This is a genomic window from Nonomuraea sp. NPDC050733, assembly GCF_040654215.1.
Lineage (GTDB): Bacteria > Actinomycetota > Actinomycetes > Streptosporangiales > Streptosporangiaceae > Nonomuraea.
This window is the reverse complement of record NZ_JBFAHO010000009.1, coordinates 1-54,364: the sequence shown is the minus strand read 5'-3', so window position 1 is coordinate 54,364 and position 54,364 is coordinate 1. Positions and strand designations below refer to the sequence as shown.

Here is a 54,364-nt window from a genome sequence, read left to right as displayed (position 1 = left end):
GGAGGGCTGACGTGGGACACCGGTTCGAGCTGCCGCAGGAGGCCACGGTCGGCGTGACCCCCGAGGAGGTGTGGGCCGCCATCGCCACCGGCCCCGGCATCGATTCGTGGTACATGGGCCGCACCGAGGTGGCCGGGGGCGCGGTGCGCACCGAGTTCGGGGGGTTCCTTCCCGACTCCGCCGTCACGGTCTCCGACCCGCCCCACCGGTTCGCGCACGCCAGCGCCACGGAGGACGACGGACGCTTCGTCGCGTACGAGTTCCTCATCGAAGGCCGCGAGCAGGGCAGCACGGTCGTCCGCATGGTCACGAGCGGCTTCCTGCCCGGCGACGACTGGGAGAGCGAGTACGAGGCGATGCGCAGCGGCCTGGCGATGTTCTTCGCCACGCTCGTCGAATACCTCGGCCACTTCCCCGGCCGCACCGCCACGCCCGTCAGCGCGTTCGGGCCGCCCGTGCGCGACTGGCCGGACGCCTGGAACGCCCTGTACGCCGAGCTGGGCCTGCGCCCCGGCGGCGACGTGGTGGGCGAGCGGGTGGCGTTCACACCGGACGGGCTGCCGCCCGTCGAGGGCGTCGTCTACTTCGCCAACGCCCAGACCCTCGGCGTCCGCGCGCCCGGCGCGCTCTACCGCTTCATCCAGGGGATGCCCGGCTTCATGATCGCCTCCCACCACCTCTTCACCGACGCCACCTCCCAGGAGCCCGCCTGGCAGGCGTGGCTCGACCGGATCTTCTCGGAGTGAACCTCGCCATGACCACCACCATGACCACCGTCACCACGGGCAGGGCCGCCTGGCCCCGGTCCTGGCGGACTTCTTCTCCTGACGGTTTCTCACCTGGCGAGTTCTCTCCCGGCCGGGCGCGCCGGGGTCACGGCTTGCGGGCGCGCACCCCCAGGACCGTCGGGGTGGGGCCGGTGCCCTCGGCGAACCCGTCCAGCACCAGCCCCGCCTCCAGGAACGCGCCCAGCAGCTCCGCCAGCGGCCAGTGACTCGCCCCCACCTTGTCGCGGATGCCCTGGTCCGTCCACGACTGCTTGGTCCAGTGGCCGTCGAGGTAGCCGGGCCTGACCACGACCGCGGCGGGGTCGGCCCGGTCGGCGAACCCGCCGCAGAAGCACGGATGCACGCCCACGTGGACGAGTGTCCCGCCGGGCCGCAGCACCCTGGCGGCCTCCCGCAGCACGTCGGGGTAGCCCGGCATGTCGGTGTGGACCATCAGCGCGACGACGGCGGGCAGGCACCCGTCGCGGATCGGCAGCCGCCCGGCGTCGCCCCGCGCGACCGGCAGGCGGACGCGGGCGTGGCGCAGCATCCCGGCCGACAGGTCGACGCCCACCGGGGTCCACCCGAGGCCGCGCAGGGCGGCGGCGTGGACACCGGTGCCGCACCCGATCTCCAGGCACGTGCCGTCACCCCGGCCGAGCAGCTCGGTCAGCACCCGGTGCAGGCCCAGCGGGTCGCCCTCGGTGCGGGGCAGGAACTCGTGCTCGTACCAGTCGGCGATCTCGTCGTACGCGGCTCTCACGCCTCCATTGACCACCGGCGCGGCCTGTCCTGGCCAGCCTTTTCGCCCGAGGCGGATCTCCCGCGCGCCCGTCAGGGGGTCAGGTGGGTCAGGGGGCGAAGCCGTCGATGGCCGAGGTGATCGCGTCGCGCATCGTGTCGCTGCCCGTGTGGCCGGAGTCGTCCACCACGACGAGCTTCGCGTCCGGCCACGCCTGGACGAGCTGCCAGGCGTTCTCCAGCGGCGCCCCCAGGTCGAACCGGCCATGGACGATCACGCCCGGGATGCCGGCCAGCCGGTGCGCGTCCCGCAGCAGGACGCCCTCCTCCAGCCACGCGCCGTTGGAGAAGTAGTGGGAGCAGATCCGGGCGAAGGCCACCCGGGCCTCCGACACCCGGGCGCTGTAGGCGTCGCGCTTGCCGTTCGGCTCCAGGGAGATGACCGCGTCCTCCCAGGTCACCCAGTCGGCGGCGGCCTTGGTGCGCACCGCCGGGTCGGGGTCGGCCAGCAGCCGCCCGTACGCGGCCAGGAGGTCGCCGTCGCGCTCGTCCTCCGGGACGCCCTCGCGGAAGCGCTGCCACTCCTCCGGGAAGAACCGGCCGACGCCCCGGTAGAGCCAGTCGATCTCGTACCGGCGGGTCATGGTGGCGGAGACCATGACGATCTCCGACACCCGCTCCGGGTGCGCCTCGGCGTAGGCCAGCATGAGCGTGGACCCCCACGAGCCGCCGTACAGCAGCCACCGCTCGACGCCCAGGTGCTCGCGCAGCCGCTCCATGTCGGCCACCAGGTGGTGCGTGGTGTTGGCGCTCAGGTCGGTCGCCGGGTCGCTCGCGTGCGGCAGGCTGCGCCCGCAGTTGCGCTGGTCGAACAGGATGATGCGGAAACGCTCGGGGTCGAACGAGCGGCGCTGGCCCGGCGAGCAGCCCGACCCGGGGCCGCCGTGGACGACGAGGGCGGGCTTGCCCGCGGGGTTGCCGCAGACCTCCCAGTAGACGAGGTGGCCGTCGCCGGTGTCGAGGTGGCCGTGGTCGTACGGCTCGATGGGGGGACGCATCGGACCAAGGTACAACAGTGCTGTCATATCGTTCGCCGGGAGTGAATGGCAGAGACGCCGCCGACGGCCGCCTGCTCGCCCGCGAGGGCGCCCCTCGTCAGGAGCGGGTGGCTTCGGCGAGGACGAGGCGGGCCAGGGCGGCCGGCGTGTCCGGGTCGGTGGGGCGGCCGAGGACGAGCGCCTGGTGGTAGAGCGGCCCGAGGGCCACGTCCAGCAGACCGGCGGTGAGGCGATCCTCCACCGGGTGGCCCGCGTGCCGGGCGAGCAGGGCGCCGAGTCCCGCCAGATCGCGTTCGCGCTGCTCGCGCAGGAAGCCGTCGCGGAGCTTGGCGGCCGTCTCCGGGTCGAGCTGGGCGTGGCCGACGAGTGCCAGCAGCACCTGACCGGCCGGCTCCCGGAAGAACGCCACCACGCGGCCGAGCTGCTCCCGCAACTCCTCCTCCGCCGACGAAGCGGTGCCGGGGCGCCAGGCGAGCGCCTCCACGGCGTCGGCGGCGAGCGTGTCGAGCAGGATGTCGACCTTCGACTTCCACCAGCGGTAGATCGTCTGCTTCGCCACCCCGGCGCGGGCGGCGATGCCCTCCATGGTGACCGCGGTGAAGCCGCGCTCGACGAGGAGATCGTCGGCCGCGTTCAGCACGGCCAGCCGGATGCTCTCGCTGCGCTTGGGCCCCGTACGGCTGACGACGGCGCCCCGCCGCGGGGCGGTCTCGGTGTCCTGGTCGGCGGCGATGTCCGCTCCTCCTTCACGATCACGAACAGCCTGCGACGAACGAGCACGTCCAGCCTACGGACGACCGAACGCTGCGGGGCAGCGGCAGCCCGATTGTGGCACGCCCGCCCGCCAAGTCCGCCCGGCCGCGCATGGCCCGCCACGCACGGACTATCCCCTGCCGCAGCCCAGTCCCCGGCCGCGTCACGGCTCCAGCCGCACTCACGACCGGCGGGCCGTCCCCCGCGTGCCCAGCAGGCTCAGCAGGACACCCAGCGCCAGCGCGGCGACCGCCGCGCTGAAGATCTCACCGGCCGGACGCAGGCCCGTCAACCGGATCATCACGCCGACCCCCACGGCCGGCACGGCCAGCATGGAGTAGAGAATCACGAAGAACGTCGACACCGAGGCCCCCCGGTGGTCCGGCGCGGCGCGCGTGGTGATGACGGTGACGCCGTACCCGAGGGCCATGCCGGTGGCGAGGCCGTTCACCGCGGCGCCGGCCAGCAGCGCCGCCAGCGATTCGGCGGCCATGGCCAGGGCGATCAGCCCGGCGCCGGCGACCAGCCCGGCGCAGGCCAGGACGAGCGCGCCGCCCGCCCGTACGGCGCGGTTGAGGAGCTGGCCCGCGGCGGTGCACAGGAACGCGGTGAAGACCACCATGCCCGTCAGCGTGTGGCTCGGCAGCCGCAGCACCCCGGACAGGAACAGACCGGTCACAGCGGTCAGCACGCCCAGCACCGCGAACCCCGCCCCGGCGGCCATCGCCGACCGCAGGAAGTCGCCGCGGATCTCGCCCGGCACGTGCGGGCGCTGGAGGCGCAGCGACAGCCGCGAGCGGTGGGGCGCGGTCTCCGGCACGAACGCGACGCCGGCGAGCGCGGCGAGCGCCAGCGCGCCGAGGACCGCCCACGGCGTGCGCAGCGGCGCGGGCGCCACGTCGGCCAGGATCCCGGCGAGCAGGGTGCCTCCGGCCAGGCCGCCCATGTTGGCGAACAGCACGACGGTGGCCGCGCGCACCCGGCCGCCGGGCGGCATGGCCTCGGCCAGGGCGGCCGTGGCGGCCCCGGTGACCAGGGCCGCGGACAGCCCCGAGATCATCCGGGCGGCAAGCATGGTCATGACGTCACCGGCCACCAGGAAGGCGGCGGCGGCGACGGTCGCCAGGACGCATGCGGCCATGAGGACCGGCCGCCGCCCGATCTGGTCCGAGACCCGCCCGAACAGCAGCAGGCCGGCCACGACGCCGCACGCGTACACGGCGAACACGACGGTCACGGTGAACGGCGAGAAGCCGAACGCCTGCCCGTACAAGGGATAGAGCGGGGTGGGCGCGGTCGTGCCGGCCATGACGGCCCAGAAGGTGAATGCCAGGAACGCCGGCGCGAGCACGCCGCCGCGCGGCGCGCGCGACGGCGCGACCTGGCGGGCCTCGGGACCGTGACGCAGGGAATGGTGCATGGGTGTCCCCTCGGAGATGGGTGATGACACCCGTAGACTAGACGCAACGTCGCGTCTAATCAATCGGTCAGGGATCCAGCCGGTACAGGCGGAAGAAGTCGTTCTCCACCGGCAGTACCGAACAGCTGCCGAACCCGGCCTCCGCCGCGTACCGGCGGACCGTGTCCGCGCGCATGACAGTGCCCGTGGCGGCCGAGGGGTACTCGACGAGCTGCGTCGGCAGGCAGTGCGTGACGCTCCAGCCGTACATCATCCGCTCGACCTTGTCGCCGGGCGCGGTGAAGCGGTCAGCGACCCGCTCGTCCACCACCAGCACGGTCCCGCCCGGCGTCAGCGCGGCCCGCGCCGAGCGCAGCGCCTCCACGGGGCGGGGCAGGTCGTGCAGCACCTCCAGGATCATCACCAGGTCGTACGGGCCCGCGGCGGCGAGCCGGCACGCGTCCGCCTGCTCCAACCTGATCCGGTCGCCCAGCCCCGCGCGCTCGGCCTCGGCGCGGGCGTCGGCGATGGAGGAGGCGTCGGCGTCCAGCCCGTCCACGCAGGCGCCGGGGAACGCGCGGGCGATCGCGAGCGTGGACCAGCCCTGCCCGCACCCCACGTCGGCGACGCGGGGGCGCGGCGTCTCGCGCAGGCGGGCGGCGACGTCCGGCATGGCGGCCAGCCAGGCGTTCGGCAGCTCGTGGGTGAACACCGGCCGGTTGATGTGGCCCTGCCCGTGCCGGAACGCCCGCCCGTACGACTCGTACGGCACGCCCGCCCCCGTGCGGTACGCCTGGGCCACGTCCGAGATGACGCCGCCGATCCCGGCCAGCAAGTGCGCGAACGGCGCCACGTGCGCGGGGTCGTCGGCGTCCACCAGCACGCGGGCGTGCCCGGGCGGCAGCCGGTAGCGGCGCTCCTCGGCTGGCGCGCCCGCGTCGGTCTCGACCAGCCCGGCGACGGCCTGCTGCTCCAGCCACTCGGCGGTGTAGCGGAGCGCGGTCCCGGCGCGCCCGCTCAGCTCGGCGGCCGTCAGCGGGCCGTGCTCGTGCAGCGCGTGGTAGAGCCCCAGCTCGGCGCCCAGGTAAACGGCGAACAGCTCCAGGGCTCCGAGCGTGTCCTCGAACAGCCGCTCCGCGAGCCGCTCCGCGTCCCCTGCGCGGATGTCGCCGGTGGCTTCGGTGTTGGAGGCGTCCATGGTGTTCCCCCCGGTACGGCACGGAACGGCGCCGTCCCCATGACGCCGCGAGCCCCCCTGTCCACGCTAGACCGTCCACGCTGGACAGCGGGCCGGGACATGGCGCGGAGGGAAGGACCGTTCCCCGGAACAGCGTCTCCCCCGGAACAGCGTCATGGCCGTGCATCCCTTCGGGCAAGTCTCGACGCCGGGCCCGTCCCCGGGGCGGGGCCGGCGCTAGGAAGGGCCCATGGGAGCAAGAGCGTCGACGCTGTCGTGGCTGCGGGCCGACCCCGGTCGGGCGCTGCTGGTGCTGGTGGCCGCCGGTTACGGGATCGTCCAGCTCGTCGCGGTCGGCCCCGGCATGGGGCTGGGCTGGGACGAGGTGGTCTATGTCAGCCAGGTCGATCCCCGCGTGCCGGCGACCGAGTTCATCGCGCCGCGCGCCCGCGGCATCACCCTGCTCGTCGCGCCGGTGGTGCTGGCGACCTCCTCGACGGAGGCTCTGCGGGTGTACCTGTCCGTGCTGTCGGCCGTGGCGCTGTACGCGTCGTTCGCGACCTGGCTGCGGCTGCGCCCGGGGGCGGCGGTGCCCATGGCGGCGCTGCTGTTCGCGTCGCTGTGGATGGCGCTGTTCTACGGCGGCCAGGCGATGCCGAACATGTGGGTGGCGTTCGGCGCGGTGGGCGCCACCGGGTACTTCCTGCGCTGCGTCCGGCCGGGCGGCGGGCGCCGTTGCGTGGCCGGCCTGGCGCTGTGCGTGGCGGCGGTGGCCCTGCTGCGTCCTCCCGACAGCATCTGGCTCGTCCTCCCGCTCGGCCTGGCGCTCGCCGTCCCGGGGTGGCGGCGGGTCAGGGTCGCGCTCGCCCTCGCCGCCGGATTCGCCGCCGGATGGGCGGAGTGGATCGCCGAGGCGTACGTGCGGTTCGGCGGGCCGGCCGCGCGCTGGGCGGCCGCCGGAGCGGCGAACGAGACAGGACTGCACTTCTCGCTGTACGAGCACGCCCGGGCGCTGAACGGCCCCCTCCTCTGCCGCCCGCCCGCCCACTGCGGCGCGGCCGTGCCGTCCTGGGTGCTGTGGTGGTGCGCGATCCCGGCCCTCGTCGCGCTGGGCCTGTACGCGGCCCGGCGCCGCGGCCTCCTGGCCGAGGCCGTGGTGCCGGCCGTGACGGGGGTGTCGCTGGCCGTGCCGTACCTGTTCCTGGTCGGGTACGCCGCGCCCCGCTTCCTGCTGCCCACGTACGCGCTGCTGGCCCTCCCGATCGCCCACGGCCTCCTCGCGCCGCTGGACGGCAGACGGGGCGGGGTGCCGCGCCGGGCGGGCGCCTGCCTGCTGGCCGCGGGGCTCCTCACGCACTGCGTGCTGCAGGGCGTCACCTTGGAGAAGGTGGTGGCGCCGCGGCTGTCCCGGCGGGAGGCCGACGTACGGGCCGCCCGGGCGCTGGGGGCGCTGGGCCTGCACGGGCCGTGCCTGGTGTACGGCGAGAACGCGGTGATGATCGCCTATCGGGCGGGCTGCGCGGGGCACACCGTCCTGGACTGGCCGCAGCAGGACGACGACCCCGCGGCGGTGCGCGACGCGGAGGCGGCGGGGCAGCGGGTGATCGCCGTGGCCAGGGGGAGCCGGGTCCCGGCGCCGTTCCTCCTGGCATGGGACAGGCGACCGCTGGAGGACGTCAGGCCGGGCCGATGGTTCGCCTACGTCCCCTACTGACGCCCGCGCTGCCGCCCGGACTGACGCCCGCCCCCTGCGGAGGTCCGCCGCCACGCCCCGTCGATGCGGCCGGGCGGGGTCAGGCGGCTTCGAGGCCGGCGAGGATGAGGGCCAGGCCGCTGTCGAACATCGCGCGGGCCTCGCCCTCCAGGTACGAGCCCGGCTCGGCGGCCGACCGCTCGCCGGGCGCCCGCTCATCCGGCGGGCGCTCGTCCGGGAGCCGTTGGTCCGGGAGCCGTTCGTCCGGGGGGCGCGCCGGGGGCTCGCTTTCCAGCCACGCCACCGCAGGGAACCGCTCGGCGAAGTCCGGCGCCACCTCCGCCAGCAGGCCCGCCCGGTCGCGCCACCACCGCTCGTCCGTCACCCCGGTCGCGGCCTCGGCCTGTCGCGCCTCGGCGATCGTTCCGGCCGCCCCGCGGACGAAGGCGAACAACGTCCCCACCACCCGGCGCGCCCGGCCGCGGCCGAGCCCGCTCTCGCGCAGGATCCGCAGCAGCGTCTCCAGCATCGTGTACTCGTTCGGACCCAGCACCGGCCGGGCCTGCGACACCTGGAGCATCCACGGGTGGCGCAGGTACAGCGCGAGGACGTCACCCGCCCACGCGGTCACGGCCGCCCGCCGGCCCGCGCCGGAGTCGTAACCGGTCGGCAGCTCGGCGAGGGCCTGGTCGTACATGAGGTCGAGCAGTTCGCCCTTGCTCGGCACGTACGTGTAGAGGGCCATGGCGGTGCGGCCCAGGCGCTCACCGACGGCGCGCATGGACAGCGCCGCCATCCCCTCGGCGTCCGCCACCTCGATCGCAGCGGCCACGATCATGCCGACGCTCAGCCCCGGCTTGGGCCCCGGCCTGCCCCGCTCCTCCCGGGGCCCGCGGCTCCTCACCACCCTTTCGACGCCGCCCCCGCCACCCGCGCTGTCTGCGCCGCTTGGGGTGCCCGCGCTCCCTTCGCTGCGGGCTGTGCCGGTGTCGCGCCAGAGCAGTGCCATGGACCGCCGCGCGTCGCCCTGCCCGGCGAACACCACCACGCCGCCCCACCTGGCCCTTCGTCGCCCCGAGATCTCCGTACGGCCTAAGGATATGGGGCAGGCGGGGTACGGGGCGGCCTACCGCGGTGCCGTCGGCGCTCAGGTGTCGCGCTGGGCGGTGGCCGCGTGGAGGAGGGTGAGGGCCGCCCGCCTGGCCTGCTCGCCCGTGCCGGCCACGCCGTGGTGGTCGGCCACCACGGCGGCGCCCTCCATCAGCAGGAGGAACTGCCGCGCCAGTGTGTCCGGATCGGCGGCTCCGGCCCGGCCGGCGATGCCGGACAGCAGCTCAAGGTGACGGTCCAGGTGGCGGGCCGCTACGGCCGGTGCGGCGCCCTCGTGGTGCTGCGCGGCGGCGTTCATGATCGCGCACCCGCGGAACCCCGGCTCCTCGTACCACCGGGCGAGCGCGTCGAACACGGCGGCGAGCTGCGCCGCGGGCTCCTGCCCCGCGTCCTCGGCGGCCCCGCGCAGCCAGCGCGCGATCCGGTCGCTGCGCGCTTCCAGCACGGCCCGGACCAGCCCGTCCTTGGAGCCGAAGTGGCGGTACAGCGTCTCCTTCGACACACCCGCGCGGGCGCACAGCCCCGCGACGCCGATCCCGTCGAGTCCCTGCTCGTACAGCACCTCGCCCGCCACCCGCAGGATCTGCTCGCGCGTGCGCGCCGGGTCCAGAGTGACGCCTTTGTCGACTGGCATGCCCCTGATGGTACCGATCGGTTCGATGTCCTGTTAACGTGCAACCTCGTACCGATCGGTTCGATCTCTTGGAGACGTACGCACATGACGGCGAACCCCCTTGTCACCGATCCGCCCGCCGACGTCACGCCGCCCGCCACGACACCCGGCGTCACCTTCACCAGCGGCGGCGAGACGCTCCTCGGCGTGCTGCACGTGCCCGCCGGCCCGGGCCCGCACCCGGTCGTGCTGCTGCTGCACGGGTTCCCGGGCATGGAGCGCAACTTCGACGTGGCCCAGGCGCTGCGCCGCGCCGGATACGCGACGCTGGTGTTCCACTACCGCGGTTCGTGGGGCATGGGCGGCACGTGGTCGTGGGAGCACGTGCTGGAGGACGCCTCCGCCGCCGTCACCGCCCTGCGCGACCCCGGGCTCGTGGCGGCTCACCGGCTGGACCCGTCGCGGGTGGTGGTCGCCGGGCACAGCGCGGGCGGGTTCACCGCGCTGATGACCGCCGCGGCCGATCCGTCGGTCCTCGCGGTCGCCTCGTGGGCGGCGTTCGACTTCGGCGCGGCCGGCGCGCTGTCGCGCCGGGACCCGGGGGCGCGGGCGGGGTACGTGGAGGCGTTCGACGGCGAGCTGCTCCCGCTGCGCGGCACCAGTGGCGAGGCGCTGGTGGCGGAGATGGAGGAAGCGGGGGAGGAATGGCGGCTCGCCGGGCTGGCGCCGCGGCTCGCCGGTCGTCCCGTGCTGCTGATCGGCGCCGGCCGCGACCCCGTTGCTCCGCACCCCGTCCACCACGACCCGGTCGCCGCCGCCTACCGCGCCGAGCCGTCCGTGGCTCTGGAGGATCACGTCTTCCCGACCGACCACGCCCTGTCGGACCACCGGGTGGCCCTCACCCGCACGCTCCTCACCTTCCTGGACCAGCACGTGGGCACACCCGGCTGACCACGGTCCGGCTGGGCACCGTCCGGCTGGGCACCGTCTGGCTGGGCACGGTTCGGCGGGGCACGGTTCGGCGGGGCACCGGTCGGCGACGGGCAGGGCCGTTCGTCACCGGGGGCGGGGGGTCACCAGGCCGGTCTCGTAGGCCAGGACGACGAGCTGGGCGCGGTCGCGGGCGTGGAGCTTGGTCATGGCGCGGCTGACGTGTGTCTTGGCCGTGGTCGGGCTGATCACCATGTGGGCCGCGATCTCGTCGTTGGACAGGCCGCGAGCCACCAGGGCCGTCACCTCGCGTTCCCGGTTCGTCAGCACCTCCAGGCCGGTGGGCGCGGGCTCGGGGCGGTGGGCGACGTACTCCGAGATCAGGCGTCTGGTGATCGAGGGCGACAGGAGCGCGTCCCCCCGCGCGGCGATCCGTACGCCCTGGAGCAGGTCGGCGGGCTCCGTGTCCTTCACCAGGAAGCCGCCCGCGCCGGCGCGCAGGGCGTCGAAGACGTACTGGTCCAGGCCGTAGTTGGTGAGGATCACCACGTGCACGTCGCCCAGCCGGTCGTCGGCGGCGATCCGCCGGGTCGCCTCGATGCCGTCCATCACCGGCATCTGCACGTCCACGAGCGCCACGTCGGGCCGGTGCTCCAGCGCCAGGGCCACCGCCTGCTCACCGTTCGCCGCCTCGGCCACCACCTCGATGTCGTCCTCGGCGTTGAGCAGGGCGCTGAAGCCGGCCCGGATGAGCGCCTGGTCGTCGGCGAGCAGCACCCGGATCATGACGCGTCTCCGATGGGAGTGCCGGCCGCGACTTCCTCGCCGGAGGGCTGTTCGTCCGGGGTGGGAGCTTCTGAGGGCGAAGCGCGTGGCGGCTCGTCGGACCGCGTGGGGCGGGCGACGGCGGCGTCTGGTGTGCGCGGTGCGCGGGGGCCGGAGAGGGGGCCTGGAGGGAGGGGGAGGTGGGCCTGGACGGTGAAACCGCCGCCCGGGCGGGGCTCGGCGCGGAGGTGGCCGCCGAGGGCGGTGACCCGCTCGCGCATGCCGCGTAGCCCCACTCCCGGCACCGGGGCCTCGTCGGGAGAGCCTCGCCCGTCGTCGTCCACCTGGACGAGCAGCGCGTCGCCGGCGTAGCGGAGACACACAGAGGCCGACGCCGGGCCCGCGTGGCGCGCGATGTTGGTCAGCGCCTCCTGGACGATGCGGTACGCCGCCCGGTCGGCCTCGGCCGGCAGGGGGCGCCGGTCACCCTCGATCGTCACGGTCGTGGGCAGGCCGGCGGCGCGGGCGCGGCCCACCAGGTCGTCGAGCCGGTCGAGACCCGTGGCCGGGGGATCGTCGGCGGAGTCGCGCAGCACCTCCAACGTCGCGCGCAGCTCGCGCATCGCCTCGCGGCTCGCCTCCTGGATCGCCAGCAGGGCCTCGGGCACCTCCTCGCCGCGCTTGCGCGCCAGGTGGACGGCCACTCCCGCCTGCACCTTGATGATGGAGATGCTGTGGGTGAGAGAGTCGTGCAGCTCCCTGGCGATGCGCAGCCGCTCCTCGCCGGCCCGCCGCAGCGCCGCCTCCTCACGGGTGCGCTCCGCCTCGGCGGCCCTGCGCTCGGCCTCATCGAGATACGCCCGCCAGCCCCGGCTCGCGCTGGCCGCCACCGCCGCCGCCAGGAACCAGCCGACCAGCAGGATCGTGCGCTCCACCAGGGGCTGGGCCGGCTGCCCCGCCGCCTCGGCGAGGCCGACCGCGAGCCCGCAGCCCAGGAACGCGACCGCGCTCGCCGCGGCGGCCAGCCGGTGACCGCCCCTGACCGCGCCGAACACCGTCACCAGCACCGGGAACGCCGCCGCCGGCCCGGGATGGGAGCTCACGACGTAGACCAGCATGAAGACCGTGGCCATGGTGAGCGCGACCAGCGGCGCCGTCCGCCAGGCGACCAGCCCCAGCGAACCGGCCAGGACGGCCACATGGGCGAGGGGAGCCGTGCCGGGGGCCGCCAGCGCGCCCGCCTCCAGCAGGACGGCCACCACCAGCGCGAGCGCCAGGTCGGGCATGCGCGCGAACTTCATGCCAGAACAGTAGGGGGTCGGGCCGGAGATCTCGTCGTCTCCAGGTCTGATCTGGGATGTACTCCCAGGGTTGTATGGGGCCGGCTCGTACGTCGGACCAGGTAGCCGGAGGTGTCTTCGCCCGCAGGACGACCATGGAGGGGGTGGAGGGCGAAGATCGGCGCTATGTCCTCGTCTTCGCGAAATGTCATCGATGCTGGCGTGTCCACGGGTGCGGCGGCCGGCTCCGGCGCGCCCACCGTGCCGACGGAAGGAGTGTCCGGTCCCGGCGTGCCCACCCCGCCCATGGAAGGAATGGGTGCGTCTCGTGCGGGTGCGGCTGGGGTGGGTGATGGCCGGGCCGGGTTCGGTGATGCTGTTCGGCGGCTGCGCGCCTCGTTCGGCGATCGGCTGCATCTGCCGGGCGAGCCCGGGTACGACGCCCACCGGCCCGCCTGGAATCTCACGATCGACCCTCGGCCCGCCATCGTCGCCGAGGCCGCGCACCCGGACGACGTGCGGGCCGCGGTCCTGGTGGCCCGTGAGCACGGCCTGCCCCTGACCGTCCAGGCCACCGGCCACGGCACCCACGTCCCCGCCGACGGTGGCCTGTTGCTCAGGACCGGGCGGTTGGGCGGCGTGCGGGTCGATCCCGGCCGCCGGACCGCGCGGGCCGGCGCGGGGGCCCGCTGGTCCGACGTGATCGCCGCCGCGGCGCCGTACGGCCTCGCGCCCCTGTCGGGCACCCCGGGCATCGGCGTGACCGGTTACACGCTGGGCGGCGGAACGGGCTGGCTGTCCCGCCGGTACGGCTACGCGGCCGACGCCCTGACCCGGGCCGAGCTCGTGACCGCCGCGGGGGAGCCGGTCACGGCCGGCGGGGAAGAGCACCCCGAGCTGTTCTGGGCGTTGCGCGGCGGCGGCGGCAACTTCGGAGTCGTGACGGAGCTGGAGTTCCGCCTGTTCCCGGTGGCCGAGGTCTACGCGGGGATGACGCTGCACCCCGTCGAGCGGGCCGCGGCCACGCTGGCCCGTTACCGCGAGTGGGCCCCGGCCGAGCCCGACGAGCTGAACACCTCCGTCATCCTCATGCGCATGCCGGGCGGCCAAGGTGACGAGCCGGGCGGCCCGGCGCGGTGGATGCTGGCCGTGCGAGGCTTCTACGCGGGCGACGCCGAGCGGGGGCGGCAGGCGCTGGCCCCGCTGCTGGAAGCCGCCGGGCCCGTGCTCGGGGGCGGGTTCGGGGCGATGACGTTCGGGGAGGCGGCGACGGCGTTCGGCGGTCCGGAGCCGGCGCCCATGGCGGTCCGGCAGCACCTGGAGCTGCTGCCCGAGCTCCCGGACGGCGCCGTCCGCGCGGTGACGCGAGCCGCCGGCGAGGCAACGTCCGATGGATCGGCGGCCGAGCCGGCGCTGACAGCCGTCGAGGTACGGCACTGGGGCGGCGCCATGGCCAGGCCGGAGCCGGACGCGGGGCCGGTGGGGCATCGCGACGTGCCGTTCTCGGTGATCGCGACCGCGGTCCTGGGCGCCCGGCCGGGCACAGCCGCGGCCCCGGACGCGATCCCGGCCGGGAGCCTCCCGGCGGACGCCGCCGGTGAGGCGGTGTGTGACCTGGCCGGCGCCCTGCGCCCGTACGCCACCGGTGGCTCCTTCCTGAACTTCCTCACCGATCCCGCACGGACCCGCGACGCCTACACCCCCGCCGACCACGCCCGCCTGCGCCGGGTCAAGAGGGACTGGGACCCGGACAACCTGCTCGGCCGCGTCCACAACATCCCCCCGGCCTGAACCCGCACGATCGAAGCACGGCACATGCCCACACACTTCCGCTACCGGGGCGCCGCCGGTGTCCGGCGGCGCCCCGGCCCTGCGCGATGTCCGTCCGGGGCGAGCGCGCCTCAGTCTCTCGTGCGGCTGCTCAGCGTCTTGCGCCAGTGGAACCCGCCCGGCAGGTTGACCGACAGCGTCTTACGCCCGTCGGCGGTCTTGGTGACCCTGAACAGCCGGTTGCCCCAGCTGTGCCCGACGCCGCCACGGGACAGGTTCAGCCGCAGCGGCCCGACGTTGATCGACTTCCGGTAGCTCCAGCCCATCGCTTTCCTCCATCGGTTCGGAACGGCGATCAGCTACCCCGGAAAAGCGAGATATATCGGGTTTAGTAATGGCCGCCGTAGCGGCGACCGCCGAACGACTTGCCCAGATGGAAGCCGCCCGGCAGTCGTACCGACACGTGCCGCCGGCCGTCGGGCGTGCTCGTCACGTGGAAGCGCCGCCCGCCGAAGCTGTGGCTCACGCCGTGCCGCGACAGGTTGACCCGGAACGGCCCCACCTTGATCAACTTGCTGAAGTGCCAGCCCATGTTCCTCCTCCGGCGTCGCTCGGTGTACCGGGACAACGAGCGACGATCCGGGACGGTTCCGGCGCGCATTCTCAGCAGATCTTCATGAACCCGCGAGAAACCTTTGAGACAAACCGGAGAACGTGGGGTTCAACGCACGAACCCCGCACCGGATGGGCTCACATGACAGCCATGAAGATCAAGCTCGGGCTGGCGGCGCTCGCCGCGGCTCTCTCGTTGACGGCCTGCTCGTCGGCCGGCCCGACCGGAGAGCCCGCGTCGCCGGCCATCGGCGCCGCCACCGCCGCCACCGCCGCAGGGGCCAGGGTCTCGGCGAACACCGCCGACGAGTCGCAGATCGCCGCTGCCCTCACGGCCGCCGGTGTCGGCAACGCCGAGCGGTGGGCCAGGGAGGTGGTCGAGTACCGCCCGTACGCGGCCGACGACGCCGACCTGACCTCGCTGCGGCGGAACCTCGCCAAGTACAACCCCGGCGAGGACACCGTGAACAAGATCGTGTCGGCGTTGACGCCATGACCCTCACCCTGCGCCAGGGCCTGCTCGGAGTGGCCGCGATCAGCGTCATGGGCGCCGCCTTCGAGCTGGCGGCCGAGCGCCACTGGCAGACGACGCAGCAGCTCGTCCCCTGGGCCGCCCTGGCGGTGCTCGTGGTCGCGCTCGTCGTGTGCGCCCTCGGCCGCTCGCCGCGCGGGGCGGCCGTCGTCCGTGTGATCGCTGTGGCCGTCCTGCTGGCCTCGATGTTCGGCGTGTACGCGCACGTGTCCGCGAACTTCGCCGCGGGCCCGCTCGACCAGCGGTACGCGGACACGTGGGACACGCTCGGCCCGCTCACCCAGTGGTGGTACGCCCTGTCGAAGACCGTGGGGCCGACGCCGCCGCTCGCGCCGGGCATGCTCGCCCAGAGCGCGCTCCTCCTCGTGCTGGCCACGTTCACCCCGCGGTCGCGGGCGGGCGTTCCGGAGGAAACGCGGACACGGGCGCCCGGCCTGAGGTGATCCGGGGCGCGTACGTGGCAGTGTGCCGGTGGGCGGCCCCGTCGGCGGCCCGCCGGAAGGCACAGCCGCTCTGAGAGGAGCACGCGATGACGATCACCGCCGAGCCGGTGACGGAGCCCGTCGCCGAGCACGCCGAGGGACCCGTGTGGTGCGCCCGCTGGGGCGGCCTGCGCTGGGTGGACATGCTGGCCGGCGACGTGCTCCAGCTCGACGCGGACGGGACCGTGCGCCGCCGCCACGCCCGAAACGTGGCGGCGGCCCTCCGGCCGCGCGCCGCCGGCGGCTACGTGGTGGCGGCCGAGCGGGAGCTCATGCTGGCCGACGCCGACGACCTGGACGCGCCGCTGCGCTCGCTGGGGGAGGCGTGGAGCGATCCGGGCATCCGCATGAACGACGGCGGCTGCGACCCCGACGGCCGTTTCTACATCGGCACCATGGCCTACGACGAGACGCCGGGAGCCGGTGACCTGTACGTGGCCGAGCCGGACGGGACGCTGCGCGTGGTGGTGCCGGGGGTGACGATCTCCAACGGGTTCGACTTCAGCCCGGACGGGTCGCTCGCCTACTACGCCGACACCCCGACCGGGCGGGTGGACGTGTTCGACTACGAGCCGGGACGGGGCCTGTGGGAGCGGCGGCCGTTCGTGTCCGTGGACCCCGAGCGGGGCGCCCCCGACGGGCTGACCGTGGACGCCGAGGGCGGGGTGTGGGTGGCGCTGTGGGGCGGCGGCGCCGTCCACCGCTACGGTCCCGACGGGACGCTGGAGGCGGTCGTGGCGCTGCCGGTGAGTCAGGTGACGGCGGTGACGTTCGGCGGGGAGGGGCTGGACCGGCTGTTCGTCACCAGCTCCGCCCGGGGCGTGGACCGGACGGAGCAGCCCGCGGCCGGGTCGGTGTTCACGGCCGACCCGGGCGTCCTCGGCCGTCCGGTCCTGCAGACCACCTTGTGACCTCAGGGCCGACCCTGCCGCCCGCCGTTCAGGAGGCCGGGGCCGTCTCGGCCGGGGAGGCCGGCCGCATGCCGGGGCGGGGGCGCAGGAGACCGGCGCGGGAGCGGATCGCCGCCGTGGCGGCCAGCAGCTCCGCCTCGTCGGCGAGCGTGGTGTTGCCCTCGTACGTCACCCCCGGCGGCGGCGCGTCGGCGCCGAGCGGGTCGGCGTCCCAGAAGTTGCCCCGGTACACGACGTGCTCCAGCGGCGGCGACACGTACAGGATGGCCGTGGTGTCGGCCCGCTCCACCACGTTGTCCTCGAGAGTGACCCACGCCGCCCCGTAGTCGGCGTACAGCCCGAAGTTGTACGGCGTGCGCGTGTCCGAGATGACGTTGCCCCGGACCACCGCGCCGCTCTCGGCCGAGTCGCCCTGGGGGCCCGACAGGTAGACGCCGCCCCCGTCGGCCAGCACGCTCATCGTGCCGGTGGTGAGGTTGCCCACGATCCGGGTGCCGCGGCCGGGCCCGGCGACGATGCCGCAGTGCGGGACCTCGGCGACGTGGTTGCGGGCGACCGCGCACCCCGTGGTGCCCAGCAGGGCGATGCCGGGGGAGCCGGGGAAGTCGAGGCCGACGTGGTGGATCCAGTTGTCCTCGACCAGCGCGTCCCGGGTCCGCGTCACCGTGACGGCCCCGGCGGCCAGCGTGTCGAAGTCGCAGCCGCGCACCGTGACGTCCGCCCCGTCGTACAGGCCGAGGCCGGTGGCGCCGAGCCGGGTGAAGCGGCAGTCCTCGACCGTCACCCGTGAGGCGCCGTCGAGCACCACGCACGCCGGGATCGTGGCGGACGCGCGGGGCACCGTCACCGAGCCGACCTCCTCGCCCAGCGACACCGTGTCGATCGGCCCGCCCTCGTAGAAGCCGCTGCCGTGGTAGTGCAGGAACCCCTCCGGCCCGCCGGGGCGCGACCAGGTGGCGTCGGCGAACGTCAGCCCGCGCAGCGACACGTCCCGCGCTCCGGTGATCCGCAGCAGCGTCTCCAGCGCGGGGACGACCACGTCCTCGGGCCGCTCGCCCGGCCGGGGCAGGTAGCGGACGACGTGCTCGCCGGGCCGTGAGCGATCCAGCGCGAACGTGCCGGGGAGCGTGAGGAACGCCGCGTCGTTCTCGATCCGGGTGGGCAGGCCGGGGCCGCGCGAGGTCTGGCCCTGCCAGGTGGAGTTGTACAGCTCAAGGGCGCGGCCGAAGGCGGGCTGCGCCATGGTGACGATAGTCGTGCCGTCCTCGGCGGTGACTTCGGCGACCCCGCAGCGGGCCTCGGTCCACGGGTAGACGCCCCGGTGGACGAACTCCACGTCTCCCGGGCTGCTCCAGCGCAGCGGCTCGGGGCTGTCGGTGGTGTAGCCGGTGCCGGTCATGGCGGCCGCGCCGGGCAGGCCGTCGATCGAGGCGCGCTCGGCCCGGCGGCCCGCGGCGTAGAGCTGGCGCGGCTCCAGGTCGCCGACGCCGGCCGCCCACACGCCGCCGGGCTCCTCCCGTACGGTCACGCGGCGCCCGCCGCTCAGGACCACCTCCTCCTGGTCCGGGGTGCCGTACCCGTGGGCCTGGTAGACGACCCGGTGACCGTCGCGCCCGGAGTCGGCCTCGGTGAGCTCCAGCGGCTCGGCCAGCGTGTACGTGCCGGCGCGGAGCTGGACGAGCACGTCACCCGTGGCCGCGCGGGCCGCTCGGCGGGCGCGGTCCGGCGTGGCGAACGGCCGCTCGCGCGTGCCCGGGCCGGAGTCGTCCCCGCCGGGGGCCACGAAGATCTCAGTCATGAACGGGTCCTCCCACAGTGATGTTTATGGCGTACACAAGGTGTATACCATAAACATGATGGCGCGAGGCAAGTCGGAAGATCCCCGGCGGGGCGTGGAGCTCCTGTGGCGGGACGCGGACGACGGCCGGGACCGGGGCGGCAGGCAGGGTCTCGACCTGGACCGGATCGTGCGCGCGGCCGTCGAGCTGGCCGACGCCGAGGGGCTGGCCGGGCTGTCCATGCGCAAGGTGGCCGACCGGCTCGGGTTCACCACCATGTCGCTCTACCGGCACGTGCCCGGCCGCGACCAGCTCGTCGACCTCATGCGCGACGCCGTCCTCGCCGAGCTCGCCGAGCTGCCTGCCGAACCCGAACCCGACGACGGGGACGGGGACGGGGACGGGTGGCGGGAGCGGCTGGAGGCGTGCGCGCGCCAGGGCTGGGAGGTCCGCAGGCGCCACCCCTGGCTGGCAGAGGCGCGCGGCGTGCGCCACGTGCCCGGCCCCAACGCCGTCGCCCACTTCGAGCACATGCTGAGCGCCGTCGCCGGGACCGGCCTCACCCCCTCGCAGGTGCTCGCCGTGGTCGGGCTCGTCGGCCGGTTCGTCGACGCCGAGGCCCTCGTGCTCGTGGAGGCCGCCGAGGCCGAGCGCAGCAGCGGCGTCAGCGAGGAGGAGTGGTGGGGGGCGCGCCAGTCGCTGTTCGAGCGGTTCGGCCGCTATCCGACGCTCACCCGGCTGTGGGAGGAGGGCGGCTACGACCACCCCGAGGATTCCTTCTCGTTCGGCCTGGCGCGGCTGCTCGACGGCATCGAGGTGCTCGTCCGGCAGCGATCCGAGGAGCAAGAGCGTTACGAAACCCGTGACGAATCTCCGGTGTGCCAGGTGTGCGGAGCGCCGGTCGAACGGCCCGCCTCGGGGCGTCCCCGCGCGTACTGCTCCCCGGCCTGCCGCCAGCGCGCCTACCGCGAACGCCGGTCCGCCGGCCGCGGGTGACCGACGGGAAAGCGTGCCCGGGTGAAGATCACCCGGGCACGCCGTGTCATCCGTGAGAACGCCCCGCCGGGGGCTAGCCGACCGTGAGCGTCAGCCCGTACGCCGCCAGGGCCTCGTTGACCGGCTGGTGGTAGGTCGTGCCGCCGACCGAGCAGTTGCCGGACCCGCCGGAGGTCGTGCCCTGCGCCTGGCTGCCCGAGATGAACGAGCCGCCCGAGTCGCCCGGCTCCGCGCACGCGCTGGTGCGGGTGAGGCCGGTCACCGTGCCCTGCGCGTACCGCACGGTGGCGTTGTGCTGCTGGATGGTGCCGCAGCGCCAGCCGGTGGTGGAGCCGGAGCGGCAGATGGACGCGCCGACCGACGCCTGCGTGGAGCCGCGCACCGTCACGTTCGCGCCGCCCGAGCCGCGCACGTACGGCGTCGCGGTGTTGCCGGGGGCGGCGACCCAGGCGTAGTCGTTGCCCGGGAACGAGGAGCCCTGGAAGGTGCCCGTCGGGTTCGTGGTCCTGCTCCCGGTCCGGCCGCAGTGCCCGGCGGTGACGAAGCCGGGGGTGCTGCCGCGGGTCACCGAGAAGCCGACGCTGCACCGGCTGGAGCCGATGTAGTACGGGGCGCCGCCGACGATGTTGATGAACGGCTGCGGGGTCTCGTTGCTGACCTGCACCTTGACGACGCCGGGCTCGGCGCCCGCCTTGGCGGCCAGCCGCTCGCCGGTCCGCTGGTCGGCGGCGACGACGACGACGGAGTTGGTCACCACGTCGACGTACCAGAGGTTGGCCTTGGTGCCGGTCGCGGCCCGGTCGAGCTGGTCCTTGACGGTGGTGAGCTGCGCCAGCGAGCGCGGCACCAGGACGGGCTGCGCGCCCTGCGCCTCGATCGAGGCCCGGGCCGCCGGGTCGGTGGTGGCCACCATGAGCACGGAGGCGTCCGCGTTGAGCCAGGACCCGCCGTACGTGGGGCCGAGCGAGGAGCTGAGCCGGGCCTCGGTGGCCGCGGCGCGCTGCTCGTTGGCCAGGCGCGTGACCGCCTGCTGCTCGGAGAGGCCGAGGTCCCGCTGGAGGGCGTCGACCACCTCGCGTGGAGCCTCGTCGCCGGGAGGAGTGGGGGCGGCGACCGCGGGGGTGAGGGGGGTGGCCAGGCAGGCGGCGACGATGGTGACGCCGACCAGGCCCATGCGCTTACTCCACATGTGCACTCCTTTGTGGGGGGTGCTGTCAAAGTATCGACTGGGGTGGATCCGGCTAGTCGTCAAAGGCCACCTATCACGGTGATATGGAGGCGGGACCAGCGCGTCGTCACGGACGGCATCTCCTCCGTGGCCGCCCGTGCGGACCCACATGCCGATCACCGTACGGCACCCCGGTCCCGATCCCAACGATCCCGGCCGCCCGGCGCGCCCCTTCCTGCTCGTGCCGGCTCGGGAGCCGGTGCGCGCGTCTTTGGTGGGGGATCCGGCCGACCAAGGTTCGATGCGGGGGCTGTCGGGCCCGGCCTAGCGTCGCGGCATGACGCAGCTCCCCACTCCCGCCGGCCCCGCCGGCCGGGTCCACGAGGTGGACGCGGTGCGCGGGTTCGCGCTGGCGGGCATCCTGGTGGCCAACATCGGCTTCCTCGCCGACCCCGGCTACGCCATGTCCGGCGCCATGCCGATCACGGACGGGCCGGTCGCGTCCGTGATCGCCGCCCTCGTCCTCACCAAGTTCTACGTGATCTTCTCGTTCCTGTTCGGCTACTCCTTCACGCTCCAGATGCGGGCCGCCGAGCGCGCGGGGGCGAGCGTGCGGGCGCGCACCCTGCGCCGTTGCCTGGGACTGTTCCTCATCGGCGTCGCGCACGGGTTCCTGCTGTGGGTCGGCGACATCCTCACGCTGTACGCGCTGCTCGGCGTGGCCCTGCTGGCCCTGCGCCGGCTGCGGCCGAGGACGGCCGTCATCACCGGGGCGGCGATCATCGGCGCGCTCACCCTGCTGGGGCTGGCGGTGGCGGGGGTGGCCGCGCTCCACCCGGCCACCGTCCCGCCGGAGACGCCCGACCCCGCCGAGGCAGCCCGGGTGCTCGACCTGGCGACCGGCGGGCCGCTGGACTTCCTGCGGCTGCAGCTCGCCCTGTACCCGCCCGTCGCGGGCATGGTCTGGCTGTTCCAGGGGCCGACGGCGCTGGCCATGTTCCTGTTCGGGCTGGCGGCGGGCCGGACACGGCTGCTGGAGGGGCTCGGCTCGCGCACGCGCCTGCTGCGCCGCGTGCAGATCGTCGGCTTCGGCGCCGGTCTGCCCGGCGGCGTCCTGTACGCCTGGAGCCTGTCCCGCGGGGGCGTCGCCGAGCCGGCGGGGATGGCCGTGAACACCCTCACCTCGCTGCTCCTGGCCGCCGCCTACGTCGCCACCCTGCTGCGGGTCGTGCGCCGCTTCCCCGCCGTGGCCCGCGCGCTGACGCCCGCCGGCCGGATGGCCGCCTCCAACTACCTAGGCCAGTCGCTGCTCATCGCCCTCGTCTTCACCGGGTACGGCCTGGCGCTCGGCGGGCGGCTGGCGCCCGTCGCGGTCATGGGGGTGGCCGTCGCCGTCTACGCCGTGCTGCTGGCGCTGAGCGCCCTGTGGCTGCGCCGCCACCGCTACGGGCCCGTCGAGTACGGCCTGCGCCGCCTGACGCACTGGTCGTCCCACTCCTTGACCGAGCGCTCGGTTGGGGGATATATCAAGTCGTAGACATATGTAGGGAACCCGATATTCAGCCGGGAGGCGGTCGTGGCCCGTACGCAGGACCAGCGGCGGGCCGAGACGCGCGCCCGGCTGATCGACGCGGCGGCCGACCTGTTCGCCCGCAAGGGCTTCCATGCCGTCTCCGCCGAGGCCGTGGCCGAGGCGGCCGGCCGCACCACCGGCGCCCTCTACAACCACTTCGGTGGCAAGGAGGGTCTGCTGCTGGCCCTGCTGGAGGTGTGGAAGGACCAGACGGCCGCCGAGCTGCTGTCCGGTTTCGAGGACGTCACCGAGCTCGACGAGCGGCTGGCGGCCCTGTTCGAGGTGCTCACCCGCGACGACGGTGATCGCGGTGCGTCATGGCTCCTGCTGGAGATGGAGCTGTGGCTGCACGGCGCGCGCGATCCCGAGATCGGCGAGCCCCTCGCCCGCAGGTACGCCGGCATCCGCGCCCGGCTGGCCGAAGGGCTGGCCGACTGGGCCGACACTGCGGGGGTGCCCCTGCGGCGCTCGCCCGAGCACACGGCCACAGCCGTGCTCGGGGTGCTGATCGGCTGCGCGGTGCAGCACCGGCTCGACCCGCCGGCGGTCGAGACTCGGGCCGTCGTCGATAGCCTGCGCGACCTGCTCGGCCTGCCCGACGGCTGACGCCACCCCACCCCGTCCGCCCGCACCCGTACGACCCGGCACACCAGAACGGACCACCAGAACGGGCCCCCGCCCTCTCCCGACTCGCGCCGAAAGGGGAGCACCCATGCGGATCAACCTGCTCGAGGACGCCTGGGAACAAGCAGTGCCGCACGACCAGCTGGCCTACCTCCGCCGCAACGCCCCCGTCCACTGGCACGAGGTCCCCGACGACACCGGCTTCTGGGCCGTCACCCGCTACCACGACGTCAAGGCGATCAGTCGCGACACCCGCACCTGGTCCACCGAGATCGGCACGGCCTTCATCCGCACCCAGACGCCGGAGTTCATCGAGGTCGCCAGCCTCATGCTGCTCAACATGGACCCGCCCAAGCAGACCCGCTACCGCCGCCTGGTCAGCGCCGGCTTCACCCCGCGCACCATCGCCCGGCTCAAGGACCAGGTGCGGCGCCGCGCCGAGCGCATCGCCGACTCCGTCCTCGACAAGGGGGGCGAGGTCGAGTTCGTCACCGACGTCGCCGAGTACCTGCCGCTGCAGATGATCTGCGACCTCGTCGGCGTCCCCGAGGAGGACCACGCGAAGATCTTCGAGTGGTCCAACCGCATGGTCGGCTTTCAGGACCCCGACTTCCGCACCACCCCCGAGGACGGCGAGATCGCCGCCGCCGAGATCTTCGGCTACTGCGACGGCCTGGTCGACGAGCGGCGCAAGAACCCCCGCGACGACATCCTCACCAACCTGGTCCAGGCCGAGATCGACGGCGACCGGCTGACCAGGGAGGAGATCGACGCGTTCTTCGTGATCCTCTGCGTCGCCGGCAACGAGACCACCCGCAACCTCATCGCGCACGCCATGAACGCCCTCATCGAGCATCCTGCCAGCTACCGGGAGCTGGCCGCCCACCTGGACGACGAGAAGCTGTGGCACACCGCCACCGAGGAGTTCCTGCGCTGGGGGTCCTCCATCCACAACTTCCGGCGCACGGCCACGCGCGACACCGAGCTGCACGGCCGGCGGATCGCCGAGGGGGAGAAGGTCGTCACGTTCTACATGTCGGCCAACCACGACGAGACCGTCTTCACCGACCCGTACACCTTCGACATCCGCCGCGACCCCAACGACCACGTGACGTTCGGCGGCGGCGGCCCGCACTTCTGCCTGGGCGCCAATCTGGCCCGGCTGCAGATCACCTGCATGATCAGGGAGCTGCTGCGCCGCTTCCCGGCGGCCGAGCACGCCGGGCCGGTCAGGCGGATGCGCTCGGACTTCATCAACGGCATCAAGCACATGCCGGTCCGCTTCACGACCGCCGCCTGACACCTCCCGAGGTCACGCCCCGCCCGTACGGCCCGCCGTCGTGCGGGCGGGCGCCGCGCGACCGGAACGGGCGACCAGCACGCCGGCCACCACCCACCCGGCCACCACCCACCCGGCCGGCTCCCGCCCGCCCACGGGCCATCCGCCGCGCCACCCGTGCGGCCTTCACCCATGCGCGCCGGTCGAGGGACCCCCTCCGGAGGGGGCGCCGCCGTGGTCGCGGTGGGTGAACATGTCGATCAGCACCTGCACCGGCACGTCCGCCTCCGTGTGGTGCCGGAAACGCCGGCCGGCGTTGACGGTGTAGTGGTTGCGCCTGCCCACCCGGACGGGGTCGAGGTACCCCGCCTCCTTGAGGTCCGTGACGATGCCCTGTGCCGTCCGCTCGGTGATCCCGATCGCCGCGGCGATCTCACGGACGCGCACCTCGGGGTTGCGGGCGATCTCCAGCAGCACGCGTGCGTGGTTGGTGAGGAAGGTCCAACGAGACTGATCGCCGTCGGGCTTGGCCATGAGACTCACTCCGTAGGCCCGGGCGGAGTACCGGACCCGGCTGGACTGTCAGAGAAGATTTTATAGCGAAAAAACTTTCCTGTATTCTCGTACACGCTTACCCTTGGGGTCTACACGAACCGCCGTGACGATCGGCGACCCAGGCGAGAGAGGCATACCGGACTCTGATGACAGGGGGCGACGACGTGCTCAAAGGCGACACCCCGCGCTCCAGTGATGAGGCTCCGGTGACCCAACGCGTGCTGTACGCCGACGGGCTGCTGCGCGTCACCGCCGGTGCCGCGCCCGGCTACCCGGTCGTCACGCTCACCGGTGAGGTCGACTGCACCAACAGCCCCGCGCTGGCGCGCGTGCTGCGCGAGGCCGGCCGGATCGGCGGCCGGCTGGTGGTCGACGCGGCCAGGCTGTCCTTCATCGACGTCTCCGGCGTGCGCGTCCTGTTCGGCCTCGTCCGCGAGGGCTCGGCCACGGTGAGTGAGATCCCCGAGCAGATGCGCCGGCTGCTGGCCATGCTCCACCTGACCATCTGACGGACCCCCGGCGCGAGGTATCGATGACATCCCTGACCCTCACCTCCCGGCGGCTGCCGGGCGCGAGCGTGATCGCCGTCGGCGGCGAGGTGGACGCCACGACCGTCGGCCAGTTCGAGGACTTCATCCGCGAGACGTGTCCCGCCCCGGGTAAGCGGCTGGTGCTGGATCTGAGTGGCATGCCCTTCCTGGCCAGCACCGGGCTGCGCGTGCTCATCAGCGCCGACGCTCTCCTGCGCGACAACGGCGGCAGTCTCCACCTGGCCGGGATGCGTCCCTCGCCGGCCCGCCTGCTGGAGATCACCGGCACGGCGGAGGTGCTGCGGATCCACGAGACGGTCGACCACGCGCTCACCGCGCCGGTGACCGAGGAGGAGCCGCCGCTCGACCCCGAGCTGGTGGACGGCTCGGCGCCCGCCTGAGCGCGTCTCCCTCTCCATCCCAGAAGGCAGCAGACCCACCAAATCTCCCAGTCACAACATTTACCGCGACAAGAGCCGTGAGCCCCCACATGTCAGTACTGTCGGTACATGATGCGCTCCGTACAGTCATTTCCGGAGCGTGACTGAAGGCAGTCTTTCGGGGGGATTCGCCATGACCTATCAAGCGCGGCACGTCACCGGGTGGGTCGGCTGGGTGTGGTTCGCGGCCATCATGATCATCATGTCGGGGCTGTTCAACGTGGTCTCCGGCCTGTACGCCATCTTCACCGGCGACTTCTACGTGGCGACGGCCCGGCGCCTGCTGCTGTTCAACCTCACGGGGTGGGGATGGGTGCACCTCGTGCTCGGGATCCTGCTGGTCGCGGTCGGGGCCGCCCTCCTGGCGGGCCAGATGTGGGCACGTGTCGTCGCGATCATCATCGTCATGCTCAACGCGATCACCCAGCTCATCTGGATCGCCGTCAACCCCTGGTGGTCGCTCGTCGTCATCGCGGTGGACCTCGTCGTCCTGTACGCGCTCACCGTCCACGGCCGTGAGGCCAAAGAGGTGGCCGAAGGCTGAGAGCGCGCCCGGCGTGCGGCCGTCACCTTCCCTGACGTCGCGCGCCGGACCGTCCCCGGGCCCCGCCCCGCCCCACTCCGGGGTGGGGCAAAGCCATTGAAACCCGACCTATACCCTCGACTGGGTTGATCCGGGTCGAATCGGTCGGGGGAGTGGCGTGCCGCTGGAACAGGTGCTGGTGTTGCTGGTGGCCGCGGCGGGTGCCGGCTGGGTGGACGCCGTCGTCGGCGGCGGCGGGCTGCTCCAACTCCCGGCGCTCATGGTGGCCGGTGTGCCGCCGGTGCAGGCCATGGCCACCAACAAGCTCTCCTCCGTGTTCGGCACCGCCTCGGCCGCCGTGGCCTACGCCCGTACCACCAAGTTCGACCGTGAGGTGGCGCTGCCCGGAGCCGGGCTGGCCGTGCTCAGCGCCGGGCTCGGCGCCTCCGCCGCGGCGGCGATCTCCGCCGAGGTGCTGCGACCCCTCGTCATGGCCGTCCTGCTGGGCGTGGCCGCGTTCGTGACGTTACGGCCCGCGCTCGGGTCCGTGCCCCAGCCGCACCTGCGCACCCGGGGCCGGATCGTGGCCGCCGTGGCCGTCGCCGGCGTCGGGATCGCCTTCTACGACGGCATCATGGGCCCGGGCACCGGCACGTTCCTCATCATCGCGTTCACCACGATCCTCGGCCTGGACTTCGTCTCCGCCTCCGCCTCCGCCAAGATCATCAACACGGGGACGAACCTCGGGGCGCTGTTCGTCTTCGCCTGGCAGGGACACCTGCTGTGGGGGCTCGGGCTCGGCATGGCGCTGTTCAACGTCGCCGGCGCGCAGCTCGGCGCCCGCATGGCGCTGCGCAACGGCGCGGGCTTCGTGCGGATCGTGCTCCTGTTCGTCGTCGCCGCCATGGTGCTCCGGCTCGGCTGGCAGCAGTTCGCCTGACGCCGCCGCGGGGGCTCCTCCCGCGGACCGTCCCTAGACTGGCGGCATGCGCGCCAGCCGCCTCCTGTCCCTCCTCCTGCTCCTGCAGACGCGCGGGCGCATGACCGCGACCGAGCTGGCCGACGAGCTGGAGGTGTCGGTCCGCACCGTCTACCGAGACGTCGAAGCGCTGTCCGCCGCCGGTGTGCCGGTCTACGCCGACCGCGGACCGGCCGGCGGCTACCAGCTTCTCGACGGCTACCGCACCCGCCTGAACGGCCTGACCGCCGAGGAGGCGTCCTCGCTGTTCCTCGCGGGCCTGCCCGGCCCGGCCGCCGAGCTGGGCCTGGCCGAGGTGGCGGCCAACGCGGAGCTGAAGCTGCTGGCCGCGCTGCCGCCCGAGCCCCGCTCGTACGCCTCCCGCATGCGCGAGCGCTTCCTGCTCGACGTGCCCGGCTGGTACCGGGGGCCGGACGAGGCGCCCCACCTGAGCGGGGTGGCCGAGGCGGTGTGGGACCTGCGGCCGATCCGGATGACCTACCGGCGGTGGGGCAACGAGGAGGTCGAGCGCGTCGTCCACCCGTACGGGCTGGTCCTGAAGGGCGGCTCCTGGTACCTGGTGGCCGCGCCGCCCGGCGGCACGCCACGCACCTACCGCGTCTCGCGCGTCCTGACGCTGGAGACGCTGCCCGGCCGCTTCGAGCGGCCCGAGAGCTTCGACCTGGCCGAGTTCTGGCACGCGTACGCCAAGGAGTTCCGCGAGCGCATGTACACCGCCGAGGCCCGCATCAGGGTGGCGCCCGGCACGGACAGCCTGCTCGCCTACACCCTGGGCGGCGACGCCGTGGCCGCCGCCATGGAGGAGGGCGGCCCGCCCGAGGCCGACGGCTGGCGCACGGTGACCGTCCCCGTCGAGTCGATCCGGCACGCACGCTGGCTGCTGCTGCGCATGGGCGCCGCCGTCGAGGTGCTGGGGCCGCCGGAGCTGCGCGCGCTGATGGCCGAGGCGGTCGCCGAGCTGGCGAAGATGTACCGCTGAGCGGGGATCGGTTCCGCTCCAGGTCGTCTACCGTTGGGGCATGACGAACGACCTGGCTACCCTCATGCGGCAGGCGCAGGACGACGATCCGCTGCTGGCGCTGCGGGCCACCACGGCACTGCGCCACGAGATCGAGCGCATGGAGGCGGTCCAGGTGCGCAGGGCCAGGGTCGCCGGGCTCCCGTGGGCGCAGATCGCCGACGCGATCGGCGTGAGCAAGCAGGCGGTGCACAAGAAGTACGGGCGCGGCTGACCCCGGCACCCGCCGCGCTACCCGCGGCGGTGTCCGAGGGCGGATTCGCATGGTCGCGCTCGTGGCGGCCGTCGTGTCGTTCCCGCACACGCACGAACTGGCGCTGAGGCACGGGAGGACGTCTGGGCCGCGGCGCTCATCCCGCTGTCGGTGGACGGGACCATCACCACTGCCTCCCGTACGGACGGCGGTTGCCGCCTCGAGGGAGGCGGTGACGTTCCTGGTCCGAGGAGTGGACGGGAATCGGCGTCAGCTCGTGCTGAGTGGTGCGCTCTCCTCAGCGTCGAGCTGATGGTCCGCCCATATGTAACCTTCGGGAAGCAGGTCGGTGTCGGGCGACGTCGGCCCTGTCGACGACGGAGTGCAGGCGCCGGTCGTCGGCGTGCCGCCTGGCTACTGGGGCACAGGGCGGTCGTACTGACGTGCGGAGAACAGGTCAGTGGGTCTAGAGGCTCCGCGGGTCGCGCACCCGCAGGCCGAAGGCCGACAGGCCCTGCTCGTGGTGCTCGATCAGGTCGAGACGGCGGTAGAAGGCGTGGTTGGCGGGGCCTTCCGGGGTGGACTCGTGGTCGGTGGTGAGGACGAAGTAGCGGCAGTGCGCGTACCGGTCCTTGAGGTGCTCCAGCAGCCGGCGGCCGATGCCCTTGCCGTGGTGTCGGGCATTGACCAGCAGCTCCTGCACATAGCAGACGATCTCGTCGTCGGACACCGTCCGAGCCAGGCCGAGCAGCTTGCCCGACTCGTCCCTGGCGGTGATGACCAGGTGCGAGTTGGCCAAGCTCCGGCACACCCGGGCGACGTCGCGCGTCCACGGGTGCCAGCCGACCGAGTCGTAGAGCTCGAACACCTCGGCCTCGTCGAACGACGTCTCCTGAGCGATGATCAGCACTTATGGGGCTCCCTGATGGGTTCGGCGTGGAGTGACGCGTCCGAGCCTATTCGGCGCGAGACCGCCCGAGGACCTCCCACAGCCCGTCGGCCTGAGGTGGCATGGGCAGGCGCCGGGACGCGGGCCGGTCACCGGTGCTGTGCGGCGCCCAGCTCGTCGCTGTACCGGGCGAGGACGTCATCGGCCGTGGGGACGGGGCCGAACAGCTGCTCCTGGCGGCGCGTGTCGGCGACGTAGCGGCCGGTGTCGAACCAGCCGAACATCGCGGCCATGTCCTTGATCAGCGGCATGAAGCGGCCGGCGACGGCTCCCGCGGCGCGGGCGACGGCGGAAGGAACGGCCCACACCTTGATCTTCTTTCCGGCCCTGCTGCCCATCCGGTCGGCTATCTCGCGCATGCTGACCGGGCGGTCCCAGCCGATGTCGACGCGCTCACCGTCGTCGGCCTCGGCGTCGACCGCGGCTGCCAGGTACGTCGCGAGATCGGAGGTGTGGACGAAGGTCAGCGGGACGGTGGACTGGCCGATCCATATCAGGCGGCCCCTGTCGATCGGGTCGCCCGCCATGCTCGCGATCTGGTCGAGGAACGCCCCCGGGCGCAGTGCGACGAACGGGACGCCGAGCTGTTCGAGTTTGTCCTCGGCGAGCTTCTTGTGCCAGAAGTGTGGGACATCGGGCGTCTGGTCGCTGGTGAGGATGCTGGTCAGGACGAACCGTCGGATGCCGGCGCGATGGGCGGCCTCGGCGAGGTTGGCGTTGCCGACAGTGTCGATGTCATGCGCGTTCCTGCCGCCGCGGGTGTAGCCGGCGGCGGTGGTGATGACGGCATCGGCGCCGTTCATGGCGGCGACGAGCGAGTCGAGGTCGAGCATGTCGCCGCGGGCGATCTCCACGCCCCGGCTTTCGAGCCTGCTCGCGTCGGTGGCCGGCCGGACCAGGGCGCGGACGTTCTTGCCGCGCTTGAGCAGTTCGTCGACGACCTTGCCCCCGAGAGAGCCGGTCGCCCCGACGACGAGGACGGGGAGGGTGGTGGAGCCGGTGGCGGTCATGGGGTTTTCACTTTCCGTCAGGTCAGGCGAGAGACTTGGTTGCCGAGGCCGAAGGCGGATGAGACGGGGTGGTGCGGCCGTTCTCGATGTGCCGACGGCCGGCAGATCGGCCGAGTTACTCGGATTCTTCTTGCGGAAGCGCGCGGCTGGTGAGCGCCTCGGCGATGGCGTAGGCGGTGTCGACGAAGGACTCCGCCTGCTGCTCCGACAGGTTCCGCGCGGAGGTCTCCTCCAGGGTCTGCCACAGGGCTGCGATCGGTTCGCGCATGGAACGGCCCTTGTCGGTGAGGTGGACCACCATGACACGCCGGTCATGTGCGGCCGGCTCGCGGACGACCAGGCCGGCGTCCTGCATCCGGCGCAGGGACTTGGAGACGGTGGAGTGGTCCAGGCCGACGCTTTCGAGCAGCTCGGACTGGGTCTGCCCGTCCCGGTCGAAGAGCTGCATCAGCAGCAGTTCCTGTCCGGGATGCAGGTCCATCGCGCGAAGCAGGGCGGCGGCGTGGGCGCGGTGGGCGCGGGCTAGCTGGAAGATCGCGTAGCTCATCGGCCCTTTGCCGGCCGTCGTGGGGATGTGGGGCATGGTTCTGTGCCTCAATCGGTGTAGGTGGGGTACTCGGTGCAGCCGGCCGCTCAGCCGACGGTGAGGACGAGCTTGCCCCGGACATGCCCGGCGTCGCTGACCTGCTGGGCCGTGGCGGCCTGGCCGAGCGGATAGGCGGTGACGGTGGTGACGACCCTGCCGGTCGCGGCGTCCTTGGCCAGGGCGGCCAGGCGGTCGGAAGAGGCATCCGCGGGACCACTGGCGAAGGTGACGCCGAGCTGCCGCGCGCGGAAGTCGGCGATGGTGACGATGCGATCGGTGCCGCCCCGCAGGGTGATGGAGTCCTCAAGGGCGCCCTTCCCGGCCAGGTCGAACACCGCGTCCACGCCGTCAGGGGCCAGCGCCCGGACCCGCTCGACCAGGCCCTCGCCGTACACGGTCGGGGTGGCGCCGAGCGAGGCGAGATAGCCCTGATTCCCGGGGCCGGCGGTGCCGATCACACGGGCTCCGCGGGCCGTGGCGAGCTGAACCGCCAGGGTTCCGACCGCTCCCGCCGCGCCGTGCATCAGCACGGTCTCCCCGGCGGCGACGCCGAGCAGGTTCAGGACCCGCTCGGCGGTCTCACCCGCCACCGGCAGCGCGGCCGCGTGCTGCCAGTCGAGGGCGGCGGGCTTGGGGGCCACGATGGTGGCCAGCGCGTACTCGGCGTACGAGCCGGTGTCCGACCAGCCCAGCACCTCGTCGCCGACCTGCACGTCCTCCACGCCCTCACCCAGGGCGTCGACCACGCCGGCGAGCTCGCGACCGGGGACGGAGGGGAACCGCGTCGGGTACACGGCCTCCAGCATCCCGGAGCGGATCTTGCCGTCCAGCGCGTTCAGCCCGGCAGCCTTCACCCGGACACGGACCTGCCCGGGGCCGGGCTGCGGGACCTCGATGTCCGCCTCGTGCAGCACTTCCGGGCCGCCGAAACGGTCGAAAACGATGGCCTTCATGACAGCTCCTAACGTTGCGCCACACGTTATGTGGCTAGACACATAATCACGGTAGCAGTAAATATGTGGCTAGCCAAGTATTAGACGCCCGCCCTCGACGGCGCCCGGCGCGAGGAGGCGCGGGCGGCGTTCCAGGGCCAGCCGTGCCACTAGCCAGGTCACCCGCATCGGAACGGCCAGTGGCGACAGCGCCCTCCCGCGGGCTCGTCAGCGCCACTGGCCGTTCGGTTGCTGCTCAAGCCCCGCCTACCGGTGGGGCCGACCCGACAGCAGCGGTGCACCTTGTGGTGCATGACTGCGCGTTGCCGTCGCTACGGGCGGGGTGGCTGTAGCGCGGTTCTGGCTGGGATGACCGAGGCGGCGACGGCGAGCAGGAGGCAGATGCCGATGACCGCGCCGATGATCGGCCATGGAAGGATCATGCCGACGGTCATGCCGATCATGTTGGTCAGTCCTGTGGTGATGCCGACCAGAGCCGTCACGGCCACCGCGATGCCGAGCAGCGCGCCGATCGCGACCACCAGGGTCGACTCCAGGGCGACGGTCCGCAGCACCTGGCCGGTGGTCGCGCCGGAAAGGCGCAGCACGCGCAGATCGGTTGTCCGGTTGGCGGTGGCCATCAGCAGCGTGTTGGCGATGGAGATGGCGCTGTAGCCCACCGACAGCCCGACCAGGATGAGCACGAAGACCCAGACCAGCTCGTCCTCATGTTCCTCGATGCCGGCCATCCGGTCGGTGACCTTCTCGATGACGGCTCCGGTGTCCGCCGGGACAGCAGTGGGGGTGGAGAGGTAGACGGGCTCGGTCAGTGCTGATGGATCGTGGTCGCGTACAGCATGGCGGGTCAGCAGGATGTCGGCCGGGGCCTTGTTGAGCACCGCGACCACGGTGAGCCGCAGGCTCTGCCCGTCCTCGAACGTCACCGGCGCGGCGGTGCCGACGCGCCAGCCGCGCTCGCGAGCGGCCCACTCGGCCACGGCCATCGTCTGGCCGCCTCGCAGGTCCCGCAGGTCGCCGGCGATCACGTCCGCCTTGCTCCTGCCTGCCACGCCGATCGCGCTGAAGGGTCTGTCGCCTGTGTAGACGGTGGTCGGCAGCGTGGATGAGCCTCCCGCGGCCGAGACCGCGACGTCGGCGAGGCCCGGTGTGCCCTGCGGCGCGAGCACCCAGTCGGCCTGGACCGCGGCGGCACGGCGCAGCCCGTTGGCCCCGACGTTGGTCTCCACCATCCCGGTGACCAGCACCGCGAAACCGACCGTGACCAGCACCGGCGCCGCTGTCGAGGCGGTGCGCCGCACTGCGGTCAGCGCGCCCTGGCGCACCAGCATGCCGATCGCTCCGCTGCGAACCGGCCACGACATGGCGCGCACGAGCGGCGGGATGACCGCCGGTGCGAGCAGCGACAACCCGACGATCAGCGACCCCGCCGCGTAGAAGGAGTACTGGATCACGCTGTCGGACTCTCCGGCGATGAGGACACCGAGCACCACCCCCAGGAGGGTGAACAGCGCTCCGAACGCCCACCGGCCGGCGGTCATCGGGCGTTCGTCCACCGCGGCCTCGCGCAACGCCTCCAGTGGCGCCACCTTCGCAGCCCGGCGCGAAGCCGCCCATACGCCGAGCTGGGCCACCGCCAGCCCGGCGGCGAAGCATGCCAGCATCGGCCACAGCTGGATCTGCACTGCGAAGCTCGGCGGTTGGAATCCCAGATCGACGAGGGTCTGGCCGAAGCCGGGAGCGCACGCCGTACCGACAGCGACCCCGGCCGCGGCGGCTGCCACGCCGATCACCAGCGCCTCGCCGTGCATCAGGGCGCGCATCTGGCGCGGGGTCGCGCCCACCGTCCGCAGCAGCCCCAGCTCCCTGCGCCGCTGCGCGACGCCGAACGCGAAGGTGGAGGCCACGATGAACACAGCCGTGAACGCCACCAGGATCGCCATGCCGCTGAGGAGCTGGTAGCCGAACCACCGTGTCTGAACGTCCGCCACAGGTTCGGTCGCCGATCTGGCCGCACCGCTCAGGACCAGCCCCTTGGCGCCGACGACGGCCCGGGCCGCACGCTTGATCGCCGCGACGTCTGCACCGGCTTCGGCCACCAGCCCGACGACCCGCACCCCACCGGCCCGCGCCTGGGCGAAGTAGTAGCCGGGGCCCGCGACCGTGCCGGACACCGAGTAGGACGCCGGTCCGTCGGCGGTGAGTACGGTCACCTGCCGGCCGGGTGCCAGCCCGAGCGCGCGGCTCACGACGACCTCACCGGGGCCGGCCGGGGGCCTGCCCGCGGCCAGCCGGTACGGTGCGAGCGCGACGCTGGGCCACAGGTATCCCTGGGTGTCACCCGCGACGGGCTTGCCGCCGATGACCGCCTGGGCGTAGAAGGTCCGGTCGGGCACGGCCGCCGCCACACCCGGGATCCGGCCGAGCCGCTCGGCCAGGGACCGCACCTGCTCCGGTGGCCAGGGCTTGTCCGGGTAGAACAAGCCGTTCACCTCTCCGCCGGTGGAGGGTGTCTTGACCAGGACGGCCGCCCCCGCGTACCGGGCGGGAACCTGAGGTTGGGCGGAGGCGAAGACCAGTCCCGTCATGGAGAGGATGCCGACCGCCAGGCCGAGCGCGAGGAAGGTGCCGACCAGGCTGCCCCAGCGGCCGCGCGCCAGATCCCAGGCCAGGGCGAGTGAACCGCCACCGCGCCCCCCGCGGCCTGTCGCGCCCTGGACCTGCCACGCTGCGACATGCTTCTTGCCTCGCTTCAGCATGCCGCCGCCTCCAGGCCCGCCATCCGCGCCGCGATGGTCTCCGGCCCCGAGCCGCCGGTGAGCTCGTCCACCACCCGGCCGTCGGCCAGGAACAGCACCCGGTGGGCGTACGCGGCCGCGACCGGATCGTGCGTCACCATGATCACGGTCTGACCGTGGAGATCCACGATCCCGCGCAGCAGCTTCAGCACGGATCGGGAGGTCGTGGTGTCCAGAGCGCCGGTCGGCTCGTCGGCGAAGATCACCGCGGGCTTCGTGACGAGCGCGCGGGCGATCGCCACGCGCTGCTGCTGGCCGCCGGACAGCTCACTGGGCCGATGCCTGGCCCGCTCGGCCAGCCCCACCTCGGCCAGCGCCGCACGCACCTGCTCCACGCCGGGCCGGCGCCCCGCCAGGCGGAGCGGGAGGGCGACGTTCTGCTCCGCGGTCAGAGCCGAGACCAGGTTGAAGGACTGGAAGACGAACCCGACCCGCGCGCGGCGCAGCAGTGTCAGCTCGTTCTCCGTCAGCGTGCCGAGGTCAGTGCCGTCGATGACGACCTTTCCGTCGCTGGGCCGGTCCAGCCCGGCGGCGCAGTGCAGCAAGGTGGACTTGCCCGAGCCGGACGGGCCCATCACCGCGGTGAAGGTGCCCGGCGCGAATCCGGTGGTCACGGCGTCCAGCGCTGTCACCGCCTGGTCGCCGGAGCCGTACACCCTGCTCACCGACCACAACTGGACCATATCTGTCGATGTCATGCCTCGATCCAACCGGCGCGGGGATCTTGGCACACGGGCGCTGAGGCGAGAAACGCCGGTAGTCCCAGCACTACCGCAGGAGGGCCGCAGACCTCCGGGCAGGTCGCTGCTGGCGCTGCGGGCCACCACGGCGCTGCGCCACGAGATCGAGCGCATGGAGGTGGTCCAGGTGCGCAGGGCCAGGGTCGCCGGGCTCCCGTGGGCGCAGATCGCCGACGTGATCGGCGTGAGCAAGCAGGCGGTGCACAAGAAGTACGGGCGCGGCCGACCCGCACCACCGTCCGCCTGAAAGTGGATCTTCAGCTCGACATCCGTGGACAATGTCCTGATGATCCGTCCACACTCGGCGTTCCTGTTCCTGATGCTCCTCCTGGTCCCGGTCGGCGGCTGCGCGTCCGTGGACCTGGACGTCCTCAGCGGGCTCCACCTCACGATGGCCGGCACTTCCATGGAGCCGACGATCAAGAAAGGTGCACGCCTGACGGCGCGGCGGGTCGGCGACGGGTACGTCCCGCACGTCGGGGACGTCATCGTCTACCACCGGCCCCCGAGTTGGTCCGACGGTGACTCCGATCCGGAGGGCATGTACGTCGCGCGGGTCATCGGCACACCCGGCAGCACGGTGAAGTGCTGCGACGCACACGGCCGGCTGGAACTGGACGGCAAGCCGCTGGACGAACCGTACGTGGCCGCGTCTCCGGCCTCCTCCTTGGACTTCGACGCGCAGGTTCCGCCGGGCCGAGCATGGATCATGGGCGACAACCGCGACGTCTCCCTCGACTCCCGTTCCCACCGGGACGCCGACGGCGGCGGGACGATCGGCGTCTCGGACGTGGTCGGGGTGGTCGAGAGTCCGGCGGGTTGACCTGGAGCCGACTCCAGGGACTAGCGTGCCAGGTGTCCCGGCCGCGTCAGGCGCCGGCCGGTAAGCGTTTCCGACCGCACAGGGGGCACGTCCATGCGTTACCGCGTTCTCGGGGGCACCGGCATCGAGGTGAGCGTCCACTGCCTGGGCGCCATGATGTTCGGCGCCGCCGGCAACCCCGACCACGACGACTGCGTCCGCATCGTGCATGCCGCGCTCGACCGTGGCGTGAACTTCGTCGACACCGCCGACATGTACTCGGCGGGCGAGTCCGAGGAGATCGTCGGCAAGGCACTGAAGGGCCGCCGCGACGACGTGGTGCTGGCGAGCAAGGTGTACTTCCCGATGGGGGAGGGCCCGAACCGCGGCGGCGCCTCGCGCCGCTGGATCGTCCAGGAGGTCGAGAACAGCCTGCGCCGCCTGGGCACCGACTGGATCGACCTCTACCAGGTCCACCGGTTCGACCACCGGACGGACCTGGAGGAGACGCTGTGGGCGCTGACCGACCTGGTGCGGGAGGGCAAGATCCGCGCGTTCGGCTGCTCGACGTTCCCGGCCGAGGAGATCGTCGAGTCCCACCACGTCGCCGAGCGGCGCGGCCTCATGCGGTTCAGGACCGAGCAGCCGCCGTACTCGCTGGTGCGCCGGGGCGTGGAGACGTCGGTGCTGCCGCTCTGCCAGAGGTACGGCATGGGTGTGCTGACCTGGTCGCCGCTGGCCTCGGGCTTCCTGACCGGCAAGTACCGCAAGGACCGGCCGGTGGACCTGTCCACGGGCCGGGCCGCTCGCACGCCGGCCCGGTTCGACCCGTCGCTCCCGGGCAACGCGGCCAAGTACGACGCCGTCGAGGAGCTGACGGCCGTGGCCGAGAGCATCGGCTGCTCGTTGCCGGAGCTGGCGGTGGCGTTCCCGGTGGCGCATCCGGCCGTCACCTCGGTGATCATCGGCCCGCGGACGATGGAGCAGCTGGAGTCGCTGCTCAAGGGGGCGTCGCTGGCCTTGGACGACGAGACGCTGGACCGGATCGACGCGATCGTGCCGCCCGGCACGGACCTCTACCAGGCGGACGGGGTGTGGCGGCCGCGGACGCTGACGGACGCCGGCCTGCGCCGCCGCCCGGTCGCCGACCGCGCCGCCGCAGCCGAGTGACCGTGCTGGTGAACGGCTCAGGCTCCGGCCGTGGGGACGGGAGCGGGACCGCCGGTGGGAGTGGCCGTGCCGGTGACGTGCGGCGGGGCCGACGCGATGACCGTGTCGAGCATGGCGCGCGAGGCGTTCAGGTCCTCGATCGCCGCGGAGATCCGCTCGCGCTCACTGCGTAGCCGGGCGAGCAGGTCGGGGCAGGTCGGCACCAGGCGCGGGCCGTCCTGCTCCACGCACGGCAGCACCGCGGCGATGGCCGACGTGCCGAGGCCGGCGGCGAGCAGGCTGCGGATGCGGCCCACCACGGCGACGTCCTGGTCGCGGTACTCGCGGTAACCGCTCGCCCGGCGGATCGGCAGCAGGAGGCCCTGCTCCTCGTAGTAGCGCAGCAGCCGCACGCTCACCCCCGTGCGTCTTGCCAGCTCCCCGATCCGCATGTGACCTCCTTCACGTCGCTTGACTCTCACATGCATGTGAGACTCTAGCCTCCGGACTCATGCGAAAGAGTCATATCGTCCTCGCGGCGTTGTTCGTGTGCGTGTTCGTGGTCGGGACCGCCGAGTCGCTCATCGCCGGACTGCTCCCGCAGGTCGCGGCCGATCTGGACGTCACCGTCGGTCTCGCCGGGCAGGCGGTCACCGCCTACGCGCTGGGCGTGGTGATCGGCGGCCCCGTCGTCACCGCCCTGACCGTGCGGCTGCCGCGCAAGGGGCTGGCGCAGGGTCTGATGCTGCTGTTCGCGGCGGGCAGCGCGATCTGCGCCCTGGCGCCCTCGTACGAGATCCTCATCGCCGGCCGGGTGCTCTCGTCGCTCAGCCATGCCGCGTTCCTCACGCTGGCGCTGCTGACGGCGGCCCGCGTGGCGCCCGCCGAGCGGACCGGCTCGGCCATCGCCGCGGTCGCCTCCGGGTTCGCGGTGGCGACGCTGGCCGGGGTGCCGGTGGGCGTGCTGCTCGGTCAGGACGCGGGCTGGCGCTTCCCGTTCGGCGCGCTGGCGGTGCTGGCCGTGGCCGGGGCGGCCCTGCTCGGGCTGTTGCTGCCCCGCCAGGCCGCCGAGGGCGCGCGGGTCCGTGACGAGCTGCGGGTGGTGGCGCGGCGGCCCGTGCCGCTGATCATCGTCACGACCGCCGTCGGGTTCGCGGGTGTGGCCACGGTGTTCACCTACATCGCGCCGCTGCTCACGGAGGTGGCGGGGTTCAGCACGGCTCAGATGTCCGGCCTGCTGCTGGCGTACGGGGCGGGCAGCCTGGCGGGGAACGCGGCGGCCGGGCGGCTGACCGACCGGTCGCTGTCCGGGACCGTGCGCGGGGTGCTGGGCGGTCTGGCCGGGGTGCTGGCGGTGGTTCCGTTCGCGGTGGCGTGGAAGCCGGCCGCCGTCGTCGCCGTGGTGGCGCTCGGGCTGCTCTCCACGGCCACCATCGCGCCGCTCCAGGGGCTGCTGCTGCGGCACGCCTCGGCCGCGCCGGCGCTGGCGGTGTCGTTCAACGTCGGGGCGTTCAATCTGGGCTGGGTCATGGGCTCGATGATCGGCGGCGCCATCGTGTCGGCGGGCGCGCTGCGCTGGACCGGGCTGGCGGGCGCGCTGCTGAGCCTCGCCGGGCTGGGCCTGTCGTACCTCGCCCTTCCGCGCAGCGCCACGCCGGCGCGGGACGCCGCGCGGACGGACCGGCTACCGGCCTGAGCCCGGGGCTGGGACCGCGTGGCCTGGCCCGATTCTGTCAGTGGGCTCGGCCATGATGGCGTCATGGCTTCATGGCAGGAGTTCGAGAGGCAGGCGCCCGAGCTGGCGAAGGTCACACGGGCGCTGATGGAGAAGTACCGGCACAAGGTGCTGGCGACGCTGCGCAAGGACGGCTCGCCGCGGGTCAGCGGCACCGAGACCGACTTCCGCGACGGCGAGCTGTGGCTGGGGTCGATGGCGGGGGCGGTCAAGGCGCTCGACCTGCGGCGCGACCCTCGGCTGGCGATCCACACGACTTCACCCGCCCCCGAGCCTCCCGCGGGAGAGCCCACAGCGGGGGAGGCGTCCGTGGCGGAGTCCTCCGCCGTAAAGGCGTCCGCCGACGAGCCCTCCACCGGGGAGGGCGGGGCGGCGCCGGAGTGGGAGGGGGATGTGAAGCTGGCGGGCAGGGCCGTGGAGATCACCGATGAGAAGGTGGTGGCGGCGTTCGAGCTGCCGGGCACCGGCTCGCACCTGTTCCGGGTGGAGCTGACGGAGGTGGCGTGGACTCGGGTGGAGGGCGACGAGGTGGTCATCGACGCCTGGCATGAGGGACTGGGTGTGCGGCAGTTCCGCCGCAAGTGATCCCCGGTGCGGGTGCCCGGCCGATCCGCCGGAGACGGTGCCCGGTGAGGATGCCCGGTGAGGGTGCCCGGTTGATGTCCGGCGACGGCACCCGGTGGATGTCCGGTGCGGGTGCCCGGCCGATCAGGTCCATGAGCGGTCGAGGAAGGCCGCGATGAGCGGGGCGATCTCCGGCAGGTTCTCCTCCAGGGCGAAGTGGCCGGTGTCGAAGACGTGCAGCTCGGCGCCGGGCAGGTCGCGCAGGTAGGCGTGGGCGCCGGGCTCGGGGAAGAACGGGTCGTGGCGGCCCCAGACGATGAGCGCGGGCGGCGTGTGCTCGCGCAGCCACGCCTGCCAGGCCGGGTAGCGCTCCACGTTGGAGTGGTAGTCGAAGGCCAGCGCCACCTGCGCCTCCTTGCGTCCGGGCAGGTCGAGGAAGTGCTGGTCGAGGGTCCAGCCGTCGGGGGAGAGCAGCTCGGGGTCGCTGGTGCCCGTCTCGTACTGGCCGCGCGTCCCCTCCACCGTGAGCAGGCCGCGTACGGTCTCCTCGTCGCCCTCGACCTCCGGCCGCAGCGCCACGAAGTCGCGGGCGCCCTGCGACAGGCCCTCCTCGTAGGCGTTGCCGTTCTGCACGACCAGCCCGGCGATCCACTCGGGGTGGCGCTCGGCCAGGCGGAAGCCGACCGGGGCGCCGAAGTCGAAGACGTACATGACGAACCGCGACAACCCGAGCTCGCGCACGAAACCCTCGGTGATGTCGGCAAGCCGGTCGAAGCTGTAGCGGAAGCCCTCGGGGGCACGGGTGTGCCCGAAGCCGGGGTAGTCCGGCGCGATCAGCCGATAGCGGCCGCCCAGGACGTCGATCAGCCGCCGGAACTGGTGCGACGCCGACGGGAACCCGTGCAACAGCAGCAGCACCGGCGCGTCGGGCCGCCCGGGGAGCGACTCCCGGTAGAAGACCTCCACGCCGTCCACGTCGACACGGCGGTGGACGACACGGGTGACCACGGGGAACGTCATTTCACATGCCTCCTTAGCAGGATGATGCATTAGTTGTAGCGGAGAGCATACTAATGCGTCAATCGGAAGATGTACCATTAGTGGCATGAGTGATGTGGTGCCCCTGACGGGTGAGCCGCTGGCCCTGGACCTGGTGAACACCCGCCCATGCCTGGCCGACGGCCCGGCCGACCTGCTGGCGACCCCGGACGACCTCGCCGCCTGGCTGGCCCTGCAGGCCGACCGGCTCGCCGGCTCAGGGGTCCAGGACGCGCACGACCCGCCCGCCGGGGCGTGGGAGCGGCTCACCGCCGGCGACGTGGCGGCCGTTCACGCCGTACGGGAGCACGTGGCGGCCGCGATCGACCACGTCCGCCGGGGCGAGCGGCCACCCGCCGCCGCCCTGCAAGGGCTGAACGCGGCGCAGCGCGCCGCGCCCGCGACCAGTGAGCTGACCTGGGACGGCACGTGCATCACGGCGGCGCGCCGGCGCACCGGCCCGCTCGGCGACCGCCTGGCGGCGTGGCTCGCTGAGGCCGCCGCCGGCCTGCTGGCGGACCCGGCGGCCGGGCGCGTCCGCGAGTGCGAGGCCGACGACTGCGTCATGCTGTTCCTGCCCGCGCACCCCCGCCGCCGGTGGTGCTCGGCCGCCCGCTGCGGCAACCGCGCCCGCGTCGCCCGCTACTACCAGCGGCACAAGTCCCCCTGACCCCCTCCTGGCTCGTCTGCTCGCCCATGACGACGATCGTCTGGCCGAGCAGCGCAGCCGAGACCGGGGGGTGGTCAGGGCCCGTACCGCGCCGAGGGCGGCGGTCTCCGCCTCCGTGATGCCGCCACGGGTCGCGGCATGCGGGCAGGGGTGAGGGGAGGCGGGTCAGGGGCGCGTCAGAAGGCCGGCGAGGGCGCCGCGGCTGTGCTGGAGGGCGGCGATGTCCTCGTCCATCGCCGCCAGCTCCCCGTTCAGGATGTCCCACAGGTCCGCGCACCAGTCGAACTCCGGCCTCTCGCCCCGGACGCACGGCAGCACCGAGCGGATCACCTCGGTGGACAGGCCCGCGTCGAGCAGGGCACGGATCTGGCGCACGGTGACCACGGAGTCCTCGTCGTAGTCGCGGTACCCGTTCGGGGCGCGCCCGGCGTCGAGCAGGCCCTGCGCCTCGTAGTACCGCAGCAACCGTGCGCTGACCCCGGTTCGCCGGGACAGCTCCCCGATCAGCATGCGATCCGCTCCCATCTCAGGTTGACCTTCGCATCGATGTCAGGCCCTAACGTCATCGCGAAAGCGAAGATTCCGTACGTCAGGAGTGACACATGACGTCTTTCGTCGTTCACCGCAACGGCCGGGCGGCCACCGCCGAGGAGCTGTCGCCGCTGGCCTTCGCGGGTTACGCGCACTTCACCGCCATGCAGGTACGCGACGGGCGGGTCCGGGGCCTCGACCTCCATCTGGAGCGGCTGCGGTACGCCTCGAAGGAGTTGTTCGGCCGGGCGGTGCCCGACGACCGGGTGCGGTCCTATCTGCGGGCGGCCCTGGCGGCGGGCCCGGCCGACGTCTCGCTGACGGCCACGGTGTACTCGCCGGCGGGCGAGTTCACCGCGGCCGGGGACGGCGGTGAGCCTGAGGTGCTGGTCCGTACCGGGCCGGCGTCGCCGGGCCCGCGCGGCCCGCTGACGCTGGCGGCGGTGGAGTACGAGCGGGTCCTGCCGGCCGTGAAGCACGTGGGCGAGGTGGCCAAGACGTACTTCATGCGCCGGGCCGCCCGGGAGGGCTTCGACGACGCCGCCTTCGTCGACCGCCGGGGCCGGCTCAGTGAGGGGTCGATCTGGAACCTGGCCTTCTGGGACGGCGACGCCGTGGTGTGGCCCGAGGCGGAGATGCTGGGCGGGACCACGATGGCGATCGTCCGCCGGCGGCTCGACCGTCTCGGCGTCGCCCAGCGGGTGGAGGAGGTCACGCTCGCCGGCCTCGCGTCGCTGGCCGGGGGCGTGGTCATGAACTCGTGGACGCCGGGGGTGGCGCTGAGCCGGATCGGGTCCGTGTCCCTGCCCGCCGCGCCGTCCTTCGTGGAGGTGCTGCACCGGGCCTACGCGGCGGAACCGCTCGTCGTGCCGTGAGAACACGCCGGTGACCTGGGAGGTTGCGGCAGGCCGCGGAGGAGGGTTAGGCTCGCATGCTCGACACAACACGAGCGGCGCTTCACAGCACTCCCGATAGGAGTATACCACGGCATGAGTCAGCGTCAAGATGCTCTTGCGGAAGCCCTTGACAAGGAACAGGCGACTGTTTCAGTGCTCTACGGCCACCTCGACGAGGCCCGTTCGCGGGCGGAGGCGGCGCTGCGGACGGCGCACCTGGGCGGCGGGACCGGCGGCACCCGGCAGGCGCGGGTGGAGCGTGAGGTGGTGGCCGCCGAGCAGACGCGGCGGCTGGCCAGGCTGCGGGCCGTGGAGCGCGGCCTGTGCTTCGGCCGGATCGACCACGTGTCCGGCCGGACCCTGTACGTGGGCCGGATCGGGCTGCGCGACGCCGAGCACGAGTCGGTGCTGATCGACTGGCGCGCCCCGGCCGCCCGCCCCTTCTACGTGGCCACGGCCGGCGACCCCGACGGCCTGCTGCGCCGCCGCCATCTGCATCTGAAGGACCGTACGGTCGTGGGCCTGGACGACGAGGTGTTCGACCTGGAGCGGATGAGCGACGGCGACCGGCGCACGCTGGTCGGCGAGGCGGCGCTGCTGGCGGCCCTGCGGCGGGGGCGCACGGGCCGGATGGGCGACGTGGTGGCCACGATCCAGACCGAGCAGGACCGGGTGATCCGCTCGTCGCTGCAGGGCGCGCTGGTGGTGCAGGGCGGTCCCGGCACCGGCAAGACCGTCGCGGCGCTGCACCGGGCCGCGTACCTGCTCTACACCCACCGCGACACGCTGGAGCGGCGCGGCGTGCTGGTGATCGGGCCGAACGCGATGTTCCTGCGCTACATCGGCCAGGTGCTGCCGTCGCTGGGCGAGACGCAGGTGGTGATGGCGACGCTGGGCGAGCTGTTCCCCGGCGTGCGGGCGGTGGCGGCCGACGACCCGGCCGCGGCCGTGGTCAAGGGCGACGCGCGGATGGCCGAGGTGGTGGAGGCGGCGGTGCGCGCCCGCCAGCGCGTTCCCCGCGGCGACCTGGAGGTGCCGCTCGACGGGCTGACGCTGCGGGTGCCGCACGAGACCTGCGTACGGCTGCGCGACCGGGCGCGCGCGGTGCGGCTGCGGCACAACATGGCGCGCAAGTTGTTCGTCACCGAGCTGCTCAAGGAGCTCGCGCGGGCCGAGGCGCGGGCGGTGGAGGAGTCGCTGCGCCTGCCCGAGATGGAGCTGGAGGACCCGGAGCTGGCCGAGCCGCTCGACCTGGAGGGCGACCTGGACGAGCTGGACGTGGAGCTGGCCGCCCGGCGGCTGTGGCAGGAGCCGCCGGTGCGCGAGGCGATCGACGGGCTCTGGCCGGAGCTGACGCCCCAGCGGCTGATCTCCGAGCTGCTGTCCTCCTCCGACACGCTGTGGGAGGTGTGCCCGTCGGGGGTGGACTGGCCCGTGCTCGTCCGGCCGGCGGACGCGCCGTGGACGGTCGGCGACGTACCGCTGCTGGACGAGGCCGCCGAGCTGCTGGGCGAGGACGACTCCGCCGCCCGTGCCGCCGCCCGCGCCGCCGGCGCGCAGTGGGAGGAGCAGGAGCTGTACGCCCGCGAGGTGCTGGAGTCCACGGGCCTGCTGGAGGAGGGCGTCTTCGAGCGGGCCGACGTGCTCGCCGGCCGGCACGCCGACGGCGGCGAGGAGCTGACCACGGCCGAGCGGGCGGTGGCCGACCGCGCCTGGGCCTACGGGCACGTGATCGTGGACGAGGCGCAGGAGCTGTCGGCGATGGCCTGGCGGATGGTGATGCGGCGGGTCCCGGCCAAGTCGCTGACGATCGTGGGCGACATCGCGCAGACCGGCTCGGCGGCGGGCGCCGCGTCCTGGGCCGGGGTGCTGGACCCGCACCTGAAGGGCCGCTGGCGGGAGGAGCGGCTGCTCGTCAACTACCGGACGCCGGTGGAGATCATGCGGGTGGCGGCCGACGTGCTGCGCTCCGTGGCGCCGGGGGAGGAGCCGCCCGAGTCGGTACGCGAGGGCGGCGACGAGCCGCGGGCGGTGCGGTGCGGGATCGCCGAGCTGCCGGCGCTGGTGGCGGAGGAGCTGGCCGCGATCGGGGAGGGCCGGGCGGGTGTCATCTGCCCGGACGCCCTGCACGCGCGGGTGGCGGCGCTGTTCCCGGGCGACGACCTGGAGGAGGCGGTGGTGGCGCTGACCGTGACCCAGTCAAAAGGGCTGGAGTTCGACGCGGTCGTGGTGGTGGACCCGGCGGGGATCCTGGCGCAGTCGCCGAAGGGCGGCCAGGACCTGTACGTGGCGGTGACGCGGGCGACGCGCCGGCTGACGGTCGTCCACGAGGGCGACCTGCCGGCGGTGCTGTCCCGGCTCCACGCGTGAGATCTACTTTGTAAAGGCGCCGGGCCGTCATCCGGGCGGCCCGGCGCGTCTACTCGGAAGCCCGCGGCTCCTCTTCCTTCTCCAGGTCGTCCGCGATGTCCCTGATGCGGCGGACAATCGTGTCGAGGGTGCGTAGCGTGCCGGTGTCGAGGTGCTCCATGACCCGCCGGTAGTGCTGCATGCCGGCGTCCTGGATGCGCCCGATGAGGTCGGCGCCCTCGGCGGTCAGCTCGACCCGGCGCACGCGCCGGTCGTGGGGGTCCTCGTGCCGGCTGACCAGCCCCTGGGCGACGAGGCGGTCGACGATGCCGGTGACCGTGCCGAGGCCCACGCCGAGGTCGTGGGCGAGCTCCTGGCCCGAGGCGGAGCCGTGGACGGCCAGGACCATGACGACCTTGAGCTGGCGCATCGTCAGGTTGGAGGTGAACAGCGGAGACTGGTGCCGGGCGAAGGCCCGCCCGAGGCCCCGTTGGGTCTCCGTGATCCGGCGGATCAGGTCTTCGCGTTCGTCGTCCACTCTCACCTCTTCGCTTCCTGAGAAGCCTATCAGGAAGCTCGTCTTGTCCTAAATATTCGCATGGGGCGAAGTGTTAGTCTCGGGGCGAACACTTGGAGGGACCCCTCATGACCGCATTCGCCCGGTTGAGCCTCGCCAACCGCACCCTTGTCATCCTGGTCGCGGTCGTGCTCAGCGCATTCGGCGCGTTCACGATTCCGCAGTTGAAACAGCAGTTGCTGCCGTCCCTGGCCTTCCCCGGCGCCTTCGTGATGGCCTCCTATCCCGGGGCGTCCCCGGAGATCGTGGAGGACCAGGTCACCGAGCCCCTGGAGGACGCCTTCCAGGGGCTCGACGGCATGGAGCAGATGACCTCGACGTCGAAGGAGGGCCTGGCGCAGATCCAGGTCGCCTTCGCCTACGGCACGGACGTCGAGGCGTCGTTGAACAAGATGCAGCAGGCGGTCAGCCGGGTGCAGTCCCAGCTGCCGTCCGGGGTCGAGCCTCAGGTCGGAGCCGGGAACACCGACGACATCCCGGTGATGGTGCTGGCGGTGGGCGACGGCGGCGACTCACGGGCGATGGCCGACAAGCTGCGCCAGGTCATGCTGCCGGAGTTGCAGGGCGTCAAGGGTGTGCGGGAGGCGACCGTCACCGGCACCCGGGACGAGGTCGTGACGATCACCCCGGACCTGGGCAAGATGGCGAAGGCCGGGGTGTCGGCCACGCAGATCCCCGACGTGCTGAGGGCCAACGGCACGCCGGTCCCGGCCGGGACGCTCACCTCGGACGGCAGGTCACTGACCGTGCAGGTGGGCGCCCGGGTCGACTCGGTGGCGAAGCTGAAGGCCCTCTACCTGACGCCCGCCCAGCCGCAGGCCCCCTCCACCGCGCAGCCGCAGGCGAGCCGCCCCCAGACCGGTCAGCCGCAGAGCGCCGGCCAGCCCCAGAGCGGCCAGCCCCAGAGCGGGCAGCCGCAGTCGGGCCGGCCGCAGACGGCGCAGGCGCAGCCGGTGGTCAAGGCGTTGAAGCCGGTGAAGCTGGGTGACGTCGCCACCGTGGAGCGGGGCCTGGCCGAACCGACCTCGATCACCCGTACCAACGGCAAGACCAGCCTCGGCGTGTCGGTGACGATGGCGCCCGACGGCAACGCGGTGAGCATCTCGGGCGACGTACGCGAGAAGCTGCCCGAGATGACCAAGGCGCTCGGCGACTCCTCCGACACAGCGGTCGAGGTGGTCTTCGACCAGGCGCCGTACGTGCAGGAGTCGATCGAGAACCTCACCACCGAGGGCCTGCTCGGCCTGGCGTTCGCGGTGCTGGTCATCCTGGTGTTCCTGCTGTCGATCCGGTCCACGCTGGTGACCGCGGTGTCGATCCCGCTGTCGGTGGTCATCGCGCTGATCGCGTTGTGGGCCGGCGACTACTCGCTGAACATGCTGACGCTCGGCGCGCTGACCATCGCGGTCGGCCGGGTGGTCGACGACTCGATCGTCGTCCTGGAGAACATCAAGCGCCACCTCGGCTACGGCGAGCCCAAGCTGCGGGCGATCCTGTCGGCGGTCCGGGAGGTGTCGGGCGCGGTGACGGCCTCGACGCTGACGACGGTGGCGGTGTTCGCGCCGATCGCGGTGGTCGGCGGCATGGTGGGCGAGCTGTTCGGGCCGTTCGCGATCACGGTGGCGGTGGCGCTGCTCGCCTCGCTGCTGGTGTCGCTGACGGTGATCCCGGTGCTGGCGTACTGGTTCCTCAAGGCGCCCGACCTGACGCCCGAGCAGGCGCGCATCCAGCGTGAGGAGGCCGAGGCCAAGGAGCTGCGCAGCCCGCTGCAGCGCGCCTACCTGCCGGTGCTGCGGTTCGCGACGCGCTACAAGCTGGTGACCGTGCTCGTCGGGGTGGCGGTGTTCATCGGCACGATGGGCCTGACGAGCCGGCTGGAGACGAACTTCCTCGACTCCTCCGGCCAGAACACGGTCTCGGTGACCCAGCGGATGCCCGTCGGCACCGACCTGGCCACCACCGACGCGGCGGCCAAGAAGGTCGAGGGCGTGCTGACCGGCCTGGACGGCGTCGAGTCGTACCAGGTGACGGTGGGCGGCGGCAACGCGCTGCAGGGCGGCTTCGGCGGAGCCGCCGGCGCAGACCGGGCCTCGTACTCCCTGACCCTGGCCGAGAACACCGACACCCCCAAGGTGGAGCAGGCGCTGCGCGACCGGCTGGCCGGCATGAAGGACGTCGGCGAGGTGCGCATCGGCGGCTCGGGCGGCGGCTTCTCCTCCGACACGGTGGACGTGATCGTGCAGGCGCCCGACAGCGCGGCGCTGCGCTCGGCGGCCGACCAGGTCAAGGCGGCCATGGGCGAGGTGACCGGGCTACGGGACGTCACCTCCAACCTGGAGGCCAGCGCGCCCCGCGTGGACGTGCGGGTGGACCGTGAGAAGGCCGCGGCCAAGGGCCTGACGGAGGCGCAGATCGGCCAGAGCGTGGCGCAGGCCTTCCGCGGCGCTTCCCTCGGCCAGCTCACGCTCGACGGTCGGGCCAGCGACCTGGTGCTGCGCACCGGTGACGCCCCCGACGACGTCAAGGCGATCGAGGACCTGAAGCTGCCCACCGCCGCCGGCCTGGTCAAGCTGTCGTCGGTGGCCGAGGTGGAGCAGGTGGCCGGGCCGACGCAGGTCACCCGCATCGACGGCGACCGCTCGGCGACCGTGTCCGCCAAGACCACGAGCAGCGACCTGGGCAGCCTCACGCAGACGCTGGACACCCGCCTGAAGAAGCTGAACCTGTCCGGCGGCGCCACGTACAAGATCGGCGGCGCGTCGGCCGACCAGCAGGAGGCGTTCTCCGACCTGGGCATGGCGATGCTGGCGGCCATCGCGATCGTCTTCCTGATCATGGTGGCGACGTTCCGCAGCTTCGCCCAGCCGCTCATCCTGCTGGTGTCGATCCCGTTCGCCGCGACCGGCGCCGTCGGCCTGCTGGTGGCCACCGGCACCGCGTTGGGCGTGCCGGCGCTGATCGGCATGCTGATGCTGATCGGCATCGTGGTGACCAACGCGATCGTGCTCATCGACCTGATCAACCAGTACCGCGATCAGGGCCTGGGCATCGTCGAGGCGGTCATCGAGGGCGGCCGGCGCCGCCTGCGGCCGATCCTCATGACGGCGGTGGCCACGATCTGCGCGCTGACGCCGATGGCGCTGGGCGTGACGGGGTCGGGCGGGTTCATCTCGCAGCCGCTGGCGATCGTGGTCATCGGCGGCCTGATCACCAGCACGCTCCTGACGCTGGTGCTCGTGCCGACGCTGTACGTGATGGTCGAGCGGGCCAAGGAGCGCATGCGGCGCCGCCCGGCCGAGCCGAAGGCGGAGGAGCCGAAGGTCCTCGCCCCCACCTCCTGAGCCGCGGCTGACCGGCGGGGTGCCACATCCCGCCGGTCAGTCCTCTCCTCAGCCCTCTCGGCCTTCTCGGCGGAGGGTGGCGATGTAGTCGGCCGTCGAGTTCTCGTCATACGTGGCGTCGGTGAGTTCCCAGCCCGTGCCGGAGGCGAGTTCGGCGAGCTCGCGTGGTGCCAGGCACAGGTAGTGGAACCAGGGTGTCGCCACGTCGCGATAGCGGATCCGCATGGTTCGCTGCCCGGCGATGCGGCCTGCCCGTAGGTTTCGTTCGTTGTAGGGCAGCTGTAGTGGATCGTCGGAGTCGGTCCTGTTGTTGCCCTGGCCGACGATCACGGCGCCGGGTGCGGCCATCGCGGCCAGAGCCCGCAGGAACTGCGGTGCCCGCTCGCGGCTCTCCAGCAGGCCGAGGTTGGCGCCCAGGAGCAGGAAGCTGTCGTAACGCGCCCCCGTCGCGGCGTGTTCGTCGACCGTGCCGAGGACGGCTGACCGGATCCCTTGCCGCCTGCACACGTCGAGCGCGCCGGGGGAGATGTCGATCGCGGTGACGGCGTGGCCCCGGTCGAGCAGCGCGCGCGCGGCTCGTCCTCCGCCGGCGCCGATGTCCAGGACCTTGCCCCTGAGCAGATCCAGTGCCCGGCGTTGCTCGTCCGGCCACTGCTCGATCGGTGCGAGCCAGGGCGCGACGGGAAGGGACTTCACCAGTCCGTCGTCGCGTTCCACGATCTGGAGGACGGGGGCGGCGTCCGAGGTCAGGGATGCCCGGTAGGCATCGCGCAGCATGTCCCCGATCGCGTCGCCGGTGCGAGGACCGAGACGATCCTCCTGGGGGTCTTCGGCTCCTCGGCGGTCGCGCGGCTCGTCTTCCGCGAGACTTCCAGAGGTACGGAGGTCGGGAGCGTGCAAGATGTCTCCTTGGCCGGAACTGGGACAGATCTTCGAGGTCCTTCGCCTAGGGCGTCCGGTGGCGCTCAAGGCGTCGCGACGGGGAGGAGAACGGGCGTCTCGCCGCCCCGCCGGGCGAGGCGGCGGAAGAAGCCCAGGATTCCGGCCAGCCCGGTCATCAGCGAGACGGCTCCGTCCTCGTTCGGATCCTTGACGAAGACGGGGTGGTCGGCCGGGCCGGCGCTGCGCAGCAGCATCTGCACGGCGACGGCGCGTGCCGCGTCCCAGCGCCGTGGATCCCCGTCGGAGACGGCGATGTCGATGAGCGCGTTGCCGATGCCGGCCGCGCCGCAGCACTGGTCGAGTACGTCGATCCGGTGCAGGAAGAGCTCCACCGCTGTGCCGATGTCCCCGGCGAGCCGGGTCGGCGCCGGATCGCCGAACGCCGTCCCTGCGTGGAGCAGCGTGGGCACGATGCCGGCCGGCCCCCGGCACCAGGAGAGGGCGAGCGCCGGCGCGGATCGTTCGCGCGCCTGCCGTGCCCATGTTCCGGCGTGTTCGGCCAGCCGTTCGGTGCGTTTGACGGCCTCCGCCAGCAGACGATGGTCTCCGACACGCGTACCGGCGCTGATCAGCAACTCGATGGTGCCCGCGAGCCCGTGCGCCGGCCCCATGGACGAGTCGACGGCCGCCCAGTCGCGCGGCGGGTCACCGTCGGCCTTCGAGCCGGGGGCGTCGCCGTCCATGACGAATTCCGCGCATCGCCGGACGAGGGCGAGATGGGCCGGGTCGGTGTCGTGCCGCGCCAGCAACAGGTGGCCGAGCCCCACCCCGGCGGCCCCGGTGAGCAGGCCGAGCCCGTCCGGGGTCCACTCCGTGCCCGGCACGTACGGACCGAGATACTCGTCGGGCAGCGCGATGCCGCGCTCGCGCGCCCGCATCAGGAAGACGTCGATCCCGGTCCGGCCGCGAAACAGGCCGGGCCGCGGGCGCGTAGGCATGGCACGGACGGTGACGGCGGCCAGCTCGTGGACGCAGTCGGCGACACCAGGCTCGCCCAGATGTTCCAGCAGTTCGAGGCCGATGCCCGCCGTCCCGGCGTGGACGTCTGCGCCGTAGGCGGTTGCCGATGGGTCGGCCAGGACACGGCGAGTCTGGGCGAGCACGTCGGCGAGAACGCTTCGGGCGATGTCCGCGGCGAGTTCGGGGGTGACGTCCGGGGGCGCGGGCAGGCGCCGGAACCGTCGCGTCCTGTCCTCGGTGGTGCGCCGGTCCTCGGCGCGGCCACTGTCGGCGCGCCGGATCTCGGTGAGCCCTCTCTCGGTGCGCCGGACCTCGGTGGGGCCGCTCGGGATCTCCTCCGCCGCGAGCCGCCGCAGTGCGGTTCTGGCGGCGTGCTCGTCGCCGAGCAGGTCCGCGATGATGCCGATCATCCCGGTCGGCTCCTCGCCGTGGGCGGACCGGATGGCCTGGAGCGCGCGCTCGCGGGGCAGATCGGAGTCGTCCTCCAGCGTGACCGGCCGCATGTGCCACGTCGCGAACAGCAGCGTCATGGCGAGGGCGTGAAGGTCGTCGGTGTCTCGTGGCGGCTCGTTGCGCCGCTGCCGCGCCGGCGCGTAGCCATGCGTCCCGCCGGGGAGGTGCAGGCCGTCGTAGCAGGCCACGCCGAAGTCGACGACGCTGACCCGGTCACCGTCGATCACCACGTTCTTCGGTGCGAGGTCGCGCATGACGACGCCGCGCGCATGGAGATCGAGAAGTATCCGCGCGAGTCGCCCGCCGAGCGTTTCGAGGCGACGCCGACCTCCGGTGCCAGGATGCGCGTCGATCGGGTACGGGCCGTTCCGGGCGATGTCCTCAGCGAGGTTGACCGGGCCGGCGTCGGACGTCACCAGGAACTCGTCCTGGCCGTGCCGGAAGTGATCCAGGAATCGCGGGACACCGGGGCAGTCCTTGAGCGCCTGCAGGACACGGCGCTCGTTGCGCAGCCGCATGCGGATGTCGCCCGAGGTCGCGGTCTCGCCCACCAGGGCGCGGGCCTGCTTGACGACGACGCTCGTCCCGTCGCGCTGATCGACGGCCCGACAGACGTTGCCCCGCGCGGATTCGAAGATCACCGCGACAGCCCGGTAGTGGTGGCCGAGAATCGCCGGCTCCTCCGGAGCGCTCTCCTCACCCGGGCGCAGGCCGGTGAACGGATCGACGACCCAGGCCGGCTGCTCGTAGCGCAGGCCGGCGCGCCCCTCGAACTCTTCCCCGCCGGGTCCGTCGATCCGGGCGACGAATCGTCCCTCGGCGTCCGGGTCGACCCTCTTGAAGGGGCCGTAGCGGTAATACACCGGAGAGTCCTGGTCCACCCGCCGATCGCTGAGCACCCGCGGCCCCAGATGGCCACGCAGGAGTCCGGCCAGTCGCAGGCCCAGCTCACGGACACGCCGCTGGTCCGGGTAGATCGTGAACGCCTTGCCGACGCTCGCCGGGGCACTGTAGCCGTTGTTCAGCCGGTCGAGGACCTGGTGCGAGCGGGCGAGCTTGAACACGCACCCCTCGGCCACAAGCAGGGGAACGAGCCTCTCGACCAGCTCCGAATAGGTTGCCGACCGAGAGGAGACATGCAGTTTCCAGCCATGTTCGAGCAGCGGGACACCATCGGGACACACCGTCAGCCAGGTCGGTCCGACGCGTATGCGATGGCCGGTCCGGACATGCTCTCCGACGATTCGCTCGATGGCTTCGGAGTCCCTTGGCGACGCCTCAGACATTGACGCCATCACGGCGGAAGAGCATGCCGGACCTCTTTCCCCAGGAAGTTCAGCACGGCCTCGACAGCGGGCCGGGTGCTGTCGGCCGCCTACGGCCAGGTGGTGTCGGCGGCCTGGTCCCAGGTGCTGTCACCTGCCTGGTCCCAGGTGCTGTCGATCTGCAGCCGCCCGTCCTGTGCCCAGACGGTCTCGAGGAGGCCGACGGTCGGCTCCAGCACGTTCGTTCCTGCTTCACGGGGTTCCAGGGCAAGCAGACTGTTCAACGTAACTCCCTCTCCGCCGGCGCCGCCGCGGCGCTTCCGACGATCTCCCCTTGTATAGCATTTGACGATCTTCGTCTCCATTCTTGACTTCTGAAGGTGTATGTGTCCCCGTGCTCGTCACCGGCGGTTCGGCCGGCTCCGTTTCCGCGTCCGAGACGGCGCTCGTGGCGGAGGAAGATCGCGAGCACGGTGATTCCGCGTGCGAGGAGGGCGTGACCGGCCCAGGCTCCATCCCCATGTCTCGGTCTGGATGATCAGGTGGCGGCTCTGCCGCGCGGGGTGCGGGGTCGGGGCCGTCGCGCGCATGTGCCCGCTCAGTCGTCGACGGCCTCTGCCGCGGCGGCGATCGGCTCGAGCTCCGCGACCAGCTCGTCGAGCTCGTCCGCGCTGAGCACGTCGTAGGCCGGCGCCGCCAGCTCGTCGGTGAGGGCCTCGATCCGCTCTTTGGTCTCCCGGCCGGCGTCGGTGAACCCGCCGTTGTCGTCCACGAGTCCGCGGCCGCGCAGGCCGTCGACGACAGCGGCCAACTGTGCCGTGGGCAGGTGGTGGATCCGGCCGAACTCCTCCGCCCTCATGCCGAGGGAGAGAGCCATGAGGACGTGGGCTTCGGTGCCGCCGATGCCGAGGGCGACGAGGGCGGCGTTGTGGCCGTCCCCGCGGTGCTCCCGCAGCAGCGTCGCCGCGTGCCAGAGCCTGGCCACCGGCTCCTCGGGCACGTCGAGCGCCCGGAGTCCGGCGTACAGTGCTCGGCCCTCGGTCGGCGCGCTGACCGCTGCTCGGGTGACGAGGTCGGCGACCCGCACCAGACCGGGGGAGTCGGCAAGCTCCCCGATCATCTGCCGCAGCGCGGCGGCGCTGCCCCGCTCGCGCACGGCGATCGCCTCCGCTGGTGTGGTCTTCCCCCAGACCCAGGGGATGTGGCGCGCCACCTCGCCGTCGGCGAAGTTGTAGAAGACCGCGTGCACCACCGCGGCCGGCGCCAGGCCCAGCGGCGCTGCCCGGCCGGCGAAGTATCCGTCCCAGTAGTTACGCATGCCGAGGGCCAGGAACGCCTCGTTCGGCCCCTCGGAGAAGGTGACGGTGGCGATCGGCTCGATGAGCTCGAACATGCGGTGGATCTTGACCTGTGGGTGCGGCATCAGTCGGTATCTCCTGTGGTCGTGACAGCCTCCCCCGTGGGCGGCCGCTCAACTTGGCTACGAACAACGCGGCCCGGATCCGACAACTCCGGTCGATTCTGCCGGACAGCGTCGGGGTCGAGGGAAGCTGCAGGGACACCAGCCGGTCTCTGTACCCTTTCCTCGCGGTCCTGGCCGTGCTGGTGCTGATCCTCGTGCGGGTGGCTGGGGGTGGCGTCGAGGGTGGCGGCCCAGCCGGCGAACAGGCGCAGGGCGTCGTGGGAGGGGGTGTCGGGGGCTGCGGTGTAGACGGTCAGGTTCGTCCTGATGGGACCCGGCCGGGACGGCGCCCACGTGGCCGCTTTCGCGGGGCATCTGAGCGAGGGCGCCGCCATCGACTGGGCGGCG

General features: G+C 72.9%; 56 protein-coding genes (1 of these 56 cut by a window edge). 27 read left to right on the top strand and 29 right to left on the bottom strand.

The annotated features are described in order from the left end of the window. Both AB0H64_RS17745 and AB0H64_RS17740 read left to right on the top strand, forming a co-directional pair. Positions 1–10, top strand: the 3' end of a protein-coding gene (locus AB0H64_RS17745; protein ID WP_357625249.1) for a helix-turn-helix domain-containing protein. Its footprint begins 632 nt before the window's first position; 10 of the gene's 642 nt are visible here — the last part of the coding sequence; its start codon lies beyond the left edge, outside the window; its stop codon occupies positions 8–10. Between the two features lies 1 nt (position 11). Continuing rightward, positions 12–746: an SRPBCC domain-containing protein gene (locus AB0H64_RS17740; RefSeq protein ID WP_357625247.1), complete on the top strand. Its 735-nt coding sequence runs from the start codon at positions 12–14 to the stop codon at positions 744–746. Between the two features lie 127 nt (positions 747–873). Here the strand turns inward: AB0H64_RS17740 and AB0H64_RS17735 are convergent, their stop codons facing one another. The 5 genes from AB0H64_RS17735 to AB0H64_RS17715 all read right to left on the bottom strand — a co-directional run bounded on the left by AB0H64_RS17735 (position 874) and on the right by AB0H64_RS17715 (position 5,916). Continuing rightward, positions 874–1,530, bottom strand: coding sequence for a class I SAM-dependent methyltransferase (locus AB0H64_RS17735; RefSeq protein ID WP_357625244.1), 657 nt, complete (start codon positions 1,528–1,530; stop codon positions 874–876). 88 nt (positions 1,531–1,618) lie between these two features. Then, on the bottom strand, positions 1,619–2,566 hold the full coding sequence (pip, locus tag AB0H64_RS17730) for a prolyl aminopeptidase (protein ID WP_357625242.1): 948 nt from the start codon (positions 2,564–2,566) through the stop codon (positions 1,619–1,621). A 97-nt stretch (positions 2,567–2,663) separates the two neighbouring features. Beyond that, positions 2,664–3,206 (bottom strand): TetR/AcrR family transcriptional regulator, encoded by a 543-nt coding sequence (locus AB0H64_RS17725; RefSeq protein ID WP_357625239.1) that lies wholly within the window; start codon positions 3,204–3,206, stop codon positions 2,664–2,666. Positions 3,207–3,500: 294 nt separating this feature from the next. Beyond that, complete coding sequence (locus tag AB0H64_RS17720) at positions 3,501–4,739, bottom strand: MFS transporter (RefSeq protein ID WP_357625236.1); 1,239 nt, start codon at positions 4,737–4,739, stop codon at positions 3,501–3,503. 67 nt (positions 4,740–4,806) lie between these two features. Further along, a complete protein-coding gene (locus tag AB0H64_RS17715; protein WP_357625234.1) occupies positions 4,807–5,916 on the bottom strand; it encodes a class I SAM-dependent methyltransferase in 1,110 nt (369 codons plus the stop codon). A 229-nt stretch (positions 5,917–6,145) separates the two neighbouring features. Here AB0H64_RS17715 and AB0H64_RS17710 point away from each other — a divergent pair, with 229 nt between their 5' ends. Next, on the top strand, positions 6,146–7,609 hold the full coding sequence (locus tag AB0H64_RS17710) for a hypothetical protein (protein WP_357625232.1): 1,464 nt from the start codon (positions 6,146–6,148) through the stop codon (positions 7,607–7,609). Between the two features lie 79 nt (positions 7,610–7,688). On the opposite strand, the gene AB0H64_RS17705 is transcribed toward AB0H64_RS17710, so the two are convergent. Together AB0H64_RS17705 and AB0H64_RS17700 are read right to left on the bottom strand one after the other, a co-directional pair. Further along, positions 7,689–8,636 (bottom strand): TetR/AcrR family transcriptional regulator, encoded by a 948-nt coding sequence (locus AB0H64_RS17705; RefSeq protein WP_357625229.1) that lies wholly within the window; start codon positions 8,634–8,636, stop codon positions 7,689–7,691. Between the two features lie 99 nt (positions 8,637–8,735). Then, a complete protein-coding gene (locus AB0H64_RS17700; protein WP_357625225.1) occupies positions 8,736–9,332 on the bottom strand; it encodes a TetR/AcrR family transcriptional regulator in 597 nt (198 codons plus the stop codon). Between the two features lie 84 nt (positions 9,333–9,416). On the opposite strand from AB0H64_RS17700, the gene AB0H64_RS17695 reads away from it, so the two are divergent. Continuing rightward, complete coding sequence (locus AB0H64_RS17695) at positions 9,417–10,262, top strand: alpha/beta fold hydrolase (protein WP_357625222.1); 846 nt, start codon at positions 9,417–9,419, stop codon at positions 10,260–10,262. A 105-nt stretch (positions 10,263–10,367) separates the two neighbouring features. Here AB0H64_RS17695 and AB0H64_RS17690 read toward each other — a convergent pair whose 3' ends face one another. Together AB0H64_RS17690 and AB0H64_RS17685 are read right to left on the bottom strand one after the other, a co-directional pair. Then, positions 10,368–11,027: a response regulator transcription factor gene (locus AB0H64_RS17690; protein WP_357625220.1), complete on the bottom strand. Its 660-nt coding sequence runs from the start codon at positions 11,025–11,027 to the stop codon at positions 10,368–10,370. Then, on the bottom strand, positions 11,024–12,307 hold the full coding sequence (locus AB0H64_RS17685; protein ID WP_357625218.1) for a sensor histidine kinase: 1,284 nt from the start codon (positions 12,305–12,307) through the stop codon (positions 11,024–11,026). Before AB0H64_RS17685 ends, AB0H64_RS17690 begins: the two co-directional genes overlap by 4 nt. Positions 12,308–12,631: 324 nt before the next feature. Here AB0H64_RS17685 and AB0H64_RS17680 point away from each other — a divergent pair, with 324 nt between their 5' ends. Then, positions 12,632–14,077, top strand: coding sequence for an FAD-binding oxidoreductase (locus tag AB0H64_RS17680; RefSeq protein WP_357625216.1), 1,446 nt, complete (start codon positions 12,632–12,634; stop codon positions 14,075–14,077). Between the two features lie 110 nt (positions 14,078–14,187). Here AB0H64_RS17680 and AB0H64_RS17675 read toward each other — a convergent pair whose 3' ends face one another. Continuing rightward, the gene (locus AB0H64_RS17675) at positions 14,188–14,382 is read right to left on the bottom strand and encodes a DUF4236 domain-containing protein (protein ID WP_357625214.1); all 195 of its coding nucleotides are present in this window, start codon (positions 14,380–14,382) and stop codon (positions 14,188–14,190) included. A 62-nt stretch (positions 14,383–14,444) separates the two neighbouring features. Continuing rightward, on the bottom strand, positions 14,445–14,648 hold the full coding sequence (locus AB0H64_RS17670) for a DUF4236 domain-containing protein (RefSeq protein ID WP_357625212.1): 204 nt from the start codon (positions 14,646–14,648) through the stop codon (positions 14,445–14,447). Positions 14,649–14,819: 171 nt separating this feature from the next. On the opposite strand from AB0H64_RS17670, the gene AB0H64_RS17665 reads away from it, so the two are divergent. From AB0H64_RS17665 to AB0H64_RS17655, 3 genes are all read left to right on the top strand, one after another. Then, positions 14,820–15,164 (top strand): hypothetical protein, encoded by a 345-nt coding sequence (locus tag AB0H64_RS17665; RefSeq protein ID WP_357625210.1) that lies wholly within the window; start codon positions 14,820–14,822, stop codon positions 15,162–15,164. Then, the gene (locus AB0H64_RS17660) at positions 15,161–15,643 is read left to right on the top strand and encodes a hypothetical protein (RefSeq protein WP_357625207.1); all 483 of its coding nucleotides are present in this window, start codon (positions 15,161–15,163) and stop codon (positions 15,641–15,643) included. The genes AB0H64_RS17665 and AB0H64_RS17660 overlap by 4 nt, the downstream gene beginning before the upstream one ends. Before the next feature lie 86 nt (positions 15,644–15,729). Next, a complete protein-coding gene (locus tag AB0H64_RS17655) occupies positions 15,730–16,593 on the top strand; it encodes an SMP-30/gluconolactonase/LRE family protein (protein ID WP_357625204.1) in 864 nt (287 codons plus the stop codon). Between the two features lie 28 nt (positions 16,594–16,621). On the opposite strand, the gene AB0H64_RS17650 is transcribed toward AB0H64_RS17655, so the two are convergent. Then, positions 16,622–18,391 (bottom strand): right-handed parallel beta-helix repeat-containing protein, encoded by a 1,770-nt coding sequence (locus tag AB0H64_RS17650; protein ID WP_357625202.1) that lies wholly within the window; start codon positions 18,389–18,391, stop codon positions 16,622–16,624. A 55-nt stretch (positions 18,392–18,446) separates the two neighbouring features. Here AB0H64_RS17650 and AB0H64_RS17645 point away from each other — a divergent pair, with 55 nt between their 5' ends. Next, the gene (locus tag AB0H64_RS17645; RefSeq protein ID WP_357625199.1) at positions 18,447–19,367 is read left to right on the top strand and encodes a TetR/AcrR family transcriptional regulator; all 921 of its coding nucleotides are present in this window, start codon (positions 18,447–18,449) and stop codon (positions 19,365–19,367) included. A 73-nt stretch (positions 19,368–19,440) separates the two neighbouring features. Here AB0H64_RS17645 and AB0H64_RS17640 read toward each other — a convergent pair whose 3' ends face one another. Next, positions 19,441–20,556 (bottom strand): S1 family peptidase, encoded by a 1,116-nt coding sequence (locus tag AB0H64_RS17640; RefSeq protein WP_357625197.1) that lies wholly within the window; start codon positions 20,554–20,556, stop codon positions 19,441–19,443. Between the two features lie 316 nt (positions 20,557–20,872). On the opposite strand from AB0H64_RS17640, the gene AB0H64_RS17635 reads away from it, so the two are divergent. The 3 genes from AB0H64_RS17635 to AB0H64_RS17625 all read left to right on the top strand — a co-directional run bounded on the left by AB0H64_RS17635 (position 20,873) and on the right by AB0H64_RS17625 (position 24,032). Continuing rightward, a complete protein-coding gene (locus AB0H64_RS17635) occupies positions 20,873–22,072 on the top strand; it encodes a DUF418 domain-containing protein (protein WP_357625195.1) in 1,200 nt (399 codons plus the stop codon). 39 nt (positions 22,073–22,111) lie between these two features. Then, positions 22,112–22,714: a TetR/AcrR family transcriptional regulator gene (locus AB0H64_RS17630; RefSeq protein WP_357625192.1), complete on the top strand. Its 603-nt coding sequence runs from the start codon at positions 22,112–22,114 to the stop codon at positions 22,712–22,714. Between the two features lie 106 nt (positions 22,715–22,820). After that, positions 22,821–24,032, top strand: coding sequence for a cytochrome P450 (locus AB0H64_RS17625; protein WP_357625190.1), 1,212 nt, complete (start codon positions 22,821–22,823; stop codon positions 24,030–24,032). Between the two features lie 12 nt (positions 24,033–24,044). Here the strand turns inward: AB0H64_RS17625 and AB0H64_RS17620 are convergent, their stop codons facing one another. Then, positions 24,045–24,167: a hypothetical protein gene (locus AB0H64_RS17620; protein ID WP_357625187.1), complete on the bottom strand. Its 123-nt coding sequence runs from the start codon at positions 24,165–24,167 to the stop codon at positions 24,045–24,047. A 30-nt stretch (positions 24,168–24,197) separates the two neighbouring features. Beyond that, on the bottom strand, positions 24,198–24,545 hold the full coding sequence (locus AB0H64_RS17615) for a helix-turn-helix domain-containing protein (protein WP_357625184.1): 348 nt from the start codon (positions 24,543–24,545) through the stop codon (positions 24,198–24,200). 227 nt (positions 24,546–24,772) lie between these two features. Between AB0H64_RS17615 and AB0H64_RS17610 the strand changes: the two genes are divergently transcribed. The 6 genes from AB0H64_RS17610 to AB0H64_RS17585 all read left to right on the top strand — a co-directional run bounded on the left by AB0H64_RS17610 (position 24,773) and on the right by AB0H64_RS17585 (position 28,270). Then, entirely contained in the window at positions 24,773–25,075 is a 303-nt protein-coding gene (locus AB0H64_RS17610) for an STAS domain-containing protein (RefSeq protein WP_357625182.1), read from the top strand. Positions 25,076–25,098: 23 nt separating this feature from the next. Then, positions 25,099–25,497: an STAS domain-containing protein gene (locus AB0H64_RS17605; RefSeq protein WP_357625180.1), complete on the top strand. Its 399-nt coding sequence runs from the start codon at positions 25,099–25,101 to the stop codon at positions 25,495–25,497. A gap of 172 nt (positions 25,498–25,669) precedes the next feature. Further along, positions 25,670–26,080, top strand: a complete 411-nt coding sequence (locus AB0H64_RS17600) for a hypothetical protein (RefSeq protein ID WP_357625178.1) — start codon at positions 25,670–25,672, stop codon at positions 26,078–26,080. Positions 26,081–26,237: 157 nt separating this feature from the next. Beyond that, positions 26,238–26,999, top strand: a complete 762-nt coding sequence (locus AB0H64_RS17595; RefSeq protein WP_357625175.1) for a TSUP family transporter — start codon at positions 26,238–26,240, stop codon at positions 26,997–26,999. A gap of 46 nt (positions 27,000–27,045) precedes the next feature. After that, positions 27,046–28,017 carry a YafY family protein gene (locus AB0H64_RS17590; RefSeq protein WP_357625172.1) on the top strand — a complete coding sequence of 324 codons (972 nt, stop codon included), beginning with the start codon at positions 27,046–27,048 and terminating at the stop codon, positions 28,015–28,017. A 40-nt stretch (positions 28,018–28,057) separates the two neighbouring features. Continuing rightward, complete coding sequence (locus tag AB0H64_RS17585; RefSeq protein ID WP_310717373.1) at positions 28,058–28,270, top strand: hypothetical protein; 213 nt, start codon at positions 28,058–28,060, stop codon at positions 28,268–28,270. Between the two features lie 445 nt (positions 28,271–28,715). Here AB0H64_RS17585 and AB0H64_RS17580 read toward each other — a convergent pair whose 3' ends face one another. From AB0H64_RS17580 to AB0H64_RS17555, 6 genes are all read right to left on the bottom strand, one after another. Further along, positions 28,716–29,159 (bottom strand): GNAT family N-acetyltransferase, encoded by a 444-nt coding sequence (locus AB0H64_RS17580; RefSeq protein WP_357625169.1) that lies wholly within the window; start codon positions 29,157–29,159, stop codon positions 28,716–28,718. A 128-nt stretch (positions 29,160–29,287) separates the two neighbouring features. Further along, positions 29,288–30,208: an SDR family oxidoreductase gene (locus AB0H64_RS17575; protein WP_357625167.1), complete on the bottom strand. Its 921-nt coding sequence runs from the start codon at positions 30,206–30,208 to the stop codon at positions 29,288–29,290. Positions 30,209–30,323: 115 nt separating this feature from the next. Next, positions 30,324–30,791, bottom strand: a complete 468-nt coding sequence (locus tag AB0H64_RS17570; protein ID WP_357625164.1) for a MarR family winged helix-turn-helix transcriptional regulator — start codon at positions 30,789–30,791, stop codon at positions 30,324–30,326. Positions 30,792–30,841: 50 nt separating this feature from the next. Beyond that, positions 30,842–31,747, bottom strand: a complete 906-nt coding sequence (locus AB0H64_RS17565; protein WP_357625161.1) for an NADP-dependent oxidoreductase — start codon at positions 31,745–31,747, stop codon at positions 30,842–30,844. A 311-nt stretch (positions 31,748–32,058) separates the two neighbouring features. Then, positions 32,059–34,503 carry an FtsX-like permease family protein gene (locus AB0H64_RS17560; RefSeq protein ID WP_357625159.1) on the bottom strand — a complete coding sequence of 815 codons (2,445 nt, stop codon included), beginning with the start codon at positions 34,501–34,503 and terminating at the stop codon, positions 32,059–32,061. Further along, positions 34,497–35,240 carry an ABC transporter ATP-binding protein gene (locus tag AB0H64_RS17555; RefSeq protein WP_357625156.1) on the bottom strand — a complete coding sequence of 248 codons (744 nt, stop codon included), beginning with the start codon at positions 35,238–35,240 and terminating at the stop codon, positions 34,497–34,499. The genes AB0H64_RS17560 and AB0H64_RS17555 overlap by 7 nt, the downstream gene beginning before the upstream one ends. 106 nt (positions 35,241–35,346) lie before the next feature. Here AB0H64_RS17555 and AB0H64_RS17550 point away from each other — a divergent pair, with 106 nt between their 5' ends. The 3 genes from AB0H64_RS17550 (at position 35,347) to AB0H64_RS17540 (ending at position 37,254) form a co-directional block, all read left to right on the top strand. Then, entirely contained in the window at positions 35,347–35,529 is a 183-nt protein-coding gene (locus tag AB0H64_RS17550) for a hypothetical protein (RefSeq protein WP_357625726.1), read from the top strand. 39 nt (positions 35,530–35,568) lie between these two features. Next, positions 35,569–36,105, top strand: coding sequence for a signal peptidase I (gene lepB, locus AB0H64_RS17545; protein WP_357625154.1), 537 nt, complete (start codon positions 35,569–35,571; stop codon positions 36,103–36,105). A 93-nt stretch (positions 36,106–36,198) separates the two neighbouring features. After that, positions 36,199–37,254: an aldo/keto reductase gene (locus AB0H64_RS17540; RefSeq protein ID WP_357625152.1), complete on the top strand. Its 1,056-nt coding sequence runs from the start codon at positions 36,199–36,201 to the stop codon at positions 37,252–37,254. A gap of 17 nt (positions 37,255–37,271) precedes the next feature. Here AB0H64_RS17540 and AB0H64_RS17535 read toward each other — a convergent pair whose 3' ends face one another. After that, positions 37,272–37,685, bottom strand: coding sequence for a MerR family transcriptional regulator (locus AB0H64_RS17535; protein ID WP_357625149.1), 414 nt, complete (start codon positions 37,683–37,685; stop codon positions 37,272–37,274). Between the two features lie 59 nt (positions 37,686–37,744). On the opposite strand from AB0H64_RS17535, the gene AB0H64_RS17530 reads away from it, so the two are divergent. Beyond that, positions 37,745–38,929, top strand: a complete 1,185-nt coding sequence (locus tag AB0H64_RS17530; RefSeq protein ID WP_357625146.1) for an MFS transporter — start codon at positions 37,745–37,747, stop codon at positions 38,927–38,929. A 63-nt stretch (positions 38,930–38,992) separates the two neighbouring features. Next, on the top strand, positions 38,993–39,553 hold the full coding sequence (locus tag AB0H64_RS17525; RefSeq protein WP_357625143.1) for a pyridoxamine 5'-phosphate oxidase family protein: 561 nt from the start codon (positions 38,993–38,995) through the stop codon (positions 39,551–39,553). A 123-nt stretch (positions 39,554–39,676) separates the two neighbouring features. Here AB0H64_RS17525 and AB0H64_RS17520 read toward each other — a convergent pair whose 3' ends face one another. Further along, positions 39,677–40,552: an alpha/beta hydrolase gene (locus tag AB0H64_RS17520; protein WP_357625141.1), complete on the bottom strand. Its 876-nt coding sequence runs from the start codon at positions 40,550–40,552 to the stop codon at positions 39,677–39,679. A gap of 85 nt (positions 40,553–40,637) precedes the next feature. Here AB0H64_RS17520 and AB0H64_RS17515 point away from each other — a divergent pair, with 85 nt between their 5' ends. Continuing rightward, on the top strand, positions 40,638–41,240 hold the full coding sequence (locus AB0H64_RS17515; protein WP_357625138.1) for a CGNR zinc finger domain-containing protein: 603 nt from the start codon (positions 40,638–40,640) through the stop codon (positions 41,238–41,240). Between the two features lie 165 nt (positions 41,241–41,405). On the opposite strand, the gene AB0H64_RS17510 is transcribed toward AB0H64_RS17515, so the two are convergent. After that, on the bottom strand, positions 41,406–41,750 hold the full coding sequence (locus AB0H64_RS17510) for a MerR family transcriptional regulator (RefSeq protein WP_357625135.1): 345 nt from the start codon (positions 41,748–41,750) through the stop codon (positions 41,406–41,408). Between the two features lie 92 nt (positions 41,751–41,842). Between AB0H64_RS17510 and AB0H64_RS17505 the strand changes: the two genes are divergently transcribed. Both AB0H64_RS17505 and AB0H64_RS17500 read left to right on the top strand, forming a co-directional pair. Continuing rightward, entirely contained in the window at positions 41,843–42,646 is an 804-nt protein-coding gene (locus AB0H64_RS17505) for an aminotransferase class IV family protein (RefSeq protein ID WP_357625132.1), read from the top strand. Positions 42,647–42,760: 114 nt separating this feature from the next. Further along, positions 42,761–45,037 carry an ATP-binding domain-containing protein gene (locus AB0H64_RS17500; RefSeq protein WP_357625130.1) on the top strand — a complete coding sequence of 759 codons (2,277 nt, stop codon included), beginning with the start codon at positions 42,761–42,763 and terminating at the stop codon, positions 45,035–45,037. 49 nt (positions 45,038–45,086) lie between these two features. Here the strand turns inward: AB0H64_RS17500 and AB0H64_RS17495 are convergent, their stop codons facing one another. Next, complete coding sequence (locus AB0H64_RS17495) at positions 45,087–45,560, bottom strand: MarR family transcriptional regulator (protein ID WP_357625127.1); 474 nt, start codon at positions 45,558–45,560, stop codon at positions 45,087–45,089. Positions 45,561–45,661: 101 nt separating this feature from the next. Between AB0H64_RS17495 and AB0H64_RS17490 the strand changes: the two genes are divergently transcribed. Further along, positions 45,662–48,934: an efflux RND transporter permease subunit gene (locus AB0H64_RS17490; protein ID WP_357625125.1), complete on the top strand. Its 3,273-nt coding sequence runs from the start codon at positions 45,662–45,664 to the stop codon at positions 48,932–48,934. Between the two features lie 48 nt (positions 48,935–48,982). Here the strand turns inward: AB0H64_RS17490 and AB0H64_RS17485 are convergent, their stop codons facing one another. From AB0H64_RS17485 to AB0H64_RS17470, 4 genes are all read right to left on the bottom strand, one after another. Next, a complete protein-coding gene (locus tag AB0H64_RS17485; protein ID WP_357625122.1) occupies positions 48,983–49,834 on the bottom strand; it encodes a methyltransferase domain-containing protein in 852 nt (283 codons plus the stop codon). 65 nt (positions 49,835–49,899) lie between these two features. Continuing rightward, the gene (locus AB0H64_RS17480) at positions 49,900–52,353 is read right to left on the bottom strand and encodes a lanthionine synthetase LanC family protein (RefSeq protein WP_357625120.1); all 2,454 of its coding nucleotides are present in this window, start codon (positions 52,351–52,353) and stop codon (positions 49,900–49,902) included. Positions 52,354–52,664: 311 nt separating this feature from the next. Continuing rightward, a complete protein-coding gene (locus AB0H64_RS17475; RefSeq protein WP_357625117.1) occupies positions 52,665–52,838 on the bottom strand; it encodes a hypothetical protein in 174 nt (57 codons plus the stop codon). A 314-nt stretch (positions 52,839–53,152) separates the two neighbouring features. Then, the gene (locus AB0H64_RS17470) at positions 53,153–53,977 is read right to left on the bottom strand and encodes a hypothetical protein (protein WP_357625114.1); all 825 of its coding nucleotides are present in this window, start codon (positions 53,975–53,977) and stop codon (positions 53,153–53,155) included. Positions 53,978–54,364: the final 387 nt, after the last annotated feature.

Bases quoted from the DNA above. Each gene is read 5' to 3' on its own strand.
- AB0H64_RS17555 (WP_357625156.1), bottom strand. From the start codon at position 35,240: ATGACATCGACAGATATGGTCCAGTTGTGGTCGGTGAGCAGGGTGTAC.
- pip (WP_357625242.1), bottom strand. From the start codon at position 2,566: ATGCGTCCCCCCATCGAGCCGTACGACCACGGCCACCTCGACACCGGC.
- AB0H64_RS17530 (WP_357625146.1), top strand. From the start codon at position 37,745: ATGCGAAAGAGTCATATCGTCCTCGCGGCGTTGTTCGTGTGCGTGTTC.
- AB0H64_RS17635 (WP_357625195.1), top strand. From the start codon at position 20,873: ATGACGCAGCTCCCCACTCCCGCCGGCCCCGCCGGCCGGGTCCACGAG.
- AB0H64_RS17650 (WP_357625202.1), bottom strand. From the start codon at position 18,391: ATGACTGAGATCTTCGTGGCCCCCGGCGGGGACGACTCCGGCCCGGGC.
- AB0H64_RS17615 (WP_357625184.1), bottom strand. From the start codon at position 24,545: ATGGCCAAGCCCGACGGCGATCAGTCTCGTTGGACCTTCCTCACCAAC.
- AB0H64_RS17490 (WP_357625125.1), top strand. From the start codon at position 45,662: ATGACCGCATTCGCCCGGTTGAGCCTCGCCAACCGCACCCTTGTCATC.
- AB0H64_RS17500 (WP_357625130.1), top strand. From the start codon at position 42,761: ATGAGTCAGCGTCAAGATGCTCTTGCGGAAGCCCTTGACAAGGAACAG.
- AB0H64_RS17685 (WP_357625218.1), bottom strand. From the start codon at position 12,307: ATGAAGTTCGCGCGCATGCCCGACCTGGCGCTCGCGCTGGTGGTGGCC.
- AB0H64_RS17605 (WP_357625180.1), top strand. From the start codon at position 25,099: ATGACATCCCTGACCCTCACCTCCCGGCGGCTGCCGGGCGCGAGCGTG.
- AB0H64_RS17640 (WP_357625197.1), bottom strand. From the start codon at position 20,556: ATGTGGAGTAAGCGCATGGGCCTGGTCGGCGTCACCATCGTCGCCGCC.
- AB0H64_RS17510 (WP_357625135.1), bottom strand. From the start codon at position 41,750: ATGCTGATCGGGGAGCTGTCCCGGCGAACCGGGGTCAGCGCACGGTTG.
- AB0H64_RS17505 (WP_357625132.1), top strand. From the start codon at position 41,843: ATGACGTCTTTCGTCGTTCACCGCAACGGCCGGGCGGCCACCGCCGAG.
- AB0H64_RS17695 (WP_357625222.1), top strand. From the start codon at position 9,417: ATGACGGCGAACCCCCTTGTCACCGATCCGCCCGCCGACGTCACGCCG.
- AB0H64_RS17570 (WP_357625164.1), bottom strand. From the start codon at position 30,791: ATGCCCCACATCCCCACGACGGCCGGCAAAGGGCCGATGAGCTACGCG.
- AB0H64_RS17540 (WP_357625152.1), top strand. From the start codon at position 36,199: ATGCGTTACCGCGTTCTCGGGGGCACCGGCATCGAGGTGAGCGTCCAC.
- AB0H64_RS17625 (WP_357625190.1), top strand. From the start codon at position 22,821: ATGCGGATCAACCTGCTCGAGGACGCCTGGGAACAAGCAGTGCCGCAC.
- AB0H64_RS17715 (WP_357625234.1), bottom strand. From the start codon at position 5,916: ATGGACGCCTCCAACACCGAAGCCACCGGCGACATCCGCGCAGGGGAC.
- AB0H64_RS17565 (WP_357625161.1), bottom strand. From the start codon at position 31,747: ATGAAGGCCATCGTTTTCGACCGTTTCGGCGGCCCGGAAGTGCTGCAC.
- AB0H64_RS17655 (WP_357625204.1), top strand. From the start codon at position 15,730: ATGACGATCACCGCCGAGCCGGTGACGGAGCCCGTCGCCGAGCACGCC.
- AB0H64_RS17660 (WP_357625207.1), top strand. From the start codon at position 15,161: ATGACCCTCACCCTGCGCCAGGGCCTGCTCGGAGTGGCCGCGATCAGC.
- AB0H64_RS17585 (WP_310717373.1), top strand. From the start codon at position 28,058: ATGACGAACGACCTGGCTACCCTCATGCGGCAGGCGCAGGACGACGAT.
- AB0H64_RS17665 (WP_357625210.1), top strand. From the start codon at position 14,820: ATGAAGATCAAGCTCGGGCTGGCGGCGCTCGCCGCGGCTCTCTCGTTG.
- AB0H64_RS17535 (WP_357625149.1), bottom strand. From the start codon at position 37,685: ATGCGGATCGGGGAGCTGGCAAGACGCACGGGGGTGAGCGTGCGGCTG.
- AB0H64_RS17525 (WP_357625143.1), top strand. From the start codon at position 38,993: ATGGCTTCATGGCAGGAGTTCGAGAGGCAGGCGCCCGAGCTGGCGAAG.
- AB0H64_RS17690 (WP_357625220.1), bottom strand. From the start codon at position 11,027: ATGATCCGGGTGCTGCTCGCCGACGACCAGGCGCTCATCCGGGCCGGC.
- AB0H64_RS17600 (WP_357625178.1), top strand. From the start codon at position 25,670: ATGACCTATCAAGCGCGGCACGTCACCGGGTGGGTCGGCTGGGTGTGG.
- AB0H64_RS17575 (WP_357625167.1), bottom strand. From the start codon at position 30,208: ATGACCGCCACCGGCTCCACCACCCTCCCCGTCCTCGTCGTCGGGGCG.
- lepB (WP_357625154.1), top strand. From the start codon at position 35,569: ATGATCCGTCCACACTCGGCGTTCCTGTTCCTGATGCTCCTCCTGGTC.
- AB0H64_RS17515 (WP_357625138.1), top strand. From the start codon at position 40,638: ATGAGTGATGTGGTGCCCCTGACGGGTGAGCCGCTGGCCCTGGACCTG.
- AB0H64_RS17720 (WP_357625236.1), bottom strand. From the start codon at position 4,739: ATGCACCATTCCCTGCGTCACGGTCCCGAGGCCCGCCAGGTCGCGCCG.
- AB0H64_RS17560 (WP_357625159.1), bottom strand. From the start codon at position 34,503: ATGCTGAAGCGAGGCAAGAAGCATGTCGCAGCGTGGCAGGTCCAGGGC.
- AB0H64_RS17675 (WP_357625214.1), bottom strand. From the start codon at position 14,382: ATGGGCTGGAGCTACCGGAAGTCGATCAACGTCGGGCCGCTGCGGCTG.
- AB0H64_RS17710 (WP_357625232.1), top strand. From the start codon at position 6,146: ATGGGAGCAAGAGCGTCGACGCTGTCGTGGCTGCGGGCCGACCCCGGT.
- AB0H64_RS17590 (WP_357625172.1), top strand. From the start codon at position 27,046: ATGCGCGCCAGCCGCCTCCTGTCCCTCCTCCTGCTCCTGCAGACGCGC.
- AB0H64_RS17470 (WP_357625114.1), bottom strand. From the start codon at position 53,977: ATGCCGCACCCACAGGTCAAGATCCACCGCATGTTCGAGCTCATCGAG.
- AB0H64_RS17670 (WP_357625212.1), bottom strand. From the start codon at position 14,648: ATGGGCTGGCACTTCAGCAAGTTGATCAAGGTGGGGCCGTTCCGGGTC.
- AB0H64_RS17520 (WP_357625141.1), bottom strand. From the start codon at position 40,552: ATGACGTTCCCCGTGGTCACCCGTGTCGTCCACCGCCGTGTCGACGTG.
- AB0H64_RS17700 (WP_357625225.1), bottom strand. From the start codon at position 9,332: ATGCCAGTCGACAAAGGCGTCACTCTGGACCCGGCGCGCACGCGCGAG.
- AB0H64_RS17645 (WP_357625199.1), top strand. From the start codon at position 18,447: ATGATGGCGCGAGGCAAGTCGGAAGATCCCCGGCGGGGCGTGGAGCTC.